We start from the raw sequence: 54,446 nt of genomic DNA, 5'->3' as shown, positions 1-54,446 counted from the left end.
ATGCTCGACGTCTCCACCTGGAGCCTGTACATCGAGCCCGCGGCCGTGCCGTGGTGGCCCACGCAGTGCATCGTCGTCGACGTCCGCCCCCTGCTGCGCGAGCTCCTGCGCGCGTCGGCCGCATTCCCCGCCGAGGTCGAGGCGGGCGGGCACGAGGACGCGGTGCTGCGCCTGGCGCTGTGGGAGCTGCGCGACGTCTCGCCGGTGCCGCTGGCGATCTCGCTGCCGCGCGACGAGCCGTTCCGCGCGCTGTGCCGCGGCTACCTGGCGGCGCCCGACGTGGCGGTGAGCAACGCGGGCTGGGCCCGGAGCGCGGCGATGAGCGAGCGGACGTTCGACCGGCGCTTCCGCGAGCAGGCCGGCACGAGCCCCGCCGCCTGGCGCGCCCGCGCCCGCCTGCTGGCGAGCCTGCGGATGCTGCCCGGCTCGTCGGTGACGGCGGTCGCCGCGCGCCTCGGGTACGCGTCGCCCGCCGCCTTCACGGCGGCGTTCACGCGAGCCTTCGGGACGCCTCCCTCCCGGTTCTCGTGACAGACCGTCACCCGACCGGGCGCACGCGCAGGATCTCGGTCCGCGCGATCGCCCGGTCGCGCACGTCGAGCCGGGCCTCCCGGTCGGGGTCGGCCAGGTAGGCCGCGAGCGCGTCCTCGTCGGGCATCTCGATGAGCTGCACCTCGGTCGGCTGCACCGCGCCGTGGGCGGCGTCGTCGGTGTGCGCCACGTTGGTCACGCGCTGCAGCACCCTCCCCCCGTGTCGCGGCACCAGCGCGAGCACCTCGGTCTCGTAGTCCTCCAGCGCCCGGGCCTCGCCGTCGGCTGCCCACAGCAGCACGCACAGGGTGATCGCCATCGTCCACCTTCTCTCTCGCGGTCGTGCCGCCGATCCTGTCAGCCCGGCGTCGTCAGGCCTGCGCGCCTCGCGGATGCGACGCGCCCTGGCCGTAGCGGCGACGGAACTTCTCGACGCGGCCGGCGGTGTCGACGACGCGCGCTGCCCCGGTCCAGAACGGGTGGCTGGCGCTCGAGATCTCGACGTCGACGACGGGGTAGGTGTTCCCGTCCTCCCACTCGACGGTGCGCGCGGGGCGGCCCGGGCCGGACGCGGCGTCGCCGGCCAGCGTGGAGCGCGTGAGGAACGCGGTGCCCGCGCTGGTGTCGCGGAAGACGATGGGCCCGTAGGTGGGGTGGATGTTCTGCTGCATGGTTCAGCGCTCCTCTCGGAAGTCGACGTGCCGGCGCACGACGGGGTCGTACTTGCGCAGCACGACCCGGTCGGGGTCGTTGCGGCGGTTCTTGCGGGTGACGTACGTGAATCCGGTGCCCGCCGTCGAGCGGAGCTTGACGATCGGGCGCAGGTCGGTGCGGGTGGCCATCCGGCTGCTCCTCGCGCGGTCGAGGTGAGAACCGTTCTCACCTGCCGAGGTCACAACCCGCGACCCCCCTCGGACATTCCCGGGAACACCCGCGCCGCGGGCCGACGTTGCCCCCGACGGCCGGCGGGCCGGGGGCGACGTACGCTCCTCGCGGGCCCGCACCTCACGACGGACGGGAGACACGCATGGCGCCACGCGCACTGGCCGAACGGCTGCGCACCGAGTCGGGCGCGGCCCTGCTGCTGGTGGGCGTCACCCTGCTGGCGCTGCTGTGGGCCAACTCGCCGCTGTCCGGCTGGTACGAGGACCTCTGGGCGCTGCCCGTCAACGTCGACGTCGGCGACCTGCGCTTCGACATGGACCTGCACCACTGGGTCAACGACGGCCTCATGGTGCTGTTCTTCTTCGTCGTCGGCCTCGAGGTGCGCCAGGAGCTGGCGATCGGCTCGCTGCGGCAGCGCAGCTCGCGCCTGGTGCCGCTCGTCGCGGGGACGCTCGGCGTCGTCGTGCCCGCGCTGGTCTTCCTCGCCGTCGCCGGCCGGGCCGACCCGCACGGCTGGGGAGTCGTCGTCGGCACGGACACGGCCTTCCTGCTGGGCGTGCTCGCCCTGGTCGGGCCGACGATGTCGAGCCAGCTGCGCGTCTTCCTGCTCACGCTGTCCGTGGTGGACGACTTCCTCGCCGTGGGGATCATCGGCGTCGTCTACTCCGAGGACGTGCGGCTCGCGCCGCTCCTCGTGGCGCTCGCCGCGCTCGGCGTCCTGTGGCTGCTGGGCCGCATGCGCGAGTGGCGCAGCGCGCCGTACGTGCTCGTCGTCGTGGTGCTGTGGGGCGCGACCGTGCAGGCCGGCGTCCACCCCTCGATCGCCGGCATGCTGGCCGGACTGCTGGTGCCCGCCGTCGCCACCCGCCGCGACGACGTGCTCGAGGCCAAGAGCCTGTTCCGCGACTACTGGCAGTCGCCCAGCGCCAGCGTGGCCCGCAACGCCCGCGTCGGCCTCGCACGCTCCATCTCCGTCAACCACCGCCTGCACGACGTGCTGCGTGGCCCCGTGTCCCTCGTCGTCGTGCCGCTGTTCGCGCTCGCCAACGCGGGCATCGACCTGCGCGGCGGCGCGCTGGGCGCGGCCCTCGGCTCCGTCATCACGTGGGGCGTCGTGGCGGGGCTCGTGGTGGGCAAGCTCGTGGGCATCGGGCTCGGCACCTGGGGCGCCGTGCGCGCCCGCCTCGGCACCCTGCCCGACGGCGTCGGGCCCGGCAGCGTGCTCGGGGGCGCCGCCCTGTCCGGCATCGGGTTCACCGTGTCGCTGCTGGTCGTGGACCTGGCGTTCGACGGCACGCCCGCCGGCCAGGCGGCGACGGTCGGCATCCTCATCGCGATGGCGGCGTCCACGCTGCTCGGCTGGGCGATCTTCACCGTCGCGCGCGTGCGCTACGGCGAGGCGAGCGCCGACCTGCCCGTGGCGCTCACCCCCGCCGTCGACCCGGAGCGCGACCACGCCAAGGGCGACGACGACGCCGCGCACACCGTGGTCGAGTACCTCGACTTCGAGTGCCCGTTCTGCGCCCGCGCCACCGGGATGGGCGCCGAGCTGCGCGGGCACTTCGGCGACCGGGTGCGGTACGTCGTGCGGCACCTGCCCCTGGAGGACGTGCACCCGCACGCCTACCTCGCCGCCGTCGCGTCCGAGGCCGCGGAGCGCCAGGGCCGGTTCTGGGAGATGCACGACCGGCTGTTCGCCCACCAGTCGCGGCTCGAGCCCGACGACCTGCGCGAGCACGCCGCCGCGATCGGGCTCGACCTCGAGCGGTTCGACGCCGACATGGCCGACGATGCCCTGCACGCCCGGGTCCGCGCGGACGAGCAGAGCGCCGCCGCGTCCGGGGCGCGCGGCACGCCGACGTTCTTCCTCGACGGCGTCCGCCACCGCGGCCCGCACGACGCGCGCACGCTCATCGCCGCGCTCGAGGCGAACGAGACCGACCCGGCGGCCCGTCGGCGCTCGTGACCCGGGCCCCGGCGGGCAGGCGGAGCGGCGTCAGCGGCCGAAGCCGACGGCCTTGAACGCCTCGGTCTGCTGACGGATGCCGACCTCGGTGGGCAGGCGCTCGATGGAGCTCGCGCCGAAGAAGCCGACCACGCCCTGCGTGCCTTCCAGCACGTACTGCGCGTCCGCCGGCTCGGCGATCGGGCCGCCGTGGCACAGCACCAGCACGTCCGGGTTCACCTTCACCGCGGCGTCGCGGATCTCCTGGATCCGCCCGACGCACTCGTCGAGGGTCAGGGCGGTGGACGCGCCGATCGAGCCCTTGGTCGTCAGGCCCATGTGCGGCACCAGCACGTCGGCGCCCGCCTGCGTCATCGCGACCGCCTGCTCGACGTCGAACACGTACGGCGACGTGAGTAGCTCGCGCTCGTGCGCCGCGGCGATCATGTCCACCTCGAGGTCGAACCCCATGCCGGTCTCCTCGAGGTTCTGCCGGAAGACGCCGTCGATGAGGCCGACCGTCGGGAAGTTCTGCACGCCCGCGAAGCCCGCCTCCTTCACCTGGTCGAGGAACCGGCCCATGACCCGGAACGGGTCGGTGCCGTTGACGCCCGCGAGGACCGGGGTGTCCTTGACGACCGGCAGCACCTCGTCGGCCATCTCCATGACGATGGCGTTCGCGTCGCCGTAGGCCAGCAGCCCGGCGAGCGAGCCGCGGCCCGCCATCCGGTAGCGGCCCGAGTTGTAGATGATGAGCAGGTCGATGCCGCCCGCCTCGGCCGACTTGGCCGAGATGCCCGTGCCGGCGCCGCCGCCGATGATGGGGCGGCCGGCGGCGACGGTGGCGCGGAGGCGGTCGAGTGCGGTGCTGCGGTCCATGGCGTGGCTCCTGTGCTGTCGGGTCTGCTGTCGGGTGTCCTGAGGGGCGCGGGTGCGGGTCAGTCGTGCTGGGCGACGAGCGCGTGCAGGCGGCGGGCGGCGTCGCGCCCGAAGCCGGGGTCGTTGAGGTGGGCGTCGACGTCGACGACCTCGACGTCGCTGCCGGCGAGGCCCTCGCGCAGCGCGCCGAACAGGGCGGCGTCCGCGGCCTCGTCGCGGAACGGCTCGCCGTCGGCGTCGATCCCGCTGACGCCGCGCAGCGGCAGCAGGAGCGTCACGGGTCCGCGCGCGGCGCCGAGCTTGGCCGCGATGCGCCGGCCGAGCTCGGCGTTCTCCTCGGGCGTGGTCCGCATGAGCGTCACGGTGGGGTTGTGCACGACGAACGTGCGGTCGTCGAAGCGCGCCGGGACGGTGGCCCGGGGGCCGAAGTTCACCATGTCGAGCGCGCCCAGCGAGACGACCTGCGGCACGCCCTCCTGCCCGGCGGCCTCGAGCCGGTGCGGCCCGGCGCTGAGGACCCCGCCCACCAGGTCGTCGGCGAGCTCGGTCGTGGTGAGGTCGAGGACGCCCGCCAGCCGCCCGTCGCGCGCGAGCTTCTCCAGCGCGCGGCCGCCCGCCCCGGTGGCGTGGAAGACCAGGGGCTCGTAGCCGAGCTCGACCAGCTCGGCACGCGCCTCGTCCACCGCCGGCGTCGTGAGGCCGAACATGGACAGCCCGACCAGCGGGCGGTGCGCGCCGCCGGCCCGGGCCTGGGTGCGGTGCGCCCGGTGCTCGCCCGCCATCGCCACGACGGCGGCCACGGCGTTGCCGAAGACCTGCTCGGAGACCGAGTTGATCCCGGCCACGTCGACCACGGAGTACACGAGCGTCACGTCGGACTCGCCGACGTACGGGGAGACGTCCCCCGACGCCATCGTGGACACGAGGAGCTTGGGCGCGCCGACGGGCAGCGCCTGCATCGCGCGCGACGCCACCGACGAGCCGCCGGAGCCGCCGACGGCCAGGACGCCGTCGACGCGCCCCTGCTCGTACAGGTCGACGACGACGGCGGCCACGCCGGCGGCCATCGCCTCCATCGCGGCGCCGCGGTCGCCCGACGCACGCAGGGCGTCCAGGTCGTGGCCCGCCGCGGCCGCGACGTCGTGCGCCGAGACGTCCGCCGCCGCGTCGGAGAACGTGCCGACGTCGATCGTCAGCGCCTCCGCGCCGTGCGAGCGGACGCGGTCCGCCAGCCAGGCGTACTCGGCGCCCTTCGTGTCCATCGTGCCGATCAGTGCCACCGTGGGCTGGGTGGGCATGGGTTCCTCCTTCTGCTCGTCCTCGAGCGGTCTGACGACCATCGTGCGTCGCCGCCGCCCGGCCGGCGTGGTCCACTTGGAGGCAAGTGGACCAAGGTGTGGACCACGGTGCGGGAGGGGGCGGCGCGTGGCCACGTCGGCGGAGGCGGACCGCGTCGCGCGGCTGCTCGGCGCGTGGCGGCGCGACGACGTCCCCGCGCACGCCGCCCTCAGGGAGGGTCTCACCGAGCTCGTCGACGGATCCCACCTGCCCGCCGGGTGGCGTATGCCCGGGCAGCGCGAGCTCGCCGACGCGCTCGGGATCGCGCGCGGCACGGTCGCCCGCGCCTACGCGGACCTCACCGCGCAGGGCCGCCTGGTGGGCCGGCACGGCTCCGGCACGTACGTGCGCCGGGCCGGCGGGCTGCGGCGCCCCGGCGAGGGGCGGCTCATGACCTTCGACGACCGGGTGGCGCCCGTCGTCGACCTCTCCTCCGGCGCGCTCCCCGGCAGCGAGCACGTCGCGCGGGTGATGCCCGAGGTCGGGCGGCTGCTGCACGAGCACCACCTCGACGAGTCCGGTTACCACCCGGCCGGCCTGCCCGAGCTGCGCGCCGCCCTGGCCGCCGAGCTCACCGCGCGGGGCACGCCGACCGCCGCCGAGGAGGTCATGGTCACGGCCGGCTCGCAGCAGGCGGTGTGGTTGGTGGCCACCGCGCTCACCGGCCCCGGCACGCTCACGGTCGTCGAGGACCCGACGTACCGGGGCGCGCTCGAGGCCTTCGCCGGGGCGGGTGGGCGGGTGCGCGGCGTGCCGTTCGGCCCGACCGGGATCGACGTCGGGCTGCTCGACGCCGCCCTCGCGAGCGCCGACCTGCTCTACGCGCAGACCTCCCTGCACAACCCGACCGGCGTCCACACCGCCCGCCCGCGGCGCCGCGCGATCGCGGAGGCCGCCGCCCGGCACGACGTGCTCGTCGTCGACGACCAGTCGCAGGCCGACCTCGGCTGGACGCGGTCGGAGCCGGTGCGAGGGCTCGACGGCCTGGTGGACCCCGCGCGGCTGCTGGTGCTCGGCACCCTGTCCAAGCTGTTCTGGGGCGGCCTGCGCATCGGGTGGGTGCGGGGGCCGCGCGAGATCGTCGCCCGGCTCACGGACCTGCGCCGGGGCCTCGACCTCGGCAGCCCGGTGACCGACCAGCTCGCCGCCCTGCTGCTGCTCCCGCGGGCCGCCGACCAGCGGGAGTCGCGCCGGGCGTTCCTCGCCGAGCGCTTCGCGGCCACGCGTGCGGTGCTCCGGGAGTCCGTGCCGACCTGGCGGTGGTGGCTCCCGGCCGGCGGCTCGGGCCTGTGGGTGGACACCGGCGTCGACGCGGCGGACCTGGCGGGCCGCGCCCTCGCGCACGGGGTGCGGCTCACCCCCGGCCCGTCCTTCTCCCCGCACGGCGCCCACCGCACGTTCGTGCGCCTGCCCGTGTGGCACCCCCAGGACCAGCTCGCGGAGGCGATGGCCGTCGTCGCGGAGCTGGCCGGCGCGGCGCAGAGTGCGAGAGGATGACCAGATGGCATACCAAACCGACCCCGTGACCCCGGACGACCTCCCGTTCCTGCGGCGGTGCGTGGACCTCGCGCGCGAGGCGCTCGAGGACGGCGACGAGCCGTTCGGCTCGCTGCTGGTGGACGCCTCCGGCGCGGTGGTGTTCGAGGACCGCAACCGCGTCGCCGGCGGCGACCAGACCCGTCACCCCGAGCTCGAGATCGCGCGCTGGGCGGCGGCGCACCTGACGCCGCAGGAGCGCGCGGGCGCGACGGCGTACACGTCGGGCGAGCACTGCGCGATGTGCAGCGCCGCGCACGCCTGGGTGGGGCTCGGCCCCATCGTGTACGCGACCAGCACGGCACAGCTCATCGCGTGGCTGCAGGAGTGGGGCGTCGCGCCCGGGCCCGTGACCCCGCTGGCCGTGGGCGACGTCGCGCCCGGCGTCCCCACGCGCGGCCCCGCCCCGGAGCTCGCCGACGAGGTCCGCGGCCTGCACGCGCGCCTGCACGGGATGCAGGACCCCGCCTGACGATGTTTGCCTGGGGAACATGAGCGACTCCCCCGATCCCGCCCCCGCCCGCAGCCCCTGGACCTGGCGGGTGATCGTGCTCGCCGCCGTCGTGGTGGTCGCCGTCGTCGTCTGGCTCGTCGTGCGCGACGGCGACGGCGACGGCGCCACGGCCGCGTCGCAGTCCCCCACCGCGACGGCGACGCAGGACGCCTCCGCGTCCCCCGATCCCTCTGCCTCGCCCACGACGACGGGCGCCGCCGGCTGCGCGGCCACCGACGACGGCACCCCGGAGGACGCGGACACCCACGAGTCGGTGGACGTCGACGGCGACGGCGAGGCCGACACGGCGTGGCTCACCGGCGGCGCCGACCGCCGCTTCGGGATCACGACGGCGTCGGGCGCCACGTTCTCGGCGGCGATCGACTCGGCGAGCCCGCAGCGCGCGTCGGCCGTCGTGAACGTCGTGGCGGCGGGCGACGGCACGGCCCCGATCGCGCTCGTCGACACCGGCCGCGAGGTGCTGCTGTTCTCGGCCGCCGACTGCGACCTCGCGGCGACGCAGAACCTCGCGGGCGCGCCCTACACGTTCGACAAGGGGTTCACCGGCCAGGGCACGGGCGTCGGCTGCACCGAGGTCGACGGGGCGCTGCACCTCGCGGGCCTGAACGCGACCTCCGCCGACGGCAGCGCCTTCACCGTCGAGCGCACGTTCGTCGACCTGGACGACGGCGCCCTGAACGCCTCGAACGGCGACCGGTCGACCGTCGCCGAGGACGCCGGGCCCGACGACCCGGCGGTCGTCACCGCGCAGGAGACCAGCTGCGGCGAGCTCGTCGTCGGCGAGGACGGGCCGGTGGAGCCGGAGTCCTGACCTCCCGGCGCCCGACCTCCTTGCGCCGCGCATCGACGTCGATCAATATGAGGGCATGCCCGCCCTCCCCGACGGCACCCGGCCGTCCGTCCTGTTCGTCTGCGTGCACAACGCCGGCCGCTCCCAGATGGCCGCCGGGTTCCTGAGCGCGTTGTCGGGCGGCGCCGTCGAGGTCCGTTCCGCCGGCTCGATGCCCGCCGACCGCATCAACCCCGTCGCCGTCGAGGCGATGGCCGAGGCGGGCGTCGACCTCGCCGGCGAGCAGCCGAAGGTCCTCACCACCGACGCCGTGCGCGCCTCCGACGTCGTGATCACCATGGGCTGCGGCGACGCCTGCCCGATCTTCCCCGGCAAGCGCTACGAGGACTGGGAGCTCGACGACCCCGCCGGCCAGGGTCTCGACGCGGTGCGGCCCATCCGCGACGACATCGAGCGCCGCGTACGCGGGCTGCTCGCCTCCCTCGGCGTCGGCCCCGTCGAAACCCGGCACCCACTGGTTGAGCCTGTCGAAACCCGGTCGCTGGGTTTCGACAGGCTCAACCGACGGTGGGGCTGAGGGTGACCAGCTGCGGCTCGGCCGGAGCGGGCCCGCAGCACGACCCGGCGGACTCGCCGTCCGCCTCCAGCGCGAGGTCGCTGGAGCACACGCCGGTGGCGGGCAGGTCCAGCTCGACGGCGTCGGCCGCCGCACGGTCCCCAGCCAGCGCCGCGGCGACGGACCGCACCTGCTCGTACCCGGTGGCCAGGAGGAACGTCGGGGCGCGGCCGTAGGACTTCATGCCGACCAGGTAGAAGCCGTCGTCCGGGTGCGACAGCACCGCCTCGCCGTGCGGCGGCACCGTGCCGCACGAGTGCTGGTTGGGGTCGATGAGGGGCGCCAGCGCGCTCGGGGCCTCGACGACGGGGTCGAGGTCGAGGCGAACCTCGCGCAGCATGCCCAGGTCGGGGCGGAAGCCCGTCGCGTTGACGATCGCGTGCACGTCGAGCTCGAGCCGCTGGTCCTTGGCCGTGCCGAGCACCCGCACCGACTCGGCCCCCGGGACGAGCTGCTCGATCGACACCCGGGTGAGCAGCCGCAGGCGCCCGGCCTCGACGGCGTCGCGCAGCCGGGTGCCCAGCAGCCCGCGGGCGGGGAGCTCGTCGTCCGTGCCGCCGCCGAACAGCCGGCGGGCCGACCCGCCGCGGATCGCCCACGTGATCGTGGTGCCCGGCGCCGTCTCGGACAGCTCCACCAGGCCGAGCAGGGTGTTCGCCGCCGAGTGGCCCATGCCGACCACGAGGGCGTGGCGGCCCGCGAAGCGGTCGTGGTCGGCTCCCAGGACGTCGGGCAGCGGGCCGGTGACGAACGGCGCAGCGTCGGGCTCCCCGGCCGCGGGCAGCCCGCTCCCGCCGAGGGGGTTCGACGTCGAGAACGTGCCGGACGCGTCGATCACCGCGCGGGCGAGCACGTCCTGCACGCGCCCGTCGGCGCCCACCGTGCGCACCCGGTAGCCGCGACGGTCGCGGCCCAGCGAGCGGGTCTTGTCCGCCCCGTCCCGCGCGACCGCGAGCACCCGCGTGCCCGTGCGCAGCCGGGAGGCGATCTCCGGCGTCGCCGCCAGCGGGGCGAGGTAGCCGTCGACGAGCTCACGCCCGGTCGGCAGGGCGTCGGGGTCGGGCGACGTCCAGCCGGCGGGCTCCAGCAGGCGGCGCGCCGCGGCATCGACGTCGTACCGCCACGGCGAGAACAGCCGCACGTGCCCCCACGACGAGATCGCCGCGCCGGCCCGCTCGCCGGCCTCCAGCACCCACGGCTCCAGCCCACGCTCCAGCAGGTGCGCCGCCGCCGCCAGCCCCACCGGGCCCGCCCCGATCACGATCACCGGCAGCTCTGCTCGCGCCGTCTCGACCATCTCGCGCTCCCTCATATAGATGAACTTCGATGACTGACCGAGGTCAACGTATCCATGTTCTTCGATGCGTGGCAAGATGGTCGCATGACGACGACAGACGCCTGCTGCGGCAGCGTGGCGCCGGCGGTCGACGTCGCCGCGGCCCGCGACCTCGCCCGCACGTTCAAGGCCCTCGCCGACCCGACGCGCGTGCAGCTCCTGTCGATCGTCACCGCGCACGAGGGCCACGAGGCGTGCGTCTGCGATCTCACCGAGCCGGTCGGGCTGTCCCAGCCCACCGTCAGCCACCACCTCAAGATCCTCGTCGAGGCGGGGCTGCTCGAGCGCGAGCAGCGCGGGCGCTGGGCGTACTACCGCGCCGTGCCGGGCGCCGTCGCCGAGCTGGCCGACTCGGTGGCGACCCTCGTTCCGGCGCTCATGCCGGAGCCGGCGCCCGCCTCCGCGTGAGGAACAGCACCGGGATCAGCAGCAGCGACAGGACGCCGCCGCCCAGCGCCAGGGTCGCGTAGCCTGCCCCCGCCATCACGACGCCGGACATCGCGCCGCCGCCCGCTCCGGCGAGCGCGATGAGCACGTCCACCGTGCCCTGCGTGCGGGCGCGCGTGGCCGGGGTCGTCGCGTCGACGATGAGCGCCGTCCCCGCGATGAGGCCGAAGTTCCACCCCAGCCCCAGCAGCGCGAGCGACAGCACCAGCAGGCCCGTCGAGTCGCCGGGCGCCACCGCCCCGGTGACGCCGGCGAGGAGCAGCGTCACGCCGGCGGCTGCGGCCATAGGCACCCGCCCCACCCGGTCCACGAGCACGCCCGTCACCAGCGACGGCAGGAACATCGCGGCCACGTGGATGCTGATCACCAGGCCCACGTCGCCCAGGTCGTGGCCGTGGCCTCGCATGTGCACCGGCGTCATCGTCATGATCGCGACCATCGCGACCTGCGTCAGCACCATCACCGTGGCGCCGACGACGACGCCGGCGGGCACGGCACGGCGCGGGCCGGCGTCGTCGTCGGGCGGCCGCGCGGCCGCGGCGTCGTCGGCGCGGGCCAGGTCCTTCGCGACGAGGAACGGGTCCGGGCGCAGGAAGGCGAACAGCGTGCCGCCGGCGGCGAGGAACGCGACCGCGGCGAGCAGGAACGGCCCCGCCAGCGCCGGCAGGCCGAGCGACGTCGCGAGGCCGCCGAGCGGCTCCACGAGGTTCGGCCCCGCCACCGCGCCCAGCGTCGTGGACACCATCGCGACGCTGACCGCCGTCGCCCGCCGGTCCGGGGCCGCGAGGTCGGTGCCCGCGTACCGGGCCTGGAGATTGGTCGACGTGCCGGCGCCGTAGACGAACAGCGACACCAGCAGCAGCGGGACGACGTCGAGGGCCGCGGCCGCCACCACGCCCACCGCCCCGAGCCCGCCCGCGGCGAAGCCCAGCCCCAGGCCGGTGCGCCGTCCGGCCCGCTGCGTGATCCGGCCGACCAGGAACGCCGCGAGCGCCGAGCCGAGCGTGAACAGCATGGTGGGCACCCCGGCGAGCCGGTCGGTGCCGAGCATCTCCTGCGCGAGCAGCGCCCCGACCGTGACGCCCGCGGCCAGGCCCGCGCCACCCAGCACCTGGCTCGCCACGACGACGATCAGCGTGCGGCGCTGCAGGCGACGCAGCTCCTCGGGCGTGGGCACCACCGAGCACCTCCGGGTCCGTCGCGGGCACCGGCAGCGTAGCCCGCCCGGCACGGTCAGAGGGCGGTGACGACCTGCGGCACCCGCGCCCGGTCGGGCCAGGCGACGCCGAGCCGGCGGGTGGTGCGCGGCGCGAGCGGCACGTAGACCGGGTCGGCGGCGTCGGGCCGCTCGGGGCGGGGCAGCACGGCGACGCCCATCCCCGCGGCGACGAGGCCGCGGATGGTGTCGACCTCGCTGGACTCGAACGCGACGTCCACCTCGACGCCGTGCTCGGTGAGCATGCCCTCGACGACGCCCCGCAGCTCGGTGGTGCGCGAGAACGCGACGAACCGCTCCCCCGCCAGGTCCGCGACGCCGGCTCCCGCGCGGCCGGCCAGCCGGTGGCCGGGCGGGACGGCGACGCACAGCACCTGCTCGTGCAGCAGGCGCCAGCCGGTGGTGCGCGTGGGCGGCGGGGGCGTGACGAGCGCGAGGTCCAGCACGTCGTCGTCCAGCCAGCCGAACAGGTCCTGCGCGAAGCCCTGGCGCAGCTCGAAGCGGCGGTCCGGGTCGTCGCGACGCAGCTCGGTGACGACGCGCGGCACCAGCCACCGCGCCACCGACTGCAGGAAGCCCAGGCGCACCGTCCGCGCGCCGAGCGCCTCCTGGCGCACGTGCCGGCGCGCCACCTCGATCTCGTCGAGCACCCGCGCGGCGTCGCCCCGGAAGCTCACGCCCGCGCGGTTGAGCGCGATCCGGCGCCCGTGCCGGCGGAACAGCTCGACGCCGAGCCCCGCCTCCAGCCGGGCGAGCGTGCGCGACACCGTCGACTGGTCCACCCGCAGCAGCGCCGCCGTGTCGCGGGTGCTCTCCGTCTCGCACAGGGACAGGAACACCCGCAGGGTCTGCTCGTCCATGACCTCTCCCCTCGTCAGATGCGATCCTCGCATCATGACCGGCGCCTGGATCATTTGGCGCATCGACCCCGGCGAGGCACCGTGGTCCGGTGACCACCGCCCCCGCCGTCCAGGCACCGCCCCTGACCGGCCACCGCCCCGGGTCGCGGGCGTACCGCCGCACGCTGCTGGGGCTGGCGGCGGGCGGCCTCGCGAACTTCTCCCTGCTCTACTACGTGCAGCCGCTGCTGCCGCAGGTCGCCGCCCACTACGACGTGTCGGCGGGCGCATCGGCCCAGGTGCTCTCGGTGACGACGGCGGCGATGGCGGTCGCACTGCTCGCGGTCGGGCCGGTCGCGGACCGGTTCGGTCGGGTCGAGGTGATGCGCTGGTCGCTGCTGGCGTCCGGCGTGCTGGGGCTCGCGAGCGCCTTCGCCCCGACGTGGGGCAGCCTGCTGGTGCTGCGCGGCCTGGCAGGCGTGGCGCTCGCCGGGCTGCCCGCCGTCGCGCTCGCGTACCTGCGCGAGGAGATGCACCCCGGCGCGCACGCCCGCGCCAACGCGGCGTACATCGCCGGCACGGCGGTCGGCGGCGCGGTCGGGCGGCTCGTACCCGGGCCGCTGGCCGCCATCGGCGGGTGGCCGCTCGCCACCGAGGTGCTCGCCGGCACCACCCTCCTCGCCGCCGGCGCCCTGTGGGTGCTCGTGCCGCGCTCGGCCCGGTTCACGCCGCGGCCGCTGCGGCTCGGCAGCGTGCTGACCGCGACGGCATCGGCGTTCCGCGACCCGGTCGTGGCGCTGCTGTGCGCCGTCGGCTTCGCCAGCATGGGCACCTTCGTCGGCGTCTACAACGCCGTGGCGTTCCGCCTGGAGGCGCCGCCGTTCTCGCTCGGCCACGCCGTCACGCTCGTCTACCTCGCCTACCCGGTCGGGATCGTCACGCCGTCGGTCGCGCAGGTGCTGGCGCGACGCCGCGGGCGCGGCACCGCCGTCGTCACCGGCCTGCTGCTGCTCGCCGTCGGGGTCGCCGTCACCGCGCCGCCGTACGTGGCGACCGTCGTCGCGGGGCTCGGCGTGCTGACCGTCGGGTTCTTCTGCGCGCACTCGCTGGTCAGCGGCTGGGCGGTGGACCGCGCGCACCGGCAGGGGCGCGGAACGGCGCAGGCGTCCAGCGCGTACCTGTTCGCCTACTACGTCGGCAGCGCCGTCATGGGCGCCGTCACGACGCACGTCTGGGAGGACGCCGGCTGGTCGGGCGTCGTGGTCGTGTCGGGGCTGACCACGGCCGTCGCCGTCGCCGCGGCCGCCGTCGCGGCGCGCCTCGACCGGCGGCCTGCCACGGCCTAGGGACGCCTAGGCCCGGCGCACGGTGTAGCGCAGGTGGGTCACCCGGTGCCCCTGCGTGGTCTCGGGACCGTCGAGCACGACCGGCGTCGTGCCGATCGCGTCGAAGTACCGGGTGCCGCCGCCGAGCAGCACCGGCACGAGGTCGAGCACCACCTCGTCCACGAGCCCGGCCGCGATCCCCTGGCTCGCGATCTCGCCGGCGTTCAGCCCGACGTCGAGCCCGCCCGCGACCTGGTGCGCTGCCGCTACGGCGTCGTGGAGGCCCGTGGTGACGAACGTGAACGGCGCGCCCGGGTAGCGCTCCACCCAGTCCTGCGGCACCCGGTGCGTCAGCACGACGACCGGCTTGTCCAGGGGGTGGAGGCCGTCCCAGCCGTTCGTCATGTCGAACAGGCGCCGTCCGACCACCAGCGCGCCGATCCGCGCCATGGCGGCGGTGAGGTAGTCGTGGTCGGCGTCCGACAGGCGGAACGGGATCTCCGGGTGCGTGCTCGGGAACGTCCGCTCTCCGCCCTCGTACCAGGCGAAGAGGTGCTCGAAGCCCGAGCCCTCCGGGCCGGCGATGAACCCGTCCAGGGAGACGCTCGCGCTGACGCTCACGAGCCCGGTGGCTGCGCTCATGGGATGACCTCCGTCGGGTCGGTTCGTCCTCCCCTGTCCGACGACGGGGCCGCCGCGGACTCATCGGTGCTCGGGTGATCCCCTGAGCCGGCCCTGACCCCGGCGTCGTCCCCAGGTCGTACGGACCTGCCGCCAGGTTCCCCTCCCGGGCCGACGACGGCGCCACCTGCGGGTTCGTAGCGTCGAGGACATGACGCAGCACGAGAACCACCACGACCACCACCGCAGCACCCACCGCACCGACGTCTCCGCCGTCACCACGTCGCCCGTGCGCCGCTACCGCGGCGTCGGCGTGCTGGCCCTCGCGTCCGTCGTCGCCGTCACGACGACGGCGTGCGGCGCCATCTCGGAGGCGCTGCAGGACCGGAGCTCCGGGCACACCAAGGCGTTCACCTACGACAGCGGCGCGGACGGCAAGGCCGACGAGGGCCTGCCCTCCTGGGTGTCCGACGACGCCTCCGACGTCCGTGGCGTCTTCCGCACCACGGGCGACGAGGTGATCCTCACCATGGACGCCGACGTGGCGTCCCTGCCGTCCGACTGCACGTCCGTGGACGCCGACCACCCGCTCGTCGCGGAGCCCGCGCGAGGCACCCTCACCGCCGACGACTACCGCACCGGCTCGACGCTGAAGGCGAGCTGGTGGACCGCCGGCCAGGAGCAGGACGCGACCCTCCAGTGCGACGGCTGGTGGGTCGGCACGAAGGACGGCGCCCTGTTCGCCTTCACGCCGGAGCTCAAGGCCGTGAAGATCGAGGACCAGCTCGACCCGGCGTGACCAGGGCACCGGGCTCTGTCAGAGCTGCCTGATCCGCTCGACCAGCCGGCGCAGACCGATGACGACGGCCCCGTGCGCCGGGTACTCGTCCTCACCCGGGTGGACGACGAAGCGCTGCGTGACCGCCAGGTCCTCGGCCGCTCGGTGGAAGCCGGCAGACACGGTGGGCGCGCTCGACCGCTTGACCTCGACCACCACCTCGGGTCGACCACCGCGCACCAGGACCAGGTCGACCTCGTCGCCGCGCGCGGTGCGGTAGTGGTACGGCTGAAACCGGTCGCCGGCGGCGTCGACGAGGCACTCGACCGCAAAGCTCTCGTAGCTCGCGCCCGCGACCGGGTGCCCGAGCAACGCCTCGAGCGAGTCGATGTCGAGCAACGCGTGCAGCAGCCCGCTGTCCCGCACGTGGATCTTGGGCGCCTTCGTCACCCGCTTCCCGACGTTGGCGTGCCATGACGACAGGCGACGGACGAGGCCGAGGTCGACCAGCAGATCCACATAGCGAGTGACCGTGGGGCTGCTCACGCCGAGACTCTGCGCGAGCGCGCTGGAGTTCAGCAGACCACCGCTCGCGTGCGCCAGCATCGTCCACAGCCGGCGCAGGGTCGTCGCGGGGATCCGCGGGGCGAACATCGGCACGTCTCGTTCCAGGTACGAGCGCACGAGATCGTGGCGCCACCGGAGGGACGCCTCGTCGTCCCCGGCGACGAGCGCGTCGGGAAATCCGCCACGCACCCAGAGCACGTCGGGGTCGATCCCGACGGCGTGCGCCTCGTCGACGTTCACCCCGCCCAGCTCCACGAAGGAGACCCGCCCGGCCAGGCTCTCGGACGGGAGGTGGAGCAGGTCGAGCGCGGCCGAGCCGAGCAGGAGGAACTGCCCGGAGCGGAAGCCGGACCGTCTGTTGTCGTCGATCACGCCCCGCAAGATCTCCGTCAACGCCGGGACGCGTTGAACCTCGTCCAGCACCGCCAGACGCGGAGCCTGCGCGCGCAGATAGGCGTCGGCATCGCTCAGGCGCCGCGTGTCGGCGGGACGTTCGAGGTCCAGATAGACGGCGCCCGCGGGCCACTCGTCCGCGAGGTCGCGCGCCAGCGTGGTCTTTCCCACCTGCCGCGGGCCCAGGAGGACGACGGAGGACGTCGTCTCCAGGCGTCGTCGGACGAGGCCTTGAGCCATCCGGGGAATCATGTGCGCAAATTTAACAGCAGGTGTTCGATCTGCACGTTCCGGTTCCCGGAGCGGGCTCGGAACTTCACCCAGCGACCCGGTCGAACAATGCAGCGTGCACGCCCGACCGGACGGATCCTGGAGGGGTCCGGCACCCGCGTGACGGCTCCCCGACGTCCGGGGTCCGGCGGTCACGAAGGAGTGGACGGCGATGGTCACGACTCGGCGAGGGTTCTCCAGCTTCTCGGTGGACGACCTCGATGCGGCACGCAGCTTCTACGCGGACACCCTCGGGCTCCGCGTCACGACCCTCGACGACGGCATGGGCCTGGTGGTCCACCTCGGCGACGGCGCCCCGGTGTTCGTGTATCCGAAGGAGGACCACACGCCCGCGGCGTTCACGGTGTTCCACCTGGCGGTCGACGACGTCGACCCCGTGGTGGACGACCTCACCGGGAAGGGCGTGTCGCTCCTGCGGTACGACGGCTTCGACCAGGACGAGCGCGGCGTCGCCCGCGGCTTCATGGAGGGCGGCGACGGCGCCTGGTTCACCGACCCGGCGGGCAACGTCATCGGCCTCATGGACGGCGACGGGGTGGCGCAGCTGCTCGCCGAGCTCGGCTGACGGGTCCGCTGGTCGAGCCTGTCGAAGTCCGGCGACCCGGGTCTCGACAGGCTCGACCAGCGAGGGGTCACTCGACGGTGACGGACTTGGCGAGGTTGCGCGGGCGGTCGACGTCCTCGCCCAGCGCGACGGCGGCGTGGTAGCCGAGCAGCTGGGTGGGGATGGTCAGCAGGATCGGGTCCAGCTCCACCTCGTTGCGCGGCACCTCGATGCGCCGGGTCGCGGCGTCCCCGAGCTCGACGCCCGGGTGCGTGATCGCGACGACGGCGCCGCCGCGGGCGCGGATCTCCTGCGCGGCGGTGATGTTGCGCTCCAGCAGGTCGTCGGCGGGCATGATCGCGACCGTCGGCAGCTCCGGGCTGATGAGGGCGAGCGGCCCGTGCTTGAGCTCGCTGGTCGGGTACGCCTCCGCGTGGCGGTAGGTGATCTCCTTGAACTTCTGCGCGCCCTCGCGCGCCACGGGGTAGCCCCGCACGCGGCCGATGAAGAACAGGCTGGGCGCCTCGGAGAGCTCCTTGGCGGCGCCGGCGAGGTCCTCCTCGTCGCCCAGGATCTGCGCGATCTGCCCGGGGATCGCCCGCAGCCCCGCGATGATGCGCTTGCCGTCGGCGAACGACAGGTCGCGCACGCGGCCGAGCGCCAGCGCGAGCAGCGCGAACCCGACGCCCATGTGCGTGAGCGCCTTGGTCGACGCGACGGCCACCTCCGGGCCGGCGTGCAGGTAGATGCCGCCGTCCACCTCGCGGGCGATGGACGAGCCGACGGCGTTGACGAGCCCGACGACCGTGCCGCCCTTGCGCTGCACCTCGCGGACGGCGAAGAGCGTGTCGGCGGTCTCGCCGGACTGGCTGACCACCACGTACAGGGTGCTCGGCTCGATGATCGGGTTGCGGTAGCGGAACTCGCTGGCGGGCTCGGCGTCCGCGGGGACGCGCGCCAGGTCCTCGATCATCGACGCCCCGAGCTGCCCCACGTAGTACGCGGAGCCGCAGCCGAGGATCTTCACGCGGCTGAAGCGGCGCAGCTCGCGCGGGTCGAGGTTGAGGCCGTCGAGCTTGGCGGTGCCGAACCGGTCGTCGAGACGGCCGGACAGCATCCGCTCCACCGACTCGGGCTGCTCGTGGATCTCCTTGTGCATGAAGTGGGCGTGGCCGCCCAGCTCCAGCTCCTCGACGGTGAGGTCGATGGTGACGGCGGCACGCGCCGTCTGCTCCTCGTCGGCGGTGAAGGTGCGGAAGCCGTCGGCGGTCACGGAGGCGAAGTCGCCGTCGTCGAGCAGCACGACCTGGCTCGTGTGGCGCACGATCGCCGCGGCGTCGGAGGCCACGAACATCTCGCCGTCGCCGACGCCGAGCAGCAGCGGCGAGCCGTTGCGCGCCACGACCACCCGGTCCGGGTTCTGCACGTCGGTCACCGCGAGCGCGTAGGTGCCGTCGATCTGCGCGACGGCGGCGCGGACGGCGTCCTCGAACGCCAGCCCGCCCGCGAGCTCGCGCGCCACGAGGTGCGCCACGACCTCGGTGTCGGTGTCGGAGGTGAGCTCGATGCCGTCGGCCGTGAGGCGCGACCGCAGCGCGTGGAAGTTGTCGATGATGCCGTTGTGCACCACGTGCACGCGGCCGTCGTACGAGGTGTGCGGGTGGGCGTTGCGCTCGCTCGGCTCGCCGTGCGTGGCCCAGCGGGTGTGGCCGATGCCGACGGTGCCGGCCAGGCGCGCGGGCAGCGCCGCCTCGAGGTCGCGCACGCGGCCCTTGGCCCGCACGACGCGCGAGGGGTGCGCGGTCGAGCGCGGGTTGAGGACGGCGATGCCGGCCGAGTCGTAACCGCGGTACTCCAGCCGCGTGAGGCCCTCGACGAGGACGGGTGCTGCCTGCTGGGGGCCGACGTAGCCGACGATTCCGCACATGGGGACGGTGCTCCTAGCCGTAGGGGTTCTGCCGTGGGTCTAGCCGTAGATGACGCGGCGGACCTGGCGCTCGGTGAGCGCCGGGGCCGCGACGAGGCGCTCGCGCAGCTCGGCGGCGATCTGCGCGTAGATCTCCTCGTTGCGGCGCCCGTAGGTGCGCAGCGACGCGTGGCGACGCCGCACGTAGTCCTCCACCGGTTCGTGGTACCAGGCGAGGACGTCCTCGACGACGCGCGCCGCCTCGGCCGGGGACAGCCCCGTGGAGGTGGCGATGCGGGCGACGAGGTCGGCGTCGGTCACCGGGACATCATGCGCCCCTCGTCACCGACATGCCAGATCCTGCCCGAAATCGGGCAGGATCCCTCAACCTTCGCGCACGGCCTCGCCGTAGGCCTCGGTGAACCGGCCGAGCAGCTCGAGGAAGACGCCCGCGTCGTCGCCCAGGGCGGCCAGCCCGTCGGCGTACCCGCCGAGCGCCTGGCTCGTCGCGTCCTCGAACCGGGCGAGCCCCTCCTCGGTCGGCTCGAGGAGGCGGGCCGAGCGGCCGGGCGCGGTGAACCGGCGCAGCAGCCCCGCCGCGAGCGCCCCGTTCACCTGACGGTTCACCGTCGACTGCTCGAGCCGCAGCGCCTCGGCGATCTCCCGCAGCGTGCGGGCCCGGCCGTCCGAGAGCAGCCACAGGAGACGACCGTCGGCGGTGCCCAGCGGGCTGCGGTGCTCCGCCAGCCGGCGGTGCACGTCGAGCCGGAAGAGCAGCCCCGCGGCCCTGCGTCCGCCCGAGAGCTCGTCGGCGGGGCGGGGCCGTGCGGTCGGCGTCGACGCTGCGGACGACGGTGTCACGGGCGGCATCGGGATCCCTTCGAAGGGTTGACGCGGGTCGATGTGCAGGTAGCATACACACGGTCATATGTAACTTACACATCTCGAGGTGCGCCCTGTGAGCCCGTCCCCGTCCCCCGCCGCCGGAGCGCCCCCGCGCACCGACCGGCGCGCCGTCGCCGTCGTCGTGGTGGTCTGCTTCAGCAGCCTGTGCGCCGCGCTGATGCAGTCGCTGGTCATCCCCATCCAGAGCGAGCTGCCCGCGCTCCTGAACACCTCCGCCAGCACGGCGTCGTGGGTGGTCACCGCCACGCTGCTGGGCGGCGGCGTCGCGATGCCGGTGACCGGCCGGCTCGCCGACCTCTACGGCAAGAAGCCCGTCCTCGTCGTCTCGGCCGCCGTGCTGGTGGTCGGCTCCCTGGTCTGCGCGGTCTCCGACTCCGTGGGCCCGGTCCTCGTGGGCCGCGTGCTGCAGGGCGTCGCGATGGGCTACATCCCCGTCGCGATCAGCATGGTCCGCGAGATCGCGCCGCCCCACCTGCGCAACACCGCGGTGGCCGGCGTCAGCGCGACGCTCGGCGTCGGCGGCGCCCTCGGCCTGCCCCTGGCCGCCTGGATCGCCCAGGACTTCGACTGGCACATGCTGTTCTGGGTCTCCGTCGCCCTCGCCGTCGTCATGACCACGCTCACCGCGACGGTCGTGCCGCACGTGCGCGACGCGCACCCCGGCCGGCTCGACGTCGTGGGCGCGATCGGCCTGGCGATCGGCCTCGTCGGCGTGCTCGTCGGCGTGTCCAAGGGCAACGACTGGGGCTGGGCCTCCGCGGGCACGCTCGGCATGATCGTGGGCGGCGTCGTCGTGCTGCTGCTGTGGGGCTGGTACGAGCTGCGCCACCACGACCCGCTGGTCGACCTGCGCACCACCGCCCGCCGTCCCGTGCTGCTGACCAACATCGCGGCGGTGCTCATCGGCTTCGGCATGATGGCGCAGTCCATCGTGGTGCCCCAGCTGCTCGAGATGCCGACGGCGACCGGCTACGGCCTGGGCCAGACGATCCTCGAGGCCGGCCTGTGGATGGCGCCGGCGGGCCTCATGATGATGCTGTTCACGCCGGTCTCGTCGCGGCTGCTGACGCGGCTCGGCGGCCGCGGCACGATGGCGATCGGCGCCGGAGTCCTCGCGCTCGGCTACGTCGTCGCCGTCTTCCTCATGGACGCGCCGTGGCAGCTCATGCTCGCCTCCTGCGTGGCGTCCGCCGGCGTCGGGATCGGCTACGCCGCGATGCCCACCCTGATCCTCACCAACGTGCCGGCCGCCGAGTCGGCCGCGAGCGTGGGGCTCAACAGCCTCATGCGCTCCATCGGCACCACCGTGGCGGGCGCCGTGATGGCCATCGTGCTCACGAGCCGGACCACCGTGCTGGCGCCGGGCACGCCCCCGATCCCCACCGGCGGCGCGTTCCAGCTCTGCTTCGTCATCGGCGCCGTCGCCGCGGCCGTGGGCGCGGCGATCGTGCTGTGCATCCCGCGGCAGCGCGGCGGGCAGGACGAGGGCCCGCACCTGGCGGCGGTCCCCGACGCCGACGACGAGCCCGCCCTGGCGCGCTGAGGCGCGGCGTTCCCGACCGGTCGTCGTCAGGCCGCCGTCAGGCCGTCGTCACCGCCGCCGGCTCGCCCGTGAGCATCTCGCGGGCGAGCCGACGGCGCGCGTCGGCCACCTCGCCCAGGCGGCGGGCCAGCGCGGGCTCGGCCAGGGCCACCTGCCGTGCGGCGTCCGCCGGCACCAGCACGGCGCGGGTCTCCTCGAGCGCGCGCACGGTGAACGGCTCGGCCTGGCGGGCGAGGCACGCCTCGCCCGTGTACCCGCCGCGCTCGACCGTCGCCTCGACGGCCTGCGCGTCCGGCTCGGCGGACGTCGCGAGCTGGAGCCGGCCGCCCAGCACGAAGAGCAGCCCGCGCGCCCGCTCCCCCGCCCGGTGCACCACCTCGCCGGTGCCGTAGACGACCAGTCGGGCGCGGTCCCGGGCCGCGAGCGCCACGTCGTCGGGGACGCCGAAGAGCTCGCCCACCTCGGCGAGCGCCGCCCTCGACGCGTCGTCGCCCGCCGCGGCGCCGGGCGTGCCGCCGTCGAGCGAGAGCCCCGCCCGGCGGGCGGCGTACCAGAGCCAGAGCCGGAACTGCGAGGCCGCCTCGCCGGCGTCGACGACGCTGCGCAGCGGCAGGGTCGTGGTGAACGCGTGCGGGCCGGTGAGCGCGACGGACGGCCGGGCCCCGGGCCGCAGGCGCGGCAGGTCGCGGGCGACGTCGAGCAGGAGGCGCACGACGGCGGCGGGCGGGTCGTCCGCGGCGAACGACGCCTCGACCGTGGCGTCGTGGCGGCCCTCCGGCTGGCTGCGGTTGACGAAGCTCGCGCCGCCCAGCGACGCGTTGGGGATGATGTGCACGCCCGAGCCGGTCTGGATGTGCACGGACCGCCAGTTCACCTCGACCACCCGGCCCGACGTGCCGTCCGCCGTCAGGTGGTCGCCGATCGCGAAGGGCTGCTCGAACAGCAGGAGCAGCCCCGACACCACGGACCCGATCGCGCCCTGGAGCGCGAAGCCGAGCACGATGCCGGTGACGCCGAGGGCCGCGAACATGCCGCCCACGTCGGCGCCCCACACCCACGACAGCACGGCCGCGATGCCGAGCACGACGAGCACGAGGCGGGCGATCTCCACGAAGATCGACGGGATGCGGGCCCGCCAGGAGCCCTCGCGCGCCCGGGTGAACATCATGGCGTTCAGCGCGGACAGCACGAAGACCAGCAGGGTCACCGCGGCGATCGTCGCGAGCACCTGCGCCCACACGTCGTCGGGCGGCACCTCGGCGGCGAACCGCACCAGCACGAACAGGCCGAACGCGGGCACCACGACGTTGCGCAGGAAGGCCACCGGCGCCAGGAGCGCGCTGCCGCGCCGCCGCAGCAGGTCCTGCACCTGCGTGAGCGCGAACAGCAGCACCGGGACGCCGACGACCACCACCACGACCCACGTGAACCACGGCTCGGTCAGCAGCGACGTCATGCCCGGTCCTCCAGCCGCCACACCGGGTGCTCGCCGTCGGGCTCGCGGACCGTGCCCGCCTCGACCAGCTCGAACTGCCCGCGCACGGTGTCGTAGACCCGGTCGGTGACGTAGATCCCGGGCTCCGGCTCCTGGGCGTGCATCCGGTAGGCGAGGTCGACGGCGTCGCCCCACAGGTCGTACATGACGCTCGCCCGCCCGACGATCCCGCTGGTGACCGTGCCGACGTTGACGCCGGCCCGCAGCGCGAGGTCGGCGTCGTGCCGGGCGTTGAACGCCGCGACCGCCGCCTGCAGCTCCTGGGCGAACTCGACGACGCGGCGCGTGTGGTCCACGCGCGGCACGACCAGCCCGCAGCTCGCGAGGAAGCCGTTGCGCAGCGAGCGCACCTTCTCCACGCCGGTGCGCTCGGCCGCCTCGTCGAACGACCGCACCAGCTCGTTGAGGTGGTCCAACGACCGGCGCGAGTCCATGTCGGACGTGAACTCCTCGAAGCCCACCAGGTCGGCGAACACCACGGAGACGTCCTGGTAGTCGTGCGCGATCGTCTCCTCGCCGCCCTTGACCTCCTCCGCGACGTCGGGCGGCATGAGGCTGTGCAGGATGCGGTCCTTCTCGCGCTGCTCGGCGTCGAGCAGCTCCTGCTTGGTGCGCAGGCTGCGGCTCATCTCGTTGAACGCCTCGGACAGGTCGCCGACCTCGTCGTTGGTGCGCACGCGCACCTGGGCGTCGAGGTCCCCGCCGGAGACGGCGCGCACGCCCGTGACCAGGTTCCGGATCGGGCGCACGAACACCTGCGCGAGCGCGAGCGACGCGATCGCCGCCAGCAGCAGCATGCCCGCGATGGCGAGCACGAGCTGGCGCTGGAAGTCGTTCACGGGCGCGAAGACCTCCGACGGGTCGACGGCGGCCGCGACCACCCAGTTGAGGCCCGGCACGTCGACCGGCGAGTACGCGACGATGACGTCCTTGCCGCGGTACCCGGTGGTGCGCACGATGCCGGTCTCGCCGTCGAGGGCCTCCTCGATCGCCGTCGACTGCACCGACTGCCGCAGGATCGGGTTGCCGAGGCGGACGATCGTCTCCGCGACGTCGCGCGGCGTCCCCGCCCCCACGACGCGGTCCAGGTACTGCTCCGGGTCCTCCACCAGCAGGCGCGACGTCGAGCGCATGAGGCCGTCCGGGCCCACGAGGTAGGTCTCCCCCGTCTCGCCGAACCCGGCCTCGCGCCACCGGCCGCCGCTGGTGAGCACCTCGTTGAGGCGGTCCGTCGACGCCTGGATCGCCAGGACGCCGACCGTGCGGCCGTCGTCCTGGATCGGCGACATGGCGAACTGCGTGGGCTCGTCGGCCAGCGGCTGGTAGGGCTCGAAGTCGGCCAGCCCCACGTAGTCCTCGCCGTTGGACGTCACGGCCTCGCGGAACGTGTCCTCCAGCGCGCCCCCGGCGTACGGGCCGGAGAGCACGTTGGTGCCGAGGTCCACGCCCTTGTACGCGGAGTAGACGACGTCGCCGTCCGGGTCGATCAGCAGCAGGTCCTCGAAGTCGTTCTGCGTGACGATCTCCCGCAGCGTGTCGTGGAACCGCGCGTGCGCCGTCGACCAGGCGCTGCCGTCGCCGGCGTCGTCCACGGCGAGGGCCTTGTCGTAGTCGAGCGCCGGGTCCAGGTACTGCGCCTGGAGGTACCACGCCGCGTCGGAGGTCGGCAGGAACGACTCGACCGTGAAGTCCTGCCCGGTGTTCTCCGCGAGCTGCGGCAGCAGGACGTCGGTGTACGCCGAGGTGACCTGCGCCCGCTGGGCGTCGGAGACGTCGGCGTCCTCGAGCTCGCGCCAGCCGGCCTCGAAGGCCTCCATCGCGCGCTCGGCGGTGCGCGAGTTGAGGACGACCGAGCGTTGCAGGCCCGTGAAGTAGGACGCCACCTCCCGCGCGCGGCTCTCGCGCACCTGGGTGACCTGCTGCTCGGCGGCGCGCTCCAGCGCCGCGCTGCCCGACCGGTAGCCGATCCAGCCCACGACGAGCGCCGTGACCAGCGCGATGCCCAACAGCATCACGAGCAGCTTCGTCTGGATCTCGATGCGCAGCCGACGGCGACGGCGCGGCGGCCCGGCCGGCGGCGAGGCACCCTGGCCTCGCCCCGCGGGCGGGTCGGTGCCCTCGTCGTCGGGCGCGACAGGACGGACGGTCTGAGTGCTCACGGACTTCCCCCCGGTGCCCGGATCGACCGATACGGCAGTGCTGCGGTGCGGCCATTCTGCGGGGAGCGCACCGATCCTGCGCGTCGAAACGGTACGAGGGTGGTCCCGCCGGGTCAGGTCGCGGCGACCGCCGCGAGGGTCACCAGCGCGGCGACGAGGACGACGCCGACCGCCGCCGCGACGTGCACCGCGGGGCGGCGGCGCAGCACCGCGACGAACTCGCGCAGGTACGCGCTGGGGAAGAAGTAGCCCGCCGTCGGGGCGCCCACCGCGTGCACGTCGAGGCCGAGGTCCATGGCCTCCATGGCGGCGCGCGGCGCGTGGTAGTTGTTCGTCGCGAGGAGGTACGGGCCGGGTGTGCCGTGCTCGCGCAGGACGGCGACGCCGAGCGTGAGGTTCTCCCGCGTGGTGCGGGCCTTGTCCTCCACGAGCACGCGGTCCGCCGGCACGCCGCGGTCGACGAGCCACTCCCCCATCGCGACGCCCTCCGGCCGGTCCTCGTCCGCGCCCTGCCCGCCGGACGGGACGATCGGGACCGGGGCGCCGGCGGAGCCCAGGCGTTCCGCGGCCTCCCGACCGGCCTCGAGCCGCGCCGCGAGCAGCGGCGGCACCCGCCCGCGGATCACCTTGGAGCCGAGCACGATGACACCGTGCGCGGGCACGCGGGCCGCGTAGCGCCGGTACAACAGCGTCTGGGTCACGAAGCCGAGGAACACGAACCCGAGCCATGCGGTGCCCAGCACGGCGGCCACGACCACGCCCCACACCCACGGGGCCCGCAGCAGCAGGGGCGCCGCGACGACGAACGGCGCGGCCAGCATGGCCAGCCCCACCAGCAGCGACAGCAGGTTGCCCAGGCTGCGCCGTTCGCGTCGCACCATCGTCAGCCCGTTGACCACCAGGACGACGGGCAGCACCAGCAGCCCCAGGCCCAGGAGGGCGAACAGCGCGAGGCTGAGCCACCCCATGGCGGTCGCGCCGCCGGGGACGAGGGCGGCCACCTGCCCCAGCACCCCCACGCCCGTGTACACGACGGCGAGCGCGAGGAAGCCGTTGCGCAGCCGGCGCGGGTCCGCGCGCCACGAGTACGCCAGCCAGGCGGCCCACAGCCCGCAGACCACCGCCGACCCGACGACGGACCCGACGCTGGCGTAGTTCTCGGCATCCACGCCCGAAGGATAGGTGCGTCGAGGCGATAATCCCGGGATCGTCGGCGGCTGACGTGGTGCGATGCGGGGATGACCTCACGCATCTCGCACACGACGTTCGACGCCCGCGACGCCTACGCGCAGTCCGAGTGGTGGAAGCAGGTGCTCGGCTACGTCGACGTACCGGGCGACCCCAACCTGCCGGGCCACGAGGAGTGCATGATCGTGCCGCCCGCCGGCCACGACGCCCCCGCCGAGAGCCACGGGCGCCTGCTGTTCATCGAGGTACCCGAGCCGAAGACGGTGAAGAACCGCGGGCACCTCGACCTGCGCCCCACCGACCGCACGCAGGCCGAGGAGGTGGAGCGCCTGCTCGCGCTGGGCGCCACGCAGGTGGCCGACCTGCGCCGGCCCGACGGCGGCGGGTGGGTGGTGCTCGCCGACCCCGAGGGCAACGAGTTCTGCATCCTGCTCAGCGACGCCGAGCGGGACGCGCTGGGGTGATCCGCTCGACGGCGTCGGCCACGAGGGCGACGTCGGCCGGCGTCAGGACGCCCGGGGCGTCCAGGGCCCGGTGGATGGTCAGCCCCTCGATCAGGGCGTCGAGGAGGCGGGCCGTCGTCGGGTCGAAGTGCCGCTCCAGGGCCCGGCGCGAGCGCGCCATCCACGCGTCGGTGATGTCGCGGAACGCGGGCTCGCGCGCGGCGAGGGTGTACAGCTCGTGCGTGAGGACGAGGTCGCGGCGGGACGTCGCCACGTCGGCCGTGACGAGCCCGACGACGGCGCGCCGCGCCTCCTCGGCGTCGCGCGCCGCCGTCATCCGCTCCTCGAAGCGGTCGCTCACGGAGCGGGCGTGGCGCGAGAACGCCTCGCGCAGCAGCTCGTCCATGCCGGTGAAGTGGTAGGTCATGGAGCCGAGGGGCACGTCGGCCGCCGCGGCGACGCGGCGGTGCGACGTCCCGCTGACGCCGGAGGCGACGACGACGTCGAGGCAGGCGTCGATGATCCGGTCCCGGCGGTCGGGGTCGGTGCGGCGAGGACGCCGCTCAGGCATCGGCGCCCGGCTCCTCCGCGATGCTGCGCACCACACGGGCGGGGTTGCCCACCGCGACGACGTTCGCGGGGACGTCGCGCGTCACGACCGACCCCGCGCCGACCACCGAGTTGTCGCCGATGGTGATGCCCGGGCAGACGATGACGCCGCCGCCGAGCCACACGTTGTCGCCGATGGTGATGGGCCGCGCGGCCTCGAGCTTGTCGCGCCGCGGGGCGGGCTCCACGGGGTGCGTCGGGGTGAGGAGCTGCACGTTCGGCCCGATCTGGCAGTCCGCGCCGATGGTGATGGGTGCGACGTCCAGCGCGGTGAGGTGGTAGTTGACGAACGTGCGCGCGCCGACGTGCAGGTTCTCCCCGTAGTCGACGAACAGCGGGGGGCGGATCACGGCGCCCTCACCCAGCGTGCCGAGCAGGTCGGCGAGGACGGCGCCGGCCGAGGCGTCGCCCTCCACCGCGGCCCGCCGGTACTCGTCCTGCAGCCGCATCGCGCGCTGCGTGCGGCGCCCGATCTCCGGGTCGTCCGCGATGTACAGGTCGCCGGCGAGCATGCGCTCGTGGTGGGTGCGCGGGTCGCCCGCGAAGTAGTCGGTCGGCATGCGGACGAGCGTACACATCTCCGGGCACATGATCGCCGGACACAGGGCGGGAGCTCGCACTGTTGCGCACGCCTCGGATGACGGGCGGCGGTCCGCCTGTTGCACGGGGCGCCACCGTCCGTTGACCTCCGGAGCATGCCCTGTGACCTCTGCCCTCTTCGCCCCGCTCCCCCTGCGTGCCGTCACGCTGCCGAACCGCGTCGTCATGGCGCCGATGTGCCAGTACTCGGCGCAGCCGTCCGGCCCGGAGGCCGGCGTGCCGAACGACTGGCACGTGCAGCACTACGGCTCGCGCGCCGTCGGGCGCCCCGGCCTGATCCTCGTCGAGGCCACCGGCGTGAGCCCCGAGGGGCGGATCTCGCCGTACGACCTGGGGCTGTGGAACGACGCGCAGGAGGCCGGCCACCGTCGGCTGGCGGCGCTGATGCGCGCCCAGGGCGTGGTGCCGGGCATCCAGCTCGCGCACGCCGGCCGCAAGGCCAGCACCGGGCGGCCGTGGGACGGCGGGGGCGCGCTGGCGCCCGACGCCGAGCTCGGCTGGCAGGTGCTCGCGCCCAGCCCCGTGCCGTTCGAGGACGGCGCCCCGCGGCCCGAGACCTTGAGCCCGGCGCAGGTCGCGGACGTCGTGGAGCAGTTCGCCGCGGCCGCTCGTCGCGCGGTCGCCGCCGGCTACGAGGTGGTGGAGGTGCACGCCGCGCACGGCTACCTGCTGCACCAGTTCCTGTCGCCCCTGTCGAACCACCGCACGGACGAGTACGGCGGGTCGTTCGAGCACCGTGCGCGCCTGGTGCTCGACGTGGTCGACGCCGTCCGCGGCGCGGTGGGCGAGGACGTCCCCGTCCTCGTGCGGCTGTCCGCGACGGACTGGGTGGAGCCCGAGGGCTGGACCGGTGACGACACGGTGCGACTGGCCGGCATGCTGCGCGACCACGGCGTCGACGTCGTCCACGTCTCCACCGGAGGCAACGTGCCGGACGCGACCATCCCCGTCGGGCCCGGCTACCAGGTGCCGTTCGCCGCGCGCGTGCGCCACGAGGCCGGCGTGACCACCGCCGCCGTGGGGCTGGTCCGCGACCCGGAGCACGCCGAGAGCGTCGTCGCCGACGGCGAGGCCGACCTCGTCGCCCTGGGCCGCGAGCTGCTGCTCGACCCCTACTGGCCGGTCCGCGCCGCCCGCGAGCTGGGCGCCGACTGGTCCCTGCCGCCGCAGTACGACCGCGCCGAGTCGTTGGCCCGCCGCGACACCCGCGTGGCCGTCTGACACAGCGCGCGGCGATCGTCGTCGCTCCCCGGGCCGCGCCGGCGTCGTGGCCCTACTGTTCCCCCAGGAACCCCGCCGGAAGGGCGCGGTCCGAGCGGACCGGAGGCGGGGATGAGCGAGACGCAGCACGGCACGACGCCCACGACGACGCGTGGCTGGCGCGGGTTCTGGGAGCGCGGCGGGGTGTGGCGGGCCCTGCTCGTCGCCGTCGTCTACCTCGCCCTGTACCTGGGGGCCGGGTGGCTGGGGAGCACGCTGTTCAGCGACGCCATCGTCCTGGACGACCTGTTCGCCACCCCCGGGAGCGTGTTCGTCGCCCTCGCCCTCCCGCTGCTCGTCGGGGCCGCGCTGCTCGTCGCCTTCGTCGGTTCGCTGCGCTGGTTCCCCGTCCTCTTCGGCGCCCAGCCCGCGGGCCGCGGGTGGATGTGGGTGGCGCCGGCGCTCGTGCTGGTCCCCGTCGTGCTGCGCCTGTTCGGCGTGGACTACGGCGCGTACGCGTCCGGCGTCGTCGCGACCACGCTCTTCGCCGGGCTGCTCGTCGGGTTCGTCGAGGAGGTGCTGTGCCGCGGCGTCGTCGTGCAGCTCCTGCGGCGCGGCGGGGCGTCGGAGTGGGTCGTGATGGTGGTGTCGTCCCTCGTGTTCGCCCTGCTGCACTCGGCGAACGCGCTGACGGGCATGGCACCGGGCACCGTGATCGCGACCGTCGTGTACACCTTCGGCTTCGGCGTCGCGATGTACCTGACGCTGCGCGTCACGGGGAACCTGGTCTGGCCGATCCTGCTGCACGGGCTGTTCGACCCCCTGCTCTTCCTCTCCACCGGCGGGATCGACACGGTCGCGGACGGCGGGGCGACGAACCTTCTGCTCACCCTCGCCGGCCCGTTCAACATCCTGTTCATCGCCCTGGGAGTCGTCGCGCTGTTCCTCGCCCGGGCGGTGAACCGCCGCTAGGTTCGTCCCCATGTCTCCCACGTTCGTGCTGGTCCACGGCGCATTCGCCACCTCGTTCTCCTTCGCGCCGCTGCAGGCCGAGCTCGCGCTGCGAGGCGTGCGCTCCCTCGCCGTCGACCTCCCCGGGCACGGGTTCGAGGCGACCTACCCGGCCGCCTACCAGGCGCCGCAGGACCCGGCGGCGCTCGCGACGACGCCGGGCGCCATCAAGGGCGTGACGCTGGCGGACAACGTCGCCCGCGTCGTCGCCGTGCTGGAACGGGTGCGCGAGCACGGGCCGGCGATCCTCGTCGGCCACAGCCGCGGCGGCATGACCGTGACCGCGGTGGCCAACGCGCGGCCCGACCTGGTCGACCGCCTCGTGTACGTGTCGGCGTGGGCGCCCGTGGAGCTCGACGCCGCGGCCTACAACGCCGAGCCGGAGATGGCGTCCGTGGACGCCGCGGCCCTCGCCGGGGCGCTGGCCGCGAACCCCGCCGACGTCGGCCTCCTGCGGTGCAACTTCCGCACCGCCGACCCGGACGTCCTCGCCGGCCTCAAGGCCCTGTTCCACGCCGACGGCACCGACGACGAGTTCCGCGCCGTCCTCAACCTGTTCCAGCCGGACGAGAACCTCGACACCGGCACCGCGGACGACGTCGCCCAGGCGGACACGTGGGGCACCGTGCCGCGCACCTACGTGCGCCTCACCGAGGACGCGAGCCTGCCGCTCGCCATGCAGAACCGGCTGATCCGCGAGGGGGACGCGCTCACGCCCGACAACCCCTACGACGTGCGCGACCTCAGCTCGAGCCACCTGGGCTGGCTGGTGCACCCGGCCCCCGCCGCCGACCTGCTCGCGGAGCTCGCGGCGCGCTGAGCGGCGGGTGCAGCACCAGCACCACGACGACCGCCACCATGATCACGGCGGTGAGGGTGACGGGGACGGGCACCACCGGGTCGCACAGCACGAGCAGCGCGCCCACCGGGACCACGGCGTTCACCACGCGGTCGGCGCTGTCGCGCAGCGCGATCCACCAGATGCCGAGCACGAACACGGCGATGGGGATCGTGACCGTGAACGACGCGCCCACGTCGCTCAGCGCCGTGTGCCCGGTGAGCGCGTCGACCTCCACCTCGATGCCCGCGGAGAACGCGCCCGCCGCGGCGAAGACGAAGTAGTGCACGTAGCCGTAGCGCAGCGACCGCGACAGCCGGGCGTCCGTCCCGAGGGCGTGGTGGTGCGGCGGCCAGAAGTAGACCCACCACAGCGCGGCGGTCACGACGACGGTCAGCACCGCGAGGGAGATCAGCGAGCCGAGGTCCGCCTCGTCGTGCAGCGCCTCGATGATGGCGTTGGACGACGCGAGGAGGCTCTCGCCGAGCAGGATCAGCGTGAACAGGCCGTACCGCTCGGTGATGTGGTGCGGGTGCCACGGCGTGCGGCCGCGGTGCTCGGCCACCACCGGGACGGCCAGCTCGGCCGCGGCGAGCACCACCCACGCCGCCCCCTGCACGCCCTCGGGCAGCACCAGCAGCGCGAGCCAGCACACCTGGACGACGGCGATGCCCGCCGCGTAGGCCCGCGTCGCGCCGCGCGTCGGCCCCTCGGCCCCCGACGCGCGCAGCCACTGCGCGATCATCGCCACGCGCATCACCACGTACCCGATGATGACGACGGTGAAGTCGCCGTCGACGAACACCGGCTCGATCCCCGCGGCGAGCACGAGCACGCCCGACATCTGCACGATCGTCAGGACGCGGTACAGCCAGTCGTCGGTGTCGAACGACGTGGCGAACCAGGTGAAGTTCATCCACGCCCACCAGATGGCGAAGAACACCATCCCGTAGGACGCCAGGCCGCTCGCGACGTGGCCCTCCGTGAGCGCGTGGTGCAGCTGCACGGACGCCACGCTCACGGCGACCACGAAGACGAGGTCGAAGAACAGCTCCAGCGTGCTCGCGGTGCGGCCGGGCTCGTGCGGGTCGCGCGCGGTCATCCGCACCAGGCGGGACCGGGCGGGGTTCTCGGGCGTGGTCACGCAGGTCATCGTGCACCCGGCGCGGGCGCCCGGCGCGGCGTCCGCGCCGCGGCTACGCTGCCGGGGATGTTCTCGGACCGCAGACGCCGGCGCGCCGCCCGGCGGATCAGGCCCGGGGACGGGCATGCCCTGAAGCGCTACCGGTGGTGGCAGCCGCTGTCGCGCGCGCTGTTCCACCTGGACCTCGTCGGCGCCGACGGCCGGCCCGAGCGGTGGTCCGTCGACGTGCGGCTCTGGGGCGACTCGGACGACGGCGAGGTGCGGGCCCGGCTGTACCGCGACGCCGTGCACGTCGCGACGTCGAAGCTCCCGGCCGAGCTCCCCGTCACCGGCGGCGTCGTGCAGGTCGCCACCAGCAGCTACGGGCTGCGGCGCTGCCACTACGTGACCCCCGACGGCCGCGAGCGCCAGCTCACCCCGGACCCCGCGTCCGCCGAGGGGCGCCGCGCGCGGCTGGAGCGCAACCGCCCGGGACTCAGCCGCGGCATCGGTGCCGCGACGTGGGTGGTCCTCGCCGTCGCGCTGGTGCTCGGCGTCCCGCAGATCGTCGAGCAGGTCTCGCAGATCCCGCCGGTCGCGGAGCGGTTCGGCACCTTCACGTCCCCCGTCCACCTCCCGGCCGGTCTCAACGTCGCGCTGACCGTCGCCGCCGCCCTGGCCAGCACCGAGCGCGCGCTGCGCCTGCGGTACCACTGGCTGCTCGACGGCGGGCTGTTCGAGGGCGACGAGTGAACGGCGGCGAGCTGCTCGCGCAGGCACGCCAGGAGCTTCGCGTGCCGCGGGCCCAAGAGGTCGCCGAGGTCGTGGCACTCCTCGAGAGCTGGGGCGCCACGCCTCTGCCCGTGGGGACGTTCGAGGCGAACCTCTTCGATGAGTACGTCGAGGAGGACCTCGTGGTCCACCAGGCGAGCATCGACGACGAACGGCTCATCGCGAGCCGCCTCACCCCCGACGAGCGCGAGGCATTCCTGCCCGAGGCCGTGGACGACGACGATCCGGAGCCTCTCGTCGACGGCGACGACGAGGGCTGGGGGGCGCTCGCCGACGGGCTCGACTCCGCCCGGAGGGTGATCGTCGTCCTCGAGCGCGACCGCAGCGCCCCGCAGCGCGTCGGCAACTTCCGGGTCCACGGCGCGGGCCAGTGGATCCGCGAGAGCCTCTGGGCGGCGACGGGAGTCCTGCCCCGCGACCCGGGGAGCTGCGGTACCGGCCTGTACGCGCAGGCCCTCGATCTCGCGCGTCCCGAGCGGCCCGACGTCCCGGTGTCGGCGTACGACAGGCTGCCCGGCCGACTCTGGACCGTCTACGTGGCGTTCCAGCGTCCTCGTTGGCGGCGTGCCCGCCGCCGACACCTCGGGGCCGACGTGGGGCGCGACGGCTCGATGTACTGACCTGACAGGTTGGTACAGCCAGACCCGGACGAGGAGGTTCTGCGAAGACGCTGCGAAGCGATCAATATCTATTGACTTTCGATAGGGCGTGACGCCACGCTCGTCGGCATGTCCCGCACCCAACGCCTCGTCGGACCGCTCCGCGGCCTGCTCGTCGCCGTCTTCGCCGCCCTCGTCGTGACCCAGGTCGCCGTGCTGCCCGCGGCTTTCGCCCGCATGGCCTCCGAGTCGCCCGACCTGGCGTCCCTGCGGTGGCCGCTGCTGGTGCTCTCCGTCATGGGTCTCGTCTGCGTGGAGGTCGTCCTCGTCTGTACGTGGCGGCTGCTGACGATGGTGCGCGACGACCGGATCTTCTCCGACCAGGCGCTCGGCTGGGTGAACGGCATCGTGGCCGCGGTCGCCGGCGCGTGGCTGCTGGTGCTCGTCGCGTTCGTGCTGCTCGTGGCCGCCGAGGGCCTGGCCGGGCTGGCGGCGCTGCTCCTCGGGGTGCTGCTCGTCGGTGCCGCCGTCGGGCTGCTCGTGGTGGTGCTGCGCGCGCTGCTGCGGCAGGCCACCGAGCTGCGCACCGACCTCGACGGGGTGATCTGATGCCGATCGTCGTCCGCCTCGACGTCGAGCTCGCCCGGCGCAAGATGAGCGTCGGCGAGTTTGCCGAGCGCGTGGGGCTCACCCCCGCCAACGTCGCCGTCCTCAAGAACGGGCGCGCCAAGGCCGTCCGCTTCGCCACCCTGGAGGCCATGTGCCGGGTGCTCGGCTGCCAGCCCGGCGACCTCCTGGAATGGGTCGACGACCAGGCCGACGGGGGTGCGGACGATGAGGGCTGACGTGCTCGTGGTCGGGGCGGGCCTGGCCGGGCTGTGGACGGCGACCGAGCTCGCGTGGCGCGGGCACGACGTCGTCCTCGTCGACCGCCGCACCCGCCTCGACACCACCGTCCGCACCACCGGGATCTTCGTGCGGCGCACGCTGGAGGACTTCGCCCTGCCGCCCGAGCACCTCGGGCCGCCGATCCGCCGCATGGTGCTCTACCCGCCGTCGCACCGCGACCCGGTCACCCTCGACAGCCGGCACGACGAGTACCGCGTGGGCGACATGGCCGCCCTGTACGTGGCGCTGGCCGAGCGGGCCGTCGCCGCGGGCGTGCGGCTCGAGCTCGGCACGCGCTACCTCGGCTCCCGCGGCGGCGTGCACGCCCTCCGCGGGCCAGACGGCCCGGCCGAGGTGCACGCGACGTTCGTCGTCGGGGCCGACGGCGCCCGGTCCGCCGTCGCGCGCGAGCTGGGGCTCGACCGCAACCGCGAGCTGCTGGTCGGTGCCGAGGAGGTCTTCGCCGTCCCGCACCGCGCCGACGCGGTGCCGGCGTTCCACTGCGTGCTCGACCCGCGGCTCGCGCCCGGCTACCTCGCTTGGGTGCTCGACGACGGGCAGCACGCGCACGTGGGGGTCGCGGGGTACGCCGACCGCTACCCGGACGGCCTGCGGGCCGCGCTGCGGCGCTTCGCCGCGAGCGCGCCGGGTCTCGACGGCGTCACCCGACCGGAGACGGTCGAGCGGCGCGCCGGGCCGATCCCCGTGGGCGGGCTGCTGCGCCGCATCGCCGGGCCGCACGGGCTGCTCGTGGGAGACGCCGCGGGCGCGGTCTCGCCCCTCACCGCCGGCGGGCTGGACCCGTGCCTGCGGCTGTCCGCGCACGCGGCCGACGTCCTGGACCTCGCCCTGCGCACCGGCGACCGGCGCGAGCTCGCGCGGTACGACGGCGCCGCGCTGCGCACCGGGTTCCGCGGCCGGCTCGCCATGCGCCGCGGTCTGTCGCTGGTGCGCGCGCCCGCCGTGGCCGCCGTCGGGGTCGCCGCGCTGCGCACGCCGCCCGGGCGCGCCGCCGCCCGGCGCATCCTGTTCGGGCACGGGTCGTTCCCCGACCCGGAGCCTGCTCGCGGCGCCGCGCCGGTCAGGCGGGCGACGTCGCCGGCGGCCTGACGCGGGCCGCCAGCCGGTCGCGGGTCGCGGTCAGGCGGGCGATCTCGGCGTCGAGGGCGGCGAGACGGCGCAGCACGACGGCGCTGCCCTGCCGGCACGCGCCGTCCGAGACCTCCTCGGGCAGCCGGTCGCCGTCCAGGAGGTGCAGCCGGCCGACGCAGGCGCGGACGTCCGCGACCGTGAGGCCCAGCTCGAGCAGCTGACGGACGACGCGAACGCGGTCGACGTGCGCCACGGTGTACTCGCGCTGCCCGGCCGCGGTCCGCGGCGGCGGGTCCAGGAGGCCCTGCTGCTCGTAGAACCGGAGCGCGCGAGGCGTCGCCCCGGCCGCCGCTGCTGCCTCGCCGATGCGCATTCAGACCTCCACGACCACCGTTCCGGCGTACCGCCCTGCCATCGTGTCGGCGAGCGCTGCCGGCGCCCGGTCTATTCCCGGGATGCGCACGTGGGGGAAGGCGAGCTGCCCCCGCGCGGCCCACTCACCGACCCGGGCGGCCCAGTCCGAGGGCTGCGCGTGGCTGAGACCCTGCACCGTGATCTGGCGCAGGACCAGCCGGAAGCTGTCGAGGGCGACGGTGGGGTTCCGCAGCGCGTCGGGGTCCAGCTGGCCGGAGAGCGCGCCGACCAGCACGATGCGGGCGCCGGTGCGTGCCGCCGCCAGACCGGCGGCGAGCTGCTCGCCCCCGACGTTGTCGACCATGACGTCGATGCCGTCCGGCGCGACCTGCTCGAGCTGGGCGGCCGGCGGGGTCCCGTCGCGCAGGACGACGTCGTCATAGCCGAGCTCCGCCACCATCCGCGCCGCCTTCTCGGCGGACGACGTGCTGCCGATCACCCGCCCGGCGCCCAGCAGGCGCGCCATCTGGCCCGCCATCGAGCCCACCGACCCCGCCCCGCCCGACACGAAGACCGTCTCGCCCGGGGCGACCCGGCCCTGCCGGAGCGCCTCGTACGCCGTCCGCGCCTGGGTGAGGTGCGCGACCGGGGGCAGGACGTCGTCGAGCGGCGCTACCTGGTCGACCGGGACGACGGCGTGCTCGCGCCAGCCGAGCCAGTGCGTGACCAGGGCGCCGCGCGCCAGGCCGGAGCCCGGCGGCGGCGCCAGCACCTCGCCGACCGCCGATCCGCTCAGCGTGTCGCCGGGCCGGATCGGCGGCAGCGGGGTGTCCGGGACGTCCCCCGCGAGCAGGGTGCGCAGCCCGGCGAAGACGTGGAAGGCGCGGTTGCGCACCAGGACCTCGCCCGGGCCGGGCTCCGGCACGGGGACCCGGACGACCTCGAAGTGCTCGGGCCCGGGCAGGCCCTGGGGGACGGACCGCAGCCGGACCTCGCGAGTATCAGTCATGCGGGCAGGCTAGGAGCTGACCCGCACGTCAGGGTCAAGCCCGCGCTTCCCCCCGCCCGGGCCGCCTCAGACGGTCAGCAGCACCTTGGTGGCACGCCGCTCGTCCATCGCCGCGTAGCCCTCGGCCGCCTGCTCCAGGGGCAGGGTGAGGTCGAAGACCTTGCCCGGGTCGATCTTCCGGTCCCAGACGAGCTGGATCAGCTCGGGCAGGAATCGGCGCACGGGGGCGGGGCCGCCGTGCAGGTGGATCTCGGAGAAGAACAGCTCCTCGCCCGGGATGGTGACGTCGTGGGAGACGCCGACGAACCCGACGTGGCCCCCGGGGCGCGTGGCGCGCATGGCCTGCGTCATCGCCTCCTGGGTGCCGACCGCCTCGATCACCGAGTGCGCGCCGAGGCCGCCCGTCAGCTCCTTGATGCGAGCCACGCCCTCGTCGCCGCGCTCTTCGACGACGTCGGTGGCGCCGAACTGCCGGGCGAGGGCCTGCCGGTCGGCGTGGCGCGACATCGCGATGATGCGCTCCGCGCCGAGCTGCTTGGCGGCGAGCACGCCCATGAGGCCGACGGCGCCGTCACCCACCACGGCGACGGTCTTGCCCGGGCCCACCTCGGCGGCGACGGCGGCGAACCAGCCGGTGCCGAGCACGTCGGAGACGGCGAGGAGCGACGGGATCAGGTCGGGGTCGGGGGTGCCGGGCGTCGCGACGAGGGTGCCGTCGGCCAGCGGGATGCGCGCGAGCTCCGCCTGGGTGCCGATGGTGCCGTGCACGAACTGGGCGTGGACGCACTTGGACTGGTAGCCCGCCCGGCAGATCTCGCAGGTGTTGTCGGAGATGACGAAGGACCCGACGACGAAGTCGCCGACCTTGACGTTCCGCACCGCGTCGCCGACCTCCTCGACGACGCCGACGTACTCGTGGCCCATGGGCAGGTGGTCCGCGGGCTCGAGGCCGCGGTACGGCCACAGGTCGGACCCGCAGATGCAGGTCGCGGCGAGCCGGACGATCGCGTCCGTCGGCTCGACGATGGTCGGGTTCTCCCGCTCGGCGACCGTGACGGTGCCGGCGGCTTCCAGGACTACTCCACGCACGATGGTGCTCCGTTCGTTGCTTGCTCTGGGATGGGGTGGCTCAGGAGTGGACGGGGTCCGCGTCGAGGTCGACACGGAGGACGGTGGGCGCGGCCGCGCGGGCGCGTGCGGCCAGCGCGAGGAAGGCGACGGCGGCGAGCGCGACGGCGACGACGGTGACGAGGCCCAGGGGCAGGATCGTCGCCGCGCCGGCGAGGCCGACCAGCGGGGCGGCCACGCCGCCGAAGCCGAAGCGGACCATGCCGAGCAGGGACGACGCCGTGCCGGCGAGCCGCGGGTAGCCGACGAGGGCGAGCGTCGTCGCGGGCGGGGAGGTCGTGGCCACGCCGCTCGCGAGCGCCAGCAGGGACACGACGACGACCCACAGCGGCGTCGTCGTCAGCCCGGACACCAGCAGGCCGACGGCGCCGAGGCCCGCGAGCCCGGTGCCGACCGCCAGCGTGCCGGACTGGCTCCAGCGCTCCGCCGCACGGCCCGCGAGGAAGCCGCACAGCATGAAGCCGGCGGAGTTCAGGCCGAAGGCGAGCGCGTACCCCTGCGGCGACAGGCCGTAGATGCCCTGCAGCACGAAGGTCGCGCCGGACAGGTAGGCGAACAGCGCCGCGTACATGAACCCCTGGTGGAGCACGGCGCCCAGGTACACGCGGTCCGTCAGCAGCACGCGGAAGTCGCGCGCGGTCTGGGCGAAGCCCCCGGCGGTGCGCCGGTCCGCGGGCAGCGTCTCGGGGAACGCGACGAGCGCGGCGACGAGGATGGCGGCGCCCGCGGCCGCGAGGAAGACGAACAGGCCGCGCCAGTCGGTCACCGTGTTGAGCTGGCCGCCCAGCAGCGGCCCGACGATCGCCGCGAGCCCGCCGACCACCGTGAGGCGGCCGTAGAACCGGATCAGGGCACCGCCGTCGTAGACGTCGCGGCCCGCGGCCTGCGCGATGACGATGCCGACGCCGCCGGCCAGGCCCTGCACGAAGCGCGCGCCGATCAGCAGCTCCACGGACGGGCTGAGGGCGCACAGCGCCGACGTCGCGACGTACGCGACGACGCCGACCAGCAGGACGCCGCGACGCCCGAACCGGTCGGACAGCGGGCCCGCCACGAGCTGCCCGACGGCGAGCCCCACGAGGCAGGCGGTCACGGTGAGCTGCGCGACCGACGTCGCCGCCCCGAGGTCCGCCGTCAGCGCGGGCAGCGCCGGCAGGTACAGGTCCATGGAGATCGGCCCGAAGACGGTCAGCAGGAGCAGCAGCGCGGGCAGCACCCGGGCGAACCGGTGCTGGGCGACAGGGGTGACGGCGGGCATGCGTCCAGCATCCGGCGCCCGCCGGCGGCGCGGGAGTCACTGTCGAGGGGTGTACCGACAGTGCACCCCTGCGACCCCCCGCGACGGCCCGACCGTGCCTAGCCTGGACGGCATGGACAACCGAGCCGAGGTGCGCGAGTTCCTCATGTCGCGCCGCGCCAAGGTCACCCCCGACGAGGTGGGCCTGATCGGGGGCTCGAACCGCCGGGTGCCCGGCCTGCGGCGCAGCGAGGTCGCCCTGCTGGCGGGGGTGAGCGTCGAGTACTACGCGAAGCTCGAGCGGGGCGCGATCGCCGGCGCGAGCGCGTCGGTGCTCGACGCCGTGTCGCGCGCCCTGAACCTCGACGACGCCGAGCGGGCGCACCTGCTCGACCTCGCCCGGGCCGCCGACGGCATCCCGACCTCGGGGCGGCCGCGGGGCCGGTCGACCAAGCCCGCCGTGCCCCGCCCGAGCCTGCAGTGGGCGCTGGAGGCGATCAGCGACGCCGTCGCGTTCGTCCGCGACCCGCGGCAGAACCTGCTCGCGACCAACGCGCTGGGCCGCGCGTTCTACGCCCCGGTCATCGGCGACGGCGGGCGCACGCCCAACCTGGCCCGGTTCCAGTTCCTCGACCCCGCGGCGCGCGACTTCTACCCCGACTGGGACGTCATGGCCGAGATGTGCGTGGCCGTGATGCGTGCGGAGGCCGGCCGCAACCCGCACGACAAGGCCTTCCAGGACCTGGTGGGTGAGCTGTCCACCCGCAGCGAGACGTTCCGGGCGCTCTGGGCCGCGCACGACGTCCGCATCCACGGCACGGGCACCAAGCTCTTCCACCACCCCGTGGTCGGGGAGCTCACCCTCGCGTTCGAGGAGCTCGCCATCACCGCCGAGCCCGGTCAGGTGCTGCTCGTCTACACCGCGGAGCCCGGCTCGCCGTCCGCCGAGCGGCTGCGGCTGCTGGCGTCGTGGGGCGCCGAGGTCGCCACACCCTGACCGGCGCCCTGGCAGGATGACGATCCATGGCCTACTTCCGCCGCACCGGCGCGACGACGTTCCAGCCCACCGAGCACGTGGGCGGCGCCTGGAGGACCGACGAGCAGCACGTGGCGCCCACGCTCGGGCTGCTCGCCCATCTCGTGGAGGCGGACCGGGAGAAGCGGGGCCGCGACGACCTGGCCGCCACGCGGCTGACGTTCGACATCTGGGGCCCCTACCGCCTCGAGGAGATGACCACCGACGTGCGCGTGCTGCGGCCGGGGCGCGGCGTCGAGCTGGTCGAGGCGTCGGTGGCGTGCGCCGGCCGTACGGTCGTGACGCTGCGCGCCTGGCTCACCACCGTCGGCGGCACGACGTCACTCGCCGGGGGCGCACCCGCGCCCCTGCCCGGACCGGACACGACGCCGGCGTGGGACCCGGCGGCGGACTGGCCGGGCGGGTTCGTCGAGTCGATCGACGTCCGACGCACCCTGGCCGAGCCGGGGCGCGGCCACGTCTGGGTCCGCACGGGGCACGCGCTCGTCGAGGACGAGGACGTGAGCGGCCTCGCCCGCACCGTCGGGCTGTTCGACCTCGCGAACGGGATGACGGTGCGCGCCGACCCGCGCCGCGTCGCCTTCCCCAACGTCGACCTGTCGGCGCACCTGCACCGCGCGCCCGAGGGCGAATGGCTGGGCCTCGACACGACCGTCGTCTTCGGTGCGACCGGCGCCGGCCTCACCTCCAGCGTGCTGCACGACGAGCACGGCGCCTTCGGCGCCCTCGCGCAGGGGCTCGTGGTCCGCGCCTTCGACACGCCGTGACCCCCGAGGGCCTGCGCGCCCGGGTCGCGGACGCCTACGACCGTCTCGGCCTGCCCTCCTGGCCGCCGCCCCGGGCCGAGGGCGACGAGCCGCGCGACGAGGAGTACTCGCGGGTCTCCGACCTGCACAAGTACCGGGTGGTGCACGGCCGCGCCCGCGCGTGGACGGCGGTGCTCGGCGTGCTGCCCGGCGTCGTCGTCGAGGACCTCGGGCCCACCACGTCCGAGCGGCGCCGGTACGCCCGCGGGGTGCGGATCGTCTCCCCCGTGCCGGGCACCCTGCCGCTCGTGCTGCTGGAGCAGGACGCCGGCCACACGGAGCACGGCGAGACGACCGACGCCCTGCAGATCGCGGTCCGGTCCCCCGACCACCGGATCGGCTACGGCGTCCCCGACTGCGGCTGCGACGCCTGCGACTGGGGCTCGGCCGGCCTGCTCGACGAGATCGACGACGACATCCTCCACGTCGTGGCCGGGCCGTTCGTCCTGCTCGAGGGCACGGACTGGACGGCGGCCTGGCACCCGGACGGCGGCAGCATGGAGGGCGGCGCGAGGCAGCCCTGGAGCTTCGAGGCCGCGATGCGGGCCTGCCGGGTGCTCGCGGACGGCGGCGACCCGCGCCTCCCGAGGTCGTGCACGGCCCTCGTCGGGCGCTCCTGGCTGGACGCGACGCCCTGACGACCCGGGGCATCGCGGCCGCGTGTCGTGCGGCGTGTCGTCGGGCGACACGCCGCTGTCAGGCCGGGGAGTCCTCGCGAGCGTCGTCGACCTTGCGCCGCACGAGCTCCACGATGCGTCCGAGGTTGAGCGTCCAGCCGACGCCGAAGACGTGCGGGCTCAGCAGGTGCTGGCCCTCCGGGTCCCAGACACGCTCGCGGATGCGCTCCACGGTGGGCACGCGGAACTCGTAGGGGACGAACCCGGCGACGGTGCCGTGCCAGGTGCGGTCCTCCTTGTCCTTCTGCAACTCCTTGGTCACGGCCGCGACCACCAGCCCCACCATCACGAGCTGGAACAGGCCCGGCCCGCCCCGCTTCCGGCCGTGCTGCCTGCCGTGCTCCTTGAGGTGCTGCTTGCCGTGCTGCTTGCCGTGCTGCTTGCCGTGCTGGATCTCCTGCTTCTTGCCCATCTCGGCCTCCGCTCGTCGTTCCCGCCGGGTCGTCACCACCCATCGTGCACCGTCGCGCGCGACGGTTCAGCGCCGGGGTCGGGTGAGAAGGACGGCGACGGCCGCGACGACGCACACGACTGCGGTCGTGAGCAGCCCCACGGAGAAGGACGTGCCCGCGGCGATGAACCCGACCACGAGCGACCCCAGCCCCGTCCCGGCGTCGAACCCGATGTTCCAGACGGCGCTGGCGGTGCTGTGCTGCCGCGCGGGCACGGCGGCGAAGGCGGCGACGAGCGTGAGGTTCTGCAGGCTGCCGTAGGAGACGCCGACCACCGTCATCCCCAGCACGAGCAGCGCCGGCCGGGGGCCGCCGGCGGCGATCGCCCACGCGCACACCGCCAGCCCGGCCGCGCAGACGGCGAGCAGCGGCGCGAGGAAGACGCGCGGGCCGAACCGGTCGGCGAACCCGCCCACCCCCCAGCGGGACAGCGCGGTCGCCGCCGTGAAGCCGAGCAGCCCCGCCACCGCCGCGCCCGCCCCGCCGGCGAACTGCGGCGCGAACGTCAGCAGCGCGCCGCCCGGCGTCGTCACGGCCAGCAGCACCAGCGACGGCATGACGAGCGCGAGCAGGACGCGACCGCGCCCCGGCCCGCCGTCGCCGACCTGCCCCGCGTGCGCGGCGTCCGCGTCGGCCGCGGCGGCCTCGGCATCGAGGGCGTCGAGGCACCGGCCCAGCAGCACCGCGAACGGCGCCGCGAGCACCGGCAGGGCGCCGAGCGCGAAGACGACGCGGAAGTCGAGCGTCTCGGCGATCCACGCCGCGCTGGGCACCAGCACGAGCTGCGGGAACGCGATCGACAGCCCGTACAGGCCGATCGCGCGGCCGTGCCGCGGCCCGTCGACGAGGGCGGCGACGGCGCTCGACCCGCACACAGTCAGCACGGCGAAGCCCATCCCCCGCACCGCGGACAGCGCGAGCAGCCAGCCGAGCTGGTCGGTCGCCATGAACAGCAGCGACGGCGCACCGAGCAGCACCACGCCCACCGTCATCGTCAGGCGCCACCCCACCCGGCGCAGCAGCCCCGGCACCATGGTCTGCGTCAGCACCGTCGCGAGCATGAGCACCGCGTTGACCAGGCCGGCGCCGCCCTCGCTCGCGCCCCCGTGCACCGCCCACAGCGGCGCCGCCGGCAGCAGCAGCGCGTACCCCGAGAACCCCAGCGCCGACATCGCCAGCAACGGCCGGAACCCCGGCACGCGGGCGACGGACGACGAGGGCTGAGGAGCAGGACGGCGCATCGGGCGAACCTATCGCGTGGCGGCCTGCCGAGGGATATCCTCGGGGTATATCCCAGGAGGTCACCATGCGCACGACCGTCTTCCGCAACAACCGCACGCAGGCCGTCCGGCTCCCGAAGGCGGTCGCGCTCCCGGACGACGTCCGGGAGGTCACCATCCGCGTCCTCGGCCGCGCACGGGTCATCGAGCCGGTCGGGTCCGGCTGGGACACGTGGTTCGAGCACGGGCTGCGCGCCGAGACCGGCTTCCTGGCCGAACGCGACCAGGGCACCGACCAGGAACGCGACGCCCTGTGAGCAGCCTCTACCTGCTCGACACGAACATCCTGATCGCGCTGCTGCGCGACGAGGGGGACGCGGCACGGCCCAGGCTCCGGGCGGCCGAGGGGCGCATCGCCGTGTCCACGATCAGCGAGATGGAGCTCGAGTTCGGGATCGAGCGGTCCCGCGACCCCGTCCGCAACCGCCAGGCCGTCGACGAGCTGCTGTCGCTCGTCGAGATCGTCCCGTTCGAGACGACGGCGGCGATGCACGCCGGGCGGATCCGCGCCGTCCTCGCCGGACGTGGGACGCCCATCGGCCCGTACGACGCGCTCATCGCCGGGCAGGCCCGGTCACTCGGGATGGTCGTCGTCACGAACAACGTGCGCGAGTTCTCCCGAGTGCCGGGCCTGGAGGTCGAGGACTGGCTCGGCTGAGCCGGATCGCCGACCCGGCTCAGAGCACCTTCCACGGGCCGTGCTTGCCGGCGCCCGGCTCCTGGTTGCGGGTCCACCATGCCGCCTCGTACCGCGCGCCGTCGTGCACGACGACGTCGCCGGTGTCGAAGACGCGCGTCGCGGTCCACACGGCCGTGCCGTCGCCGGCGCGGACGAGCTCCTGCCACGGCCCGGTCGCGGAGGCGCCCGGCTCCTGGCCCCGGGCCCACCAGCCGGCGAGGAACTGCCCGCCGTCGTGGAAGACGACGTCGACCTCGTCGTAGGTCGCCTTCGCGTCCCACGCCGGCTCGGCGTCGCCGGGCACCTTCGCCAGCACCTCGACCTCGCTGACGACCAGGTGCGTGTCCTCGTGCGCCGTCATCACCACGCGCACCGCGTCCGCGCGCACGTCCGCGGGGACGTCGGCCACGAGCGTCCCGTCGTCGGTCGTCGCCTCGCCGACGGCCTGCCACGCGCCGTCGACCCGCGCCTCGACGGCGACGCCGGTCGCCCAGCTGCGGTGGGAGCCGTCCCGGAAGAACCGGGTCACGACGCCGGTCACGTCGCGGGCGGACGGCAGCGTCACGGTGAGCGTGTCCTCGGCGTTCTTCGCGTCGGAGCGCCAGTTGGACCAGCCCTTGTCCCCCGTGTCGCCGTCGATCACGCGCGACGCCGGGTAGTCGGGCTCCGTGTACGTGGCCGACGCCGTGGTGCCCTCGGCGAGCGCGGCGTTCGCCTCGCCGGGCTCGGTGACCAGCACCCGCACCGTGGCGGGCAGCGTGCCGCCCGCGCCGTCGTCGGCGGCGCCGGTCAGCTCGACCACGCCCACCTCGTCGAACGCCCCGGCGGGGACGTCGGCCCAGGTCGCCGGGCGCCGCACCTCGCCGCCCCCGGCGGCGACGGCGGTCACCGTGGCGGGCAGCTCGACCTCGGCGGCGGCCTCCCCGACATAGGCCTCGGCACGGGCCGTGGTGGTCCGCTCGAGCGTGTCGACCAGCACCGTGGCCCTCGCCTCGACGGTGCCGCCGCCCGGCGCCCGCACCGTGCCGGCGACCTCCACCGTGCCGGCCTGCGCCCAGGCGTCCTCGCCGGGCGCGTCCCACGCCACGGGCAGCTCGCCGCGCGCGCCGCCCGGGTAGACCGGCGTGACGACGTCCGGCAGCTCGGGCGCGACGCCCGGCGTGGTGAACACGTCCACGGGCTCGGTGCCCAGCACCGTCTCGTCGACCACGGCCCAGCGCTGGTTCGCGCCGGAGGTGGCGCGGTAGGTCCCGACGGGCGAGCCGTCGGCCGTGGCCTCGCCGCCCACCTCCAGCAGGGTGCGCGACGACGCGTTGACCAGCGTGAACGTGCCGTCGCCGGTCGTCGAGAGGATCCACCGCGCGGCGGCGGGCGTGTTGGCGGGGTCCGCGGGGGCGTCCGCGAGCACCGCCGAGGTGTCCTCGCCCACGGCGAGCTGCTGCCCGGTGGCCACGTTGGTCACGGCGTACCGGGTGCGGTGCGAGCCGGAGCCCTCGGGGGCGCCGAGGTCGTCGAGCGTCCACAGCTGCTCGGCCGCGGCGGGGTCGTCGGTCGCGATCTGCAGGCCGTCGCCCGCGGGCGCCAGGGACAGCCCGGACTGCGCGCCGTCGAGCCGGACGACGTGACCGTCCTGCGCCAGCGGGGCGTCGTCCGCGACGCCGGAGACGCCGGCGACGACGAACGTCGTCACCGACTCCGCCGGCACGGTGAGCGTGGCCGCCGCGTCCTCGACCGCCACCGGGTCGCCCTCGACGAGGTAGCCGTCGGTGCTGGTGGTCACCGGCGTGACCGTCGCGCCCGCGGTGTCGGCGAAGCCCGACAGGTCGAGCGTGACCTCGCGCGCCGCCGCCGTGTCGTTGACGTGCACGACGGTCGCGGCGTCGCCCGCGGCCGAGACCGCGGCGGTGCTGTCGGCGTCGTCGACCCCGACCAGCCGGTCCCCCGGCGCGATGTAGTGCGTGAAGTTCTGGGTGACCCAGTACTTGGTGTTGGTGTAGATCGGGCAGGTCTCGAGCGTGTCGTCCGCGGTGCACGAGAACGACAGCTGGATCTCGCCCCAGTTGCCGCCCTCGGGGCTCTCGCCGCCGGGCGCCATGTTGTCGTAGTCCTCGACGGGCTGCCAGAACACCCACGCCGACGGCTCCAGCTCGCGCAGGTCGTCCACGATCTGGTGCGCGCTGCCCAGCCCGGACTCCATGGACTCGAAGTCCTGGCCCGTGCTCGACCAGGAGCCGCCCACCTCGCTCATCCACAGCGGCTTGTCCTCGCCCTTGGCGATGTCGCGCACCGTGGTGCGCTGGCCCGTGCCGTAGGTGTGCACGTTGAGCTGCGACACCTGGTCGCGCACGGCGTCCGGGTAGGAGTTCCAGTTGGTCGCGAACCGGCCCGGGTTCGTCTCGTCCATCGCCGAGATCACCGCGTCCGTCGACGCGCCGTCGAGCGCCTCCGCCAGCGCCGGGATCACCTGCTGCTGCCGCTCCGGGCCGACGTGCGCGCCCTCCTGCCGGCCCCCGGTCGGGTTGCCGTCCGCGCCGAGCTGGGTGCCCCAGTAGTCGGTGTTCGGCTCGTTGAACGGGTCGACGGTGTCGACGTCGATGCCGTGCGCGTCCTCGAGCCGCTCGACGGCGCCCACCAGGTACTGCGCGAAGTCGTCGACGCTCTCCGGCTTGAGCTGGTCGGTGCCGGCGTCGAAGTTCCCCGACACGTAGCCGGACTCGGTCATGAACCACGGCGGGGAGTTGCTGAACGCCTCCCAGTGCGTGACGTCGTCCTTGATGCGGTCCACCCACCACCGCTGCGTGGCGTCGGCGTCCGCGTCCCAGTGGTCGGGGTCGGCCGGGTCCCACCAGTCCACGTCCTCGCGGGTGGTGCCCTCGGGCGCCTTCCACCAGCCGTCGACGGCGCCCCCCGCGCGCAGGTAGTCCGGCACGTCGGGGGCGTTCCCGCCGCCCACGTTGTAGCGGGCGATGTTGAGGTTCAGGCCCTCGTCGCCGAACACCATGTCGGCCAGGCGGTCGCGGATCTCGTCGGGGTAGCCGCCGGTGGCGTTCGCGAACCACACGAGGCTGGTGCCCCAGCCCTCGAACGGCTCCCCCGCGTACGACGGGTCGGGGCGGACGGTCACGCCGGCGTCGGCCGCCGAGGTGGGCGCGGCGGACACCGCGGTCGCGGCGGGCTGCGCGGACGCCGGGACGAGGCCGGCGGCCAGCAGCGCGCCCGCCGCCCCGGTGACGACGGCGAGCCGTCGTCGGGCGTTCCTTCTCGTCGGGCTCATCGGTGAACCTCTCTCTCGCGTCGGTGCGATGGGTGGGGTCGTGCGACGGGTCGTGCGGTCAGTCGGTGCGGTCAGTCGGTGCGGCCGGCCGGGGCCGACGGCGGGGCGAGCAGGAAGGCGGGCGCGGCCAGGCCGGCGTCGGCGAACGCGCCCCGGACCTCGGCGACGACGGCGTCGACGTCGCCGGCGCGCACCAGCGCGAGGGTGGAGCCGCCGAAGCCGCCGCCCGTCATGCGGGCGCCGAGCGCCCCGGCGGCGAGGCTCGCGACCACCGCCAGGTCGAGCTCGGGCACGGTGACCTCGAAGTCGTCGCGCAGGGAGACGTGCGATCCGGTCATGAGCGGCCCCACCTGCGCGTACGCGCCGGCGCGCACGAGGTCGACGACGTCGGCGGTGCGCGCCGTCTCGGTGACGACGTGCCGCACGCGGCGGCGCAGCACGTCGTCCGGGTCGTGCGGGGTCAGCGCGTCGAGCGCGTCCTCCAGGGACCCGGGGCCGAGCTCGCGCAGGCTGCCGAGGCCCAGCAGCGCGGCGGCGCGCTCGCACGACGCGCGCCGGGCGGCGTACTGCCCGTCCACGAGCCGGTGCGGCGCCCGCGTGTCGACGGCGAGCAGCACGAGCCCGGCCGACGCCAGGTCCCACGGCAGCGGGACGGCGTGCTCCTCGGGCGGCAGCCCCGGGCGGAAGTCGAGCAGCAGCGCCTCGCCGGCGCGGCACAGCAGGGACGCGGACTGGTCGAGCCCGCCCGTCGCCGCGCCGGCCACGTCGTTCTCGGCGCGCACGCACGCCTCGACCAGCCGGGACCGGCCCGCGACCGTGCCGCCCAGCCCGAGCCCGTGCACGTCGTCGAGCGCCACGGCGACCGCGCTCTCGAGCGCCGCGGAGCTCGACAGCGAGGCGCCGAACGGCACGCACGAGTCGACCGCGGCGTCGAAGCCGCCGACGGCGTGGCCCGCCTCCCGCAGCGCCCACGCGACGCCGGCGAGGTACGCGCCCCAGCCCGTCACGCCGGCGGCCGTGGGACCGACGTCGGCGAGGTCGGCCTCCCACAGCCCGTCGGCCTGCGCCGACGCGAGCCGCACGACGTCGTCCGGCCGCGGCCGCAGCGCGACGTACGTGCGGTGCGGCAGCGCGGTCGGCAGGCACAGCCCGGCGTTGTAGTCGGTGTGCTCGCCGATGAGGTTCACGCGCCCCGGCGCGGACCAGACCCCCGCCGGGCCGGCCTCGTCGCCGAACGCCCGGGCGAAGAGCTCCCGGGCCCGGCGGCCGCCGTCGGCAGGCGACCAGGCGTCGTGCCACGCGGCGGCGGTCGGCATCGTCAGGCCTCCGTCGGGCCGAGGTCCGGCGCCGCGACGAACCGGGCGCGGGCCGCGGCCGCGCCGTGCAGCTCGAGCAGCACCAGCTCGTTGCCCTCCGCCCGGACCAGCGGGCCGGGCACGAAGTACGTGCCGGTCGGCCCCTGGCTCGAGTAGCGACCGAGCAGCTCGCCGTTGACCCAGACGAGGCCGCGCGACCAGCCGTCCAGCCGCAGGAAGTGGTCCGCGCCCGCCACGGAGTCGAACGTGCCGCGGTGGAACGACGGCCCCCCGACCGGCGAGGCGTCGTCGTCCGCGGCCGTCCACACGTCGTCGCCCAGCAGCGCGGGGGCGTCGTCGAGCCGCAGGGGCACGGCCTCCCAGTCCGTGAGCCGGCGGGTGGCGGTGCGCACCGGCCCGACGACGCCCTTGGGCTCGCCGATCCGGGCGCCGTAGTTCACGCGGCCCCGGTCCTCCACGAGCAGCGTCAGGGTGCCCGCCCGGCGCGGCAGGGGCACCGACCGGGCGTGGGTGGCGCGGTCGAGCACGCCCACCGGGTCGCCGTCGAGCGCCACGAGGGCGCGGTCGCGCACCTCGTCGGCCACGAGGACGGCGTCGTCGGCCTCGACCCGCGTGCCGTACAGCGCGAACCCGGACCACTGGCGCAGGTCGTCCATCGTCGGGGGCACCGCGGACGACGTCCGCGACCGCCGGCCGGACACCAGGTCCAGGACGCCGTCGAGCGGCACGCTCCGGTCCAGGACGACGTCGAGCTCCGGCGCCGGGGCCGGCTCGACGGGCACCTCGTCGGGCACGGGCGCGTGCTTGGCGATGACCGCGCGCAGGGCGTGGAACTTCGCCGTCGGGGCGCCGTGCTCGGACAGCGGGGCGTCGTAGTCGTACGACGTGGTGATGGGCAGGTAGGTGCCCTTGTCGTTGGCCCCGTTCGTCAGCCCCAGGTTGGTGCCGCCGTGGAACATGTACAGGTTGACCGACGCGCCCACTCCGAGCAGGTCGTCCAGGTCGGCGGCCGTGGTCTCCGGCGCGGTGACGTGGTGCTCGAGCCCCCAGGAGTCGAACCAGCCGTCCCAGAACTCCGAGCACATCAGCGGCCCGGTGGGCTGGTGGCGGCGCAGCACGGCGAGCCGCTCCAGGGACCGCGAGCCGAAGTTCGCCGTCTTGTGCAGCTCGGGCAGGCCGCCGAGGGACAGGTGCTCGTCGTCGGCCTGGTCGCACGTGTACAACGGCACGTCGATCCCGTGTACACGTGTCATCTCGACGAGCGCCCGCAGGTAGCGGGCCCGCTCGTCCGCCGGCACGCCCGGGTAGGCGCCGTACTCGTTCTCCACCTGCACCATGAGCACCGGGCCGCCGCGCGTCACCTGGCGCTCGGCCACGACCGGCAGCAGGTGCGCGTAGTAGCTGCCGATGGCCTCCAGGAACGCCGGGTCGTGCCGCCTGACGCTGGTTGAGCCTGTCGAAACCGTGCCCGTCGACGAGAACAGCCACGCCGGCAGCCCGCCGCCGTCCCACTCCGCGCAGATGTACGGGCCGGGCCGCACGATCGCGTGCAGCCCCTCCGCCGCGACCAGGTCCAGGAAGCGGCCCAGGTCGCGGCGGCCGGTGAGGTCGAACTCGTCGGGCTGCGGGGCGTGGAAGTTCCACGCCACGTACGTCTCGATCGTGTTCAGCCCCATGAGCCGGGCCTTGCGGATCCGGTCCGCCCACTGGTCGGGGTGCACGCGGAAGTAGTGCAGCGCCCCGCTGATCACCTGGAAGGGGCGGCCGTCGAGCAGGAAGTCCCGCTCGCCGATCTCGAACGTCGGCATGGGGTGGTGCGCCTCTCGGTCGGTCACTTGACGGTGAAGCCCTGGCCGTTGCCGTACGTGGCGGACTGCTCCTGCCACTTCGCGAGGCCGTCGTTCAGCGTGGTGCCGGAGACGTACGCCTGGCCCACCGTGTCGTTGAAGATGGAGTTCGCGTAGACCTGGAACGGCAGGTACTGCCAGCCCTCGACGACGTTCGCCGCGGAGTCGGCGAGCACCTCGTTGATCTTCTGGCCGCCGAAGTACTCGGACTCGGTGCCGCGGAACTCCTCGGACTCGAGGTCGGCCGTCGTGGCGGGGAACGCGCCGCCGTCGATCCGGGCCTGGACGCCCTCGCCGTGCGTGGCGTAGTCGACGAACGCGTAGGCGAGCTCGGCGTTCGTGCTCGCCGCGGGGACGGTCAGCGAGGAGCCGCCGTTCTCGGAGGTGGCGTGCTGCCCGGCCTCCCACTGCGGCATCTCGGCGACGCGCCACTTGCCCTTGCCCTGCGGGACGCCGGACTCGAGGTTGGCGGGCATCCACGCGCCGATGGTCAGCGACGCGATCGTGCCGTTGCCGAGGCCCTGGTACCACTCGTCGCTCCACGAGCCGACGGGGGCCAGCAGGTCCTCGTCGATCAGCTGCTGCCACACCTCGGTGAACTTCTGGGTGCCCTCGTCGCCGGCGAAGTCGATCGCCACGTCGGTGCCGTCCACCTGGTACGGCTGGCCGCCGGCCTGCCAGATCATGCTGGTGGTGAAGCCGGCGTCGCCGATGTCGTTGGCGATGTACGCCTTCGGGTCCTTCTTGTGGATCGTGCGCGCGGCCTCGAGGTACTCGTCCCACGTGGTCGGCACGTCGACGCCGTACTTGTCGAAGACCTCCTCGTTGTAGAAGAGGGCCATGGGGCCGGAGTCCATCGGCAGGCCGTAGACGCCCTCGCCGCTGTGCACCGAGCTCCACGGGCCGGTGCTGAACGTGCCGTCCAGGTCGTCGGCGCCGAGCGGGCCGAGGTTCGTCAGCGCCTCCGAGATCGCGAACTGCGGCACCGCGAAGTACTCGATCTGCGCGACGTCGGGCACGCCGTCGCCGGCCGCGATCGCGTTCTGCAGCGCCGTGTACTGGTCGTTGGACGTGCCGACGTTCTCCAGGTTCACCGTGACGTTCGGGTACTTCTCCTCGAAGTCCTTGACGACGTCCTCGAGGGTGGGCTCCCACGCCCAGACGGTGATCTCGCCGCCCTTGTCGAGGACGGCGGCGGTGTCGACGGGCGCGGCGTCGCCGCCGCCGGAGCCGCTGTCGTCGCCGGAGCCGCAGGCGGCCAGGCCGAGGGCGAGCACGCCGGCGAGGGCGGTGCCGCGCACCAGATGGCGGGATCGTGCGTTCATGAGGTCCTCACTTCGTTGTCCAAACCCGGTGGCCGAGCCTGTCGAGACCCGGCGGTCATTCCTTGACGGAGCCGGCGGCGAGGCCGGACTGCCAGTAGCGCTGCAGCAGCAGGAAGGCGGCCACGAGCGGCAGGATCGTCAGCAGCGCGCCGGTGATGACGAGGTTGAAGATCGCCTCGCCGCCGGCGGTGGCGGCCTGCGCGTTCCAGGCGTTGAGGCCGAGCGTCAGGGGGTACCACGACGAGTCGCGCAGCATGATCAGCGGCAGGAAGTAGTTGTTCCAGGTGGCGACCATCGTGAACAGCAGCACCGTGACGATCCCCGGGGCGAGCAGCGGAAGGCTCACCCGGAAGAAGGTGCGGAACTCCCCCGCGCCGTCGATGCGGGCCGCCTCGAGCAGCTCGCCCGGGACGGCCTCGGACGCGAACGTCCACATGAGGTAGAGCCCGAACGGCGAGATGAGCGACGGGATGATCACGGCCCACGGCGTGTTCGTCAGGCCCAGCTGGCTGAACATGAGGAACGTCGGGACGGCGAGCGCCGTGCCCGGCACGGCCACCGCGCCGATGACGAGCGCGAACACCCCGCGCTTGCCGGGGAAGTCGAACTTCGCGAGGGCGTAGCCGCCGAGGATGGCGAGGAACGTCGCGCCGCCGGCGCCCACGACCACGTACAGCACGGTGTTGCCGAACCACCGCACGAAGACGCCGTCGTCGTAGGTGAGCGTGGCGACGACGTTGTCCCACAGGGAGAACGAGCCGCCGAACCACAGCCCGAACGAGGAGAACAGGTCCTCCTGCGTCTTGGTCGCGTTGATGAGCAGCCACGCGAGCGGCACCAGCGAGTAGACGAGCACGAGGGCGGTGAGCACCGTGAGCAGCGGGCTGCGGCGGGGCCGTGCCACCGAGTGGTGGCGACGGGTGCGCAGCCGCGGTGCGGGGCGGGCGGGGGTGGCGGTCAGCGTCGACACGGGTCACGGCTCCTTGCGCATGCCGCGCAGCTGCACCACGTAGGCGATCACCATGGTGATCAGGCCCATGATGATGGCCACGGTCGCGGAGTAGTTGTACTGCTGGCCGGAGAACGACAGCGAGTAGGCGTACAGGTTGGGCGTGTACGACGTCGTGATGGCGTTCGGGGCGAGCGACTGCAGGATGCTCGGCTCGTTGAAGAGCTGGAAGCTGCCGATGATCGAGAAGATCGTGGCGATGACCAGCGCGCCGCGGATGGCGGGCAGCTTGATGGCGCTGATGACGCGCCACTGGCCGGCGCCGTCGATCTCCGCCGCCTCGTACAGCGAGTGGGGCACCACGCGCAGCGCGGAATAGAAGATCAGCATGTTGTAGCCGACGAACTCCCAGGTGACGATGTTGCCGATCGACGCCAGGACGAGGTCCGGCGACAGGGGGTTCGGCAGGCTCACGCCGAGGGCCTCGTTGATGTTGCCCACCAGGCCGAAGCGCGTGCCGTACATGAAGCCCCACATGAGGGCGGCGACGACGGCCGGCACGGCGTACGGCATGAAGATCGAGATCCGGAAGAAGCTCTTGCCGTACAGGCGGCCGCTGTCGATCGCGAGGGCCACCAGCAGCGCGATGCCGAGCATGATCGGCACCTGCACCACGAGGAACAGGCTGACGCGGCCCAGCCCCTCCCAGAACTGCGGGTCGCCCAGCGCCTGCGCGTAGTTGTCGAACCCGACGAACGTGGTGCCGCCCACCATCTGCGTGCGGAACACGGACAGGTACAGCGAGTAGACGATCGGCGCCAGGAAGACCAGCGCGAACACCAGCATGAACGGGCCGACGAACATCCATCCCGTCCAGCGCCGACGACTGCGGCGCACCGCGGGCACGGCGGTCGGGGCGGGCGGCGAGGATGCCGGAGCGTCTGCGGTCACGAAGCAACTCCCAGGAGGACGGGCCAAATGTTTACGTAAACATCTTGGCGGGATTAGAGTGTCGCGAGGCGCCGGGGATGTCAAGCCCGCGGCGCCAGGCAGAGCCCGAGGAGTGGCTCGAGATCGCACGAGAGGCGGGGATGGTGGGGACGAACGGCGCGCCCGGCGCGCAGGCCCGGGGGCAGCGACGCCCCCGCACGGCGCCGTCGATGGCCGAGGTCGCGGCGCTGGCCGGCGTCTCCTCGCAGACCGTCTCCCGCGTCTCCATGGGCCTCGACAACGTCAAGCCCGCGACCCGCGAGCGCGTGCTCGCCGCCATGGCGGAGCTCGGGTACGCCCCCAA

General features: G+C 74.5%; 56 protein-coding genes and 1 pseudogene (2 of these 57 running past the window's edge). 26 read left to right on the top strand and 31 right to left on the bottom strand.

From position 1 onward, the window contains the following. Window positions 1–531: the 3' portion of an AraC family transcriptional regulator gene (locus tag AAG589_RS19525; protein WP_430568955.1), read on the top strand. Its footprint begins 225 nt before the window's first position; only the last 531 of its 756 coding nucleotides appear in the window; its start codon lies off the left edge, out of view; it ends in the stop codon at window positions 529–531. Window positions 532–538: 7 nt separating this feature from the next. On the opposite strand, the gene AAG589_RS19520 is transcribed toward AAG589_RS19525, so the two are convergent. The 3 genes from AAG589_RS19520 to rpmG are packed head-to-tail and all read right to left on the bottom strand — an operon-like array spanning window position 539 to window position 1,373. After that, window positions 539–850, bottom strand: coding sequence for a hypothetical protein (locus AAG589_RS19520; RefSeq protein ID WP_430568954.1), 312 nt, complete (start codon window positions 848–850; stop codon window positions 539–541). Between the two features lie 52 nt (window positions 851–902). Further along, window positions 903–1,202, bottom strand: coding sequence for a type B 50S ribosomal protein L31 (locus AAG589_RS19515; protein ID WP_430568953.1), 300 nt, complete (start codon window positions 1,200–1,202; stop codon window positions 903–905). 3 nt (window positions 1,203–1,205) lie between these two features. Next, window positions 1,206–1,373 (bottom strand): 50S ribosomal protein L33, encoded by a 168-nt coding sequence (gene rpmG, locus AAG589_RS19510; RefSeq protein WP_079573907.1) that lies wholly within the window; start codon window positions 1,371–1,373, stop codon window positions 1,206–1,208. A gap of 185 nt (window positions 1,374–1,558) precedes the next feature. On the opposite strand from rpmG, the gene nhaA reads away from it, so the two are divergent. Then, the gene (gene nhaA / locus AAG589_RS19505) at window positions 1,559–3,382 is read left to right on the top strand and encodes a Na+/H+ antiporter NhaA (protein WP_430568952.1); all 1,824 of its coding nucleotides are present in this window, start codon (window positions 1,559–1,561) and stop codon (window positions 3,380–3,382) included. Window positions 3,383–3,412: 30 nt separating this feature from the next. Here the strand turns inward: nhaA and AAG589_RS19500 are convergent, their stop codons facing one another. Together AAG589_RS19500 and AAG589_RS19495 are read right to left on the bottom strand one after the other, a co-directional pair. Beyond that, entirely contained in the window at window positions 3,413–4,240 is an 828-nt protein-coding gene (locus AAG589_RS19500) for a phosphoenolpyruvate hydrolase family protein (protein WP_430568951.1), read from the bottom strand. A 59-nt stretch (window positions 4,241–4,299) separates the two neighbouring features. Further along, a complete protein-coding gene (locus AAG589_RS19495) occupies window positions 4,300–5,538 on the bottom strand; it encodes a Tm-1-like ATP-binding domain-containing protein (RefSeq protein WP_430568950.1) in 1,239 nt (412 codons plus the stop codon). Between the two features lie 127 nt (window positions 5,539–5,665). Here AAG589_RS19495 and AAG589_RS19490 point away from each other — a divergent pair, with 127 nt between their 5' ends. From AAG589_RS19490 to AAG589_RS19475, 4 genes and pseudogenes are all read left to right on the top strand, one after another. Beyond that, window positions 5,666–7,075, top strand: a complete 1,410-nt coding sequence (locus AAG589_RS19490) for an aminotransferase-like domain-containing protein (RefSeq protein WP_430568949.1) — start codon at window positions 5,666–5,668, stop codon at window positions 7,073–7,075. A gap of 4 nt (window positions 7,076–7,079) precedes the next feature. Beyond that, on the top strand, window positions 7,080–7,586 hold the full coding sequence (locus AAG589_RS19485) for a nucleoside deaminase (RefSeq protein ID WP_430568948.1): 507 nt from the start codon (window positions 7,080–7,082) through the stop codon (window positions 7,584–7,586). 19 nt (window positions 7,587–7,605) lie between these two features. Further along, window positions 7,606–8,439 (top strand): hypothetical protein, encoded by an 834-nt coding sequence (locus AAG589_RS19480; protein ID WP_430568947.1) that lies wholly within the window; start codon window positions 7,606–7,608, stop codon window positions 8,437–8,439. A gap of 55 nt (window positions 8,440–8,494) precedes the next feature. Further along, window positions 8,495–8,917: pseudogene (locus AAG589_RS19475) on the top strand (arsenate reductase ArsC); the annotation flags it as partial. Between the two features lie 58 nt (window positions 8,918–8,975). Here AAG589_RS19475 and AAG589_RS19470 read toward each other — a convergent pair. Then, window positions 8,976–10,331, bottom strand: a complete 1,356-nt coding sequence (locus AAG589_RS19470; RefSeq protein WP_430569222.1) for an FAD-dependent oxidoreductase — start codon at window positions 10,329–10,331, stop codon at window positions 8,976–8,978. A gap of 84 nt (window positions 10,332–10,415) precedes the next feature. On the opposite strand from AAG589_RS19470, the gene AAG589_RS19465 reads away from it, so the two are divergent. Beyond that, on the top strand, window positions 10,416–10,778 hold the full coding sequence (locus tag AAG589_RS19465; protein ID WP_430568945.1) for an ArsR/SmtB family transcription factor: 363 nt from the start codon (window positions 10,416–10,418) through the stop codon (window positions 10,776–10,778). On the opposite strand, the gene AAG589_RS19460 is transcribed toward AAG589_RS19465, so the two are convergent. Then, window positions 10,747–11,994, bottom strand: a complete 1,248-nt coding sequence (locus AAG589_RS19460; protein WP_430568944.1) for an MFS transporter — start codon at window positions 11,992–11,994, stop codon at window positions 10,747–10,749. The genes AAG589_RS19465 and AAG589_RS19460 overlap by 32 nt on opposite strands. A 56-nt stretch (window positions 11,995–12,050) precedes the next feature. Continuing rightward, entirely contained in the window at window positions 12,051–12,893 is an 843-nt protein-coding gene (locus AAG589_RS19455) for a LysR substrate-binding domain-containing protein (protein WP_430568943.1), read from the bottom strand. 89 nt (window positions 12,894–12,982) lie between these two features. On the opposite strand from AAG589_RS19455, the gene AAG589_RS19450 reads away from it, so the two are divergent. After that, a complete protein-coding gene (locus AAG589_RS19450) occupies window positions 12,983–14,218 on the top strand; it encodes an MFS transporter (protein ID WP_430568942.1) in 1,236 nt (411 codons plus the stop codon). A 6-nt stretch (window positions 14,219–14,224) separates the two neighbouring features. On the opposite strand, the gene AAG589_RS19445 is transcribed toward AAG589_RS19450, so the two are convergent. Further along, window positions 14,225–14,839 carry a dihydrofolate reductase family protein gene (locus AAG589_RS19445; RefSeq protein WP_430568941.1) on the bottom strand — a complete coding sequence of 205 codons (615 nt, stop codon included), beginning with the start codon at window positions 14,837–14,839 and terminating at the stop codon, window positions 14,225–14,227. Window positions 14,840–15,029: 190 nt separating this feature from the next. Here AAG589_RS19445 and AAG589_RS19440 point away from each other — a divergent pair, with 190 nt between their 5' ends. Then, window positions 15,030–15,617 (top strand): hypothetical protein, encoded by a 588-nt coding sequence (locus AAG589_RS19440; RefSeq protein WP_430568940.1) that lies wholly within the window; start codon window positions 15,030–15,032, stop codon window positions 15,615–15,617. An 18-nt stretch (window positions 15,618–15,635) separates the two neighbouring features. Here AAG589_RS19440 and AAG589_RS19435 read toward each other — a convergent pair whose 3' ends face one another. Further along, on the bottom strand, window positions 15,636–16,796 hold the full coding sequence (locus tag AAG589_RS19435) for an ATP-binding protein (protein WP_430568939.1): 1,161 nt from the start codon (window positions 16,794–16,796) through the stop codon (window positions 15,636–15,638). Window positions 16,797–16,998: 202 nt separating this feature from the next. Here AAG589_RS19435 and AAG589_RS19430 point away from each other — a divergent pair, with 202 nt between their 5' ends. Then, entirely contained in the window at window positions 16,999–17,412 is a 414-nt protein-coding gene (locus AAG589_RS19430) for a VOC family protein (protein ID WP_430568938.1), read from the top strand. 67 nt (window positions 17,413–17,479) lie between these two features. Here the strand turns inward: AAG589_RS19430 and glmS are convergent, their stop codons facing one another. The 3 genes from glmS to AAG589_RS19415 form a co-directional block, all read right to left on the bottom strand. Next, complete coding sequence (gene glmS, locus AAG589_RS19425) at window positions 17,480–19,318, bottom strand: glutamine--fructose-6-phosphate transaminase (isomerizing) (protein ID WP_430568937.1); 1,839 nt, start codon at window positions 19,316–19,318, stop codon at window positions 17,480–17,482. A 39-nt stretch (window positions 19,319–19,357) separates the two neighbouring features. Then, window positions 19,358–19,618 (bottom strand): hypothetical protein, encoded by a 261-nt coding sequence (locus tag AAG589_RS19420; protein ID WP_430568936.1) that lies wholly within the window; start codon window positions 19,616–19,618, stop codon window positions 19,358–19,360. 63 nt (window positions 19,619–19,681) lie between these two features. Beyond that, window positions 19,682–20,167, bottom strand: a complete 486-nt coding sequence (locus AAG589_RS19415; protein WP_430568935.1) for a MarR family winged helix-turn-helix transcriptional regulator — start codon at window positions 20,165–20,167, stop codon at window positions 19,682–19,684. Between the two features lie 88 nt (window positions 20,168–20,255). Between AAG589_RS19415 and AAG589_RS19410 the strand changes: the two genes are divergently transcribed. Continuing rightward, window positions 20,256–21,746 (top strand): MFS transporter, encoded by a 1,491-nt coding sequence (locus tag AAG589_RS19410; RefSeq protein ID WP_430568934.1) that lies wholly within the window; start codon window positions 20,256–20,258, stop codon window positions 21,744–21,746. Between the two features lie 37 nt (window positions 21,747–21,783). Here the strand turns inward: AAG589_RS19410 and AAG589_RS19405 are convergent, their stop codons facing one another. The 3 genes from AAG589_RS19405 to AAG589_RS19395 all read right to left on the bottom strand — a co-directional run bounded on the left by AAG589_RS19405 (window position 21,784) and on the right by AAG589_RS19395 (window position 26,569). Beyond that, the gene (locus AAG589_RS19405) at window positions 21,784–23,202 is read right to left on the bottom strand and encodes a mechanosensitive ion channel domain-containing protein (RefSeq protein ID WP_430568933.1); all 1,419 of its coding nucleotides are present in this window, start codon (window positions 23,200–23,202) and stop codon (window positions 21,784–21,786) included. Beyond that, window positions 23,199–25,400 (bottom strand): adenylate/guanylate cyclase domain-containing protein, encoded by a 2,202-nt coding sequence (locus tag AAG589_RS19400; RefSeq protein WP_430568932.1) that lies wholly within the window; start codon window positions 25,398–25,400, stop codon window positions 23,199–23,201. The genes AAG589_RS19405 and AAG589_RS19400 overlap by 4 nt, the downstream gene beginning before the upstream one ends. A 113-nt stretch (window positions 25,401–25,513) precedes the next feature. Next, a complete protein-coding gene (locus tag AAG589_RS19395) occupies window positions 25,514–26,569 on the bottom strand; it encodes a YdcF family protein (RefSeq protein WP_430568931.1) in 1,056 nt (351 codons plus the stop codon). Window positions 26,570–26,638: 69 nt separating this feature from the next. Here AAG589_RS19395 and AAG589_RS19390 point away from each other — a divergent pair, with 69 nt between their 5' ends. After that, the gene (locus AAG589_RS19390) at window positions 26,639–27,052 is read left to right on the top strand and encodes a VOC family protein (protein WP_430568930.1); all 414 of its coding nucleotides are present in this window, start codon (window positions 26,639–26,641) and stop codon (window positions 27,050–27,052) included. On the opposite strand, the gene AAG589_RS19385 is transcribed toward AAG589_RS19390, so the two are convergent. Continuing rightward, window positions 27,021–27,602, bottom strand: a complete 582-nt coding sequence (locus AAG589_RS19385; protein WP_430568929.1) for a TetR/AcrR family transcriptional regulator — start codon at window positions 27,600–27,602, stop codon at window positions 27,021–27,023. The genes AAG589_RS19390 and AAG589_RS19385 overlap by 32 nt on opposite strands. Further along, window positions 27,595–28,200 (bottom strand): sugar O-acetyltransferase, encoded by a 606-nt coding sequence (locus AAG589_RS19380; protein ID WP_430568928.1) that lies wholly within the window; start codon window positions 28,198–28,200, stop codon window positions 27,595–27,597. Before AAG589_RS19380 ends, AAG589_RS19385 begins: the two co-directional genes overlap by 8 nt. A gap of 142 nt (window positions 28,201–28,342) precedes the next feature. On the opposite strand from AAG589_RS19380, the gene AAG589_RS19375 reads away from it, so the two are divergent. From AAG589_RS19375 to AAG589_RS19365, 3 genes are all read left to right on the top strand, one after another. Then, entirely contained in the window at window positions 28,343–29,461 is a 1,119-nt protein-coding gene (locus tag AAG589_RS19375) for an NADH:flavin oxidoreductase/NADH oxidase (protein WP_430568927.1), read from the top strand. 111 nt (window positions 29,462–29,572) lie between these two features. Further along, a complete protein-coding gene (locus AAG589_RS19370) occupies window positions 29,573–30,412 on the top strand; it encodes a CPBP family intramembrane glutamic endopeptidase (RefSeq protein ID WP_430568926.1) in 840 nt (279 codons plus the stop codon). 10 nt (window positions 30,413–30,422) lie between these two features. After that, complete coding sequence (locus tag AAG589_RS19365) at window positions 30,423–31,271, top strand: alpha/beta hydrolase (protein WP_430568925.1); 849 nt, start codon at window positions 30,423–30,425, stop codon at window positions 31,269–31,271. Here the strand turns inward: AAG589_RS19365 and AAG589_RS19360 are convergent. Continuing rightward, window positions 31,195–32,442 (bottom strand): low temperature requirement protein A, encoded by a 1,248-nt coding sequence (locus AAG589_RS19360; protein ID WP_446719769.1) that lies wholly within the window; start codon window positions 32,440–32,442, stop codon window positions 31,195–31,197. The genes AAG589_RS19365 and AAG589_RS19360 overlap by 77 nt on opposite strands. A gap of 57 nt (window positions 32,443–32,499) precedes the next feature. Here AAG589_RS19360 and AAG589_RS19355 point away from each other — a divergent pair, with 57 nt between their 5' ends. From AAG589_RS19355 to AAG589_RS19335, 5 genes are all read left to right on the top strand, one after another. After that, window positions 32,500–33,165: a hypothetical protein gene (locus AAG589_RS19355; protein WP_430568923.1), complete on the top strand. Its 666-nt coding sequence runs from the start codon at window positions 32,500–32,502 to the stop codon at window positions 33,163–33,165. A gap of 41 nt (window positions 33,166–33,206) precedes the next feature. Then, window positions 33,207–33,824 carry a hypothetical protein gene (locus AAG589_RS19350; RefSeq protein ID WP_430568922.1) on the top strand — a complete coding sequence of 206 codons (618 nt, stop codon included), beginning with the start codon at window positions 33,207–33,209 and terminating at the stop codon, window positions 33,822–33,824. A gap of 108 nt (window positions 33,825–33,932) precedes the next feature. After that, window positions 33,933–34,412, top strand: coding sequence for a DUF2975 domain-containing protein (locus AAG589_RS19345; protein ID WP_430568921.1), 480 nt, complete (start codon window positions 33,933–33,935; stop codon window positions 34,410–34,412). Next, window positions 34,412–34,648 (top strand): helix-turn-helix domain-containing protein, encoded by a 237-nt coding sequence (locus AAG589_RS19340; RefSeq protein ID WP_430568920.1) that lies wholly within the window; start codon window positions 34,412–34,414, stop codon window positions 34,646–34,648. Before AAG589_RS19345 ends, AAG589_RS19340 begins: the two co-directional genes overlap by 1 nt. Then, window positions 34,638–35,801, top strand: coding sequence for an NAD(P)/FAD-dependent oxidoreductase (locus AAG589_RS19335; protein ID WP_430568919.1), 1,164 nt, complete (start codon window positions 34,638–34,640; stop codon window positions 35,799–35,801). The genes AAG589_RS19340 and AAG589_RS19335 overlap by 11 nt, the downstream gene beginning before the upstream one ends. Here the strand turns inward: AAG589_RS19335 and AAG589_RS19330 are convergent. The 4 genes from AAG589_RS19330 to AAG589_RS19315 all read right to left on the bottom strand — a co-directional run bounded on the left by AAG589_RS19330 (window position 35,773) and on the right by AAG589_RS19315 (window position 39,532). Further along, on the bottom strand, window positions 35,773–36,156 hold the full coding sequence (locus tag AAG589_RS19330) for a MerR family transcriptional regulator (RefSeq protein WP_430568918.1): 384 nt from the start codon (window positions 36,154–36,156) through the stop codon (window positions 35,773–35,775). The genes AAG589_RS19335 and AAG589_RS19330 overlap by 29 nt on opposite strands. Beyond that, window positions 36,157–37,146, bottom strand: a complete 990-nt coding sequence (locus AAG589_RS19325; protein WP_430568917.1) for an MDR family NADP-dependent oxidoreductase — start codon at window positions 37,144–37,146, stop codon at window positions 36,157–36,159. 66 nt (window positions 37,147–37,212) lie between these two features. Continuing rightward, window positions 37,213–38,235, bottom strand: coding sequence for a zinc-dependent alcohol dehydrogenase family protein (locus AAG589_RS19320; protein ID WP_430568916.1), 1,023 nt, complete (start codon window positions 38,233–38,235; stop codon window positions 37,213–37,215). 40 nt (window positions 38,236–38,275) lie between these two features. Beyond that, entirely contained in the window at window positions 38,276–39,532 is a 1,257-nt protein-coding gene (locus AAG589_RS19315) for a multidrug effflux MFS transporter (RefSeq protein WP_430568915.1), read from the bottom strand. A 112-nt stretch (window positions 39,533–39,644) separates the two neighbouring features. Between AAG589_RS19315 and AAG589_RS19310 the strand changes: the two genes are divergently transcribed. The 3 genes from AAG589_RS19310 to AAG589_RS19300 are packed head-to-tail and all read left to right on the top strand — an operon-like array spanning window position 39,645 to window position 41,991. After that, the gene (locus AAG589_RS19310) at window positions 39,645–40,508 is read left to right on the top strand and encodes a helix-turn-helix domain-containing protein (protein ID WP_430568914.1); all 864 of its coding nucleotides are present in this window, start codon (window positions 39,645–39,647) and stop codon (window positions 40,506–40,508) included. A 26-nt stretch (window positions 40,509–40,534) separates the two neighbouring features. Beyond that, the gene (locus AAG589_RS19305; RefSeq protein WP_430568913.1) at window positions 40,535–41,314 is read left to right on the top strand and encodes a thioesterase family protein; all 780 of its coding nucleotides are present in this window, start codon (window positions 40,535–40,537) and stop codon (window positions 41,312–41,314) included. Continuing rightward, the gene (locus AAG589_RS19300) at window positions 41,311–41,991 is read left to right on the top strand and encodes a DUF6226 family protein (RefSeq protein ID WP_430568912.1); all 681 of its coding nucleotides are present in this window, start codon (window positions 41,311–41,313) and stop codon (window positions 41,989–41,991) included. The genes AAG589_RS19305 and AAG589_RS19300 overlap by 4 nt, the downstream gene beginning before the upstream one ends. 58 nt (window positions 41,992–42,049) lie before the next feature. Here the strand turns inward: AAG589_RS19300 and AAG589_RS19295 are convergent, their stop codons facing one another. Both AAG589_RS19295 and AAG589_RS19290 read right to left on the bottom strand, forming a co-directional pair. Next, on the bottom strand, window positions 42,050–42,478 hold the full coding sequence (locus AAG589_RS19295; RefSeq protein ID WP_430568911.1) for a DUF5808 domain-containing protein: 429 nt from the start codon (window positions 42,476–42,478) through the stop codon (window positions 42,050–42,052). A 30-nt stretch (window positions 42,479–42,508) separates the two neighbouring features. Continuing rightward, entirely contained in the window at window positions 42,509–43,723 is a 1,215-nt protein-coding gene (locus AAG589_RS19290) for an MFS transporter (RefSeq protein ID WP_430568910.1), read from the bottom strand. Between the two features lie 65 nt (window positions 43,724–43,788). Between AAG589_RS19290 and vapB the strand changes: the two genes are divergently transcribed. Then, entirely contained in the window at window positions 43,789–44,019 is a 231-nt protein-coding gene (vapB, locus tag AAG589_RS19285) for a type II toxin-antitoxin system VapB family antitoxin (RefSeq protein ID WP_430568909.1), read from the top strand. Beyond that, on the top strand, window positions 44,016–44,420 hold the full coding sequence (locus AAG589_RS19280; RefSeq protein ID WP_430568908.1) for a type II toxin-antitoxin system VapC family toxin: 405 nt from the start codon (window positions 44,016–44,018) through the stop codon (window positions 44,418–44,420). The genes vapB and AAG589_RS19280 overlap by 4 nt, the downstream gene beginning before the upstream one ends. Before the next feature lie 19 nt (window positions 44,421–44,439). On the opposite strand, the gene AAG589_RS19275 is transcribed toward AAG589_RS19280, so the two are convergent. The 6 genes from AAG589_RS19275 to AAG589_RS19250 form a co-directional block, all read right to left on the bottom strand. Then, complete coding sequence (locus AAG589_RS19275) at window positions 44,440–47,715, bottom strand: RICIN domain-containing protein (protein WP_430568907.1); 3,276 nt, start codon at window positions 47,713–47,715, stop codon at window positions 44,440–44,442. A gap of 71 nt (window positions 47,716–47,786) precedes the next feature. Next, window positions 47,787–49,031, bottom strand: a complete 1,245-nt coding sequence (galK, locus tag AAG589_RS19270; protein ID WP_430568906.1) for a galactokinase — start codon at window positions 49,029–49,031, stop codon at window positions 47,787–47,789. Between the two features lie 2 nt (window positions 49,032–49,033). Continuing rightward, window positions 49,034–50,839, bottom strand: coding sequence for a glycoside hydrolase family 35 protein (locus AAG589_RS19265; RefSeq protein ID WP_430568905.1), 1,806 nt, complete (start codon window positions 50,837–50,839; stop codon window positions 49,034–49,036). 23 nt (window positions 50,840–50,862) lie between these two features. Further along, on the bottom strand, window positions 50,863–52,203 hold the full coding sequence (locus AAG589_RS19260; protein WP_430568904.1) for an ABC transporter substrate-binding protein: 1,341 nt from the start codon (window positions 52,201–52,203) through the stop codon (window positions 50,863–50,865). Between the two features lie 55 nt (window positions 52,204–52,258). Continuing rightward, window positions 52,259–53,173, bottom strand: a complete 915-nt coding sequence (locus AAG589_RS19255) for a carbohydrate ABC transporter permease (protein WP_446719768.1) — start codon at window positions 53,171–53,173, stop codon at window positions 52,259–52,261. Between the two features lie 3 nt (window positions 53,174–53,176). Further along, complete coding sequence (locus AAG589_RS19250) at window positions 53,177–54,016, bottom strand: carbohydrate ABC transporter permease (protein WP_430569220.1); 840 nt, start codon at window positions 54,014–54,016, stop codon at window positions 53,177–53,179. Window positions 54,017–54,312: 296 nt separating this feature from the next. Here AAG589_RS19250 and AAG589_RS19245 point away from each other — a divergent pair, with 296 nt between their 5' ends. Then, window positions 54,313–54,446: the start of a LacI family DNA-binding transcriptional regulator gene (locus AAG589_RS19245; RefSeq protein ID WP_430569219.1), read on the top strand. 853 nt of this gene lie beyond the right edge of the window; the window shows 134 of its 987 coding nt (coding positions 1–134); it begins with the start codon at window positions 54,313–54,315; its stop codon lies off the right edge, out of view.

Source organism: Isoptericola sp. F-RaC21 (genome assembly GCF_038593535.1).
Taxonomy (GTDB): Bacteria; Actinomycetota; Actinomycetes; order Actinomycetales; family Cellulomonadaceae; genus Isoptericola.
Note: the sequence above shows the minus strand (reverse complement) of the source record. Positions and strands in the feature narration are given on the sequence as shown.

Bases quoted from the DNA above. Each gene is read 5' to 3' on its own strand.
- AAG589_RS19325 (WP_430568917.1), bottom strand. From the start codon at position 37,146: ATGACTGATACTCGCGAGGTCCGGCTGCGGTCCGTCCCCCAGGGCCTG.
- AAG589_RS19275 (WP_430568907.1), bottom strand. From the start codon at position 47,715: ATGAGCCCGACGAGAAGGAACGCCCGACGACGGCTCGCCGTCGTCACC.
- AAG589_RS19385 (WP_430568929.1), bottom strand. From the start codon at position 27,602: ATGCCTGAGCGGCGTCCTCGCCGCACCGACCCCGACCGCCGGGACCGG.
- AAG589_RS19310 (WP_430568914.1), top strand. From the start codon at position 39,645: ATGGACAACCGAGCCGAGGTGCGCGAGTTCCTCATGTCGCGCCGCGCC.
- AAG589_RS19455 (WP_430568943.1), bottom strand. From the start codon at position 12,893: ATGGACGAGCAGACCCTGCGGGTGTTCCTGTCCCTGTGCGAGACGGAG.
- AAG589_RS19260 (WP_430568904.1), bottom strand. From the start codon at position 52,203: ATGAACGCACGATCCCGCCATCTGGTGCGCGGCACCGCCCTCGCCGGC.
- galK (WP_430568906.1), bottom strand. From the start codon at position 49,031: ATGCCGACCGCCGCCGCGTGGCACGACGCCTGGTCGCCTGCCGACGGC.
- AAG589_RS19265 (WP_430568905.1), bottom strand. From the start codon at position 50,839: ATGCCGACGTTCGAGATCGGCGAGCGGGACTTCCTGCTCGACGGCCGC.
- AAG589_RS19390 (WP_430568930.1), top strand. From the start codon at position 26,639: ATGACCTCACGCATCTCGCACACGACGTTCGACGCCCGCGACGCCTAC.
- AAG589_RS19480 (WP_430568947.1), top strand. From the start codon at position 7,606: ATGAGCGACTCCCCCGATCCCGCCCCCGCCCGCAGCCCCTGGACCTGG.
- nhaA (WP_430568952.1), top strand. From the start codon at position 1,559: ATGGCGCCACGCGCACTGGCCGAACGGCTGCGCACCGAGTCGGGCGCG.
- vapB (WP_430568909.1), top strand. From the start codon at position 43,789: ATGCGCACGACCGTCTTCCGCAACAACCGCACGCAGGCCGTCCGGCTC.
- AAG589_RS19345 (WP_430568921.1), top strand. From the start codon at position 33,933: ATGTCCCGCACCCAACGCCTCGTCGGACCGCTCCGCGGCCTGCTCGTC.
- AAG589_RS19355 (WP_430568923.1), top strand. From the start codon at position 32,500: ATGTTCTCGGACCGCAGACGCCGGCGCGCCGCCCGGCGGATCAGGCCC.
- AAG589_RS19415 (WP_430568935.1), bottom strand. From the start codon at position 20,167: ATGCCGCCCGTGACACCGTCGTCCGCAGCGTCGACGCCGACCGCACGG.
- AAG589_RS19445 (WP_430568941.1), bottom strand. From the start codon at position 14,839: ATGAGCGCAGCCACCGGGCTCGTGAGCGTCAGCGCGAGCGTCTCCCTG.
- AAG589_RS19495 (WP_430568950.1), bottom strand. From the start codon at position 5,538: ATGCCCACCCAGCCCACGGTGGCACTGATCGGCACGATGGACACGAAG.
- AAG589_RS19435 (WP_430568939.1), bottom strand. From the start codon at position 16,796: ATGGCTCAAGGCCTCGTCCGACGACGCCTGGAGACGACGTCCTCCGTC.
- AAG589_RS19405 (WP_430568933.1), bottom strand. From the start codon at position 23,202: ATGACGTCGCTGCTGACCGAGCCGTGGTTCACGTGGGTCGTGGTGGTG.
- AAG589_RS19500 (WP_430568951.1), bottom strand. From the start codon at position 4,240: ATGGACCGCAGCACCGCACTCGACCGCCTCCGCGCCACCGTCGCCGCC.
- AAG589_RS19365 (WP_430568925.1), top strand. From the start codon at position 30,423: ATGTCTCCCACGTTCGTGCTGGTCCACGGCGCATTCGCCACCTCGTTC.
- AAG589_RS19335 (WP_430568919.1), top strand. From the start codon at position 34,638: ATGAGGGCTGACGTGCTCGTGGTCGGGGCGGGCCTGGCCGGGCTGTGG.
- AAG589_RS19330 (WP_430568918.1), bottom strand. From the start codon at position 36,156: ATGCGCATCGGCGAGGCAGCAGCGGCGGCCGGGGCGACGCCTCGCGCG.
- AAG589_RS19430 (WP_430568938.1), top strand. From the start codon at position 16,999: ATGGTCACGACTCGGCGAGGGTTCTCCAGCTTCTCGGTGGACGACCTC.
- glmS (WP_430568937.1), bottom strand. From the start codon at position 19,318: ATGTGCGGAATCGTCGGCTACGTCGGCCCCCAGCAGGCAGCACCCGTC.
- AAG589_RS19465 (WP_430568945.1), top strand. From the start codon at position 10,416: ATGACGACGACAGACGCCTGCTGCGGCAGCGTGGCGCCGGCGGTCGAC.
- AAG589_RS19380 (WP_430568928.1), bottom strand. From the start codon at position 28,200: ATGCCGACCGACTACTTCGCGGGCGACCCGCGCACCCACCACGAGCGC.
- AAG589_RS19290 (WP_430568910.1), bottom strand. From the start codon at position 43,723: ATGCGCCGTCCTGCTCCTCAGCCCTCGTCGTCCGTCGCCCGCGTGCCG.
- AAG589_RS19250 (WP_430569220.1), bottom strand. From the start codon at position 54,016: ATGTTCGTCGGCCCGTTCATGCTGGTGTTCGCGCTGGTCTTCCTGGCG.
- AAG589_RS19360 (WP_446719769.1), bottom strand. From the start codon at position 32,442: ATGACCTGCGTGACCACGCCCGAGAACCCCGCCCGGTCCCGCCTGGTG.
- AAG589_RS19470 (WP_430569222.1), bottom strand. From the start codon at position 10,331: ATGGTCGAGACGGCGCGAGCAGAGCTGCCGGTGATCGTGATCGGGGCG.
- AAG589_RS19520 (WP_430568954.1), bottom strand. From the start codon at position 850: ATGGCGATCACCCTGTGCGTGCTGCTGTGGGCAGCCGACGGCGAGGCC.
- AAG589_RS19440 (WP_430568940.1), top strand. From the start codon at position 15,030: ATGACGCAGCACGAGAACCACCACGACCACCACCGCAGCACCCACCGC.
- AAG589_RS19485 (WP_430568948.1), top strand. From the start codon at position 7,080: ATGGCATACCAAACCGACCCCGTGACCCCGGACGACCTCCCGTTCCTG.
- rpmG (WP_079573907.1), bottom strand. From the start codon at position 1,373: ATGGCCACCCGCACCGACCTGCGCCCGATCGTCAAGCTCCGCTCGACG.
- AAG589_RS19305 (WP_430568913.1), top strand. From the start codon at position 40,535: ATGGCCTACTTCCGCCGCACCGGCGCGACGACGTTCCAGCCCACCGAG.
- AAG589_RS19340 (WP_430568920.1), top strand. From the start codon at position 34,412: ATGCCGATCGTCGTCCGCCTCGACGTCGAGCTCGCCCGGCGCAAGATG.
- AAG589_RS19315 (WP_430568915.1), bottom strand. From the start codon at position 39,532: ATGCCCGCCGTCACCCCTGTCGCCCAGCACCGGTTCGCCCGGGTGCTG.
- AAG589_RS19370 (WP_430568926.1), top strand. From the start codon at position 29,573: ATGAGCGAGACGCAGCACGGCACGACGCCCACGACGACGCGTGGCTGG.
- AAG589_RS19515 (WP_430568953.1), bottom strand. From the start codon at position 1,202: ATGCAGCAGAACATCCACCCCACCTACGGGCCCATCGTCTTCCGCGAC.